This is a genomic window from Nesterenkonia sp. K-15-9-6 (assembly GCF_052656005.1).
Genome location: NZ_JBQYEY010000029.1, coordinates 1 through 43,689 on the forward strand (window position 1 = coordinate 1; position 43,689 = coordinate 43,689).

A 43,689-nucleotide genomic window follows, 5' to 3' on the forward strand; every position below is an offset into this window, starting at 1 on the left:
CCCCTCCCCCTGGATCACCAGGGGGAGGGGCCGACGTCGTCGGACTGGGCCTCAGCGCTGGACGGCGCCGTGGCGTGCGGTCGCCAGCGCCACCGCCGCCTCCCGGGCGGCGGAGGCCTCCTCCGCGGTCAAGGTGCGGTCCTCGGCCCGGAAGCGCAGGGCATAGGCCAACGACTTCCTGCCGGGCTCGATCCCCTCTCCGGCGTAGACGTCGAAGAGCTGGATCTCCTCGAGCAGCTCGCCCGCGCCTGTGGCAAGCGTGGACTCCAGCTCGCCGGCGGGCAGGGCCTCCTCCACGATGAGCGAGACGTCCTGCGTGGACGCCGGGAACGTGGAGAGCCGCTCCGCCGCCACCTTCTCCGGCGCGGCCGCCAGCAGGGCGCTGAGGTCGAGCTCCATCACGGCAGTGCGCGCCGGAAGGTCCCAGCCCTCCGCCACCTTCGGGTGCAGCTCGCCCGCGTGACCGACGACGGCGCCGTCGACCACCAGTTCCGCGGTGCGCCCGGGATGGAAGGCTTGGTGATGCCCCTGCCGCACCGTGAGGTCCACGCCGAGAAGCTCGGCGGCGGTGCGGGCGGCATCCACGGCATCGGCCCAGTCTCGGGCACGCCCCGGCTGCCCGGGGTTGGGGGCCGGCTCCGCGCCGGCGACCGCGACGACCAGATGCCACGGCTGGTGGGGGATCCCCGCCTCCAGCCCGGCCAGCGCGTCGTCGCCCGGACGGGCGCCCAGCGGCGGGATGCTCGGGCTGCCCAGGCTGTCGCCCGGCAGATACACCAGCCCCGCCTCATAGAGTGCGAGGTCGGTGAATCCGCGGGAGACGTTGCGGCGCAGCGTGTCCAGCAGCCCCGGGAGCACCGTGGTGCGCAGGGTGCCGTGCTGAGCGGCGATCGGGTTGGCCAGACGCAGCATGTCCAGCTCGCCCTCGTCGGTGCGGCCGAACAGGGCGTTGGCCTCCTCCGAGTAGAACGGGTAGCTCAGCGTCTCGGTGAAGCCTGCCGCCGCCATGCCGCTGAGCACCTGGCGGCGCCGCTGCTGCTCGCGGGTCAGGCCGCGGCCGGCCGGGGCGACCGGAAGCCGGGAGGGGATCTGGTCATAGCCGATCAGGCGTGCGATCTCCTCGACCAGCGCCTCGGGGATCGTGAGGTCCGGACGCCAGCTGGGCGGGGAGACCCTCAGCGCCTCACCCTCAGACTCCACCTGAGCGCCGATCTCCTCCAGCGTGGCCACGACCTGGTCTCGGGTGTAGTCGACGCCGACCACGCGGGCGGGCAGCGCCGGATCCAGCAGGATGGGCTCGGGCAGCCGGGGAGTGCCGACTGCTGTGACCTCACCGGTGTCCGTGCCGCCTGCCAGCTGGACCAGCAGATCCACTGCCCGCTGAGCGGCGACCGCCGGCAGCAGGGGGTCCACGCCGCGTTCGTTGCGCTTCGACGCCTCGGAGGGCAGCTTGTGGCGACGCTTGCTGCGGCTGACGCTGACCGGGTCGAAGTGTGCCGCCTCGATGAGGATGCTGGTGGTGCCCTCCCCCACTTCGGTGTCCGCACCGCCCATGACGCCGGCGATGCCGATCGCGCCGCGGTCGTCGGCGATCACCAGGTCCTCGGCGTGGAGCTGACGAGACTTCTCGTCCAGGGTGGTCAGCGTCTCGCCGGCCTGAGCGCGGCGGACCCGGATCGGGCCACGCAGCGTCTCGGCGTCGTAGAAGTGCAGCGGCTGGCCGAGCTCCCACATCACGTAGTTGGAGATGTCCACCGGCAGGGAGATCGGCCGCATCCCGGCCAGCCGGAGCCGGGCGGCCATCCACGGCGGGGTGGGCGCATCGACGTCGACATCCTCGACCTTGCGCGCGACGAAGCGGTCACAGCCGGCGACGCCGTAGATGGGCGCCTCGTCCTCCAGCAGCACCTCGTGCCCCGGGGCGCCGTCGGCGAGGACCTCGACGGTGGAGGCCGGATCGGTGAAGGAGGTCCCCGTGGCGTGGGCGTATTCGCGGGCCACACCGCGCATGGAGAACGCGTAGCCGCGGTCCGGGGTCACGTTGATCTCCGCGGCCGAGTCGTCCAGCCCGAGCAGCTCCAGAGCATCGGAGCCGATCTCCGGGTCCAGTCCGAGGGTGGAGAGCACGAGGATGCCGTCGTGGTCCTCTCCGATGCCGAGCTCACGGACCGAGGCGATCATCCCGGCCGAGACGTGTCCGTAGGTCTTGCGCGTGCTGATCCGGAAATCGCCGGGCAGCACGGCGCCGGGCAGGGTCACCACGACCTTGTCCCCGACCTCGAAGTTGTGGGCGCCGCAGACCACGCCCTGGACGCCGTCGGGTGAGATGCCGTCCCCGGTGAGGTTCTGCACCTGGCCCTCTGGGACCACGCGGACCCGACACCAGTTGATGGTCTTGCCGTTGCTCTGCGGCTCGGGGGTCTTCTCCAGGACTTCGCCGACGACGATGGGACCGGAGATCTCGTCGGAAGGACGGTGGACGTCCTCCTCCTCGAGCCCGACGCGGACCAGATCGGCCATGAGGTCCTCCGGCGTGGCGTCCGCCGGGAGCTGGGTGAGTTCACGAAGCCAGGACAGGGGGATGCGCATGCCCTCAGACCTCCATTCCGAAGTGCTGGCTGAAACGGACATCGCCTTCGATCATGTCGCGCATGTCGGAGACGTCGTTGCGGAACATGAGCGTGCGTTCCACACCCATGCCGAAGGCGAATCCGGTGTAGACCTCCGGGTCCACGCCTGCCGCCCGCAGGACGTTGGGGTTGACCATGCCGCAGCCGCCCCATTCGATCCACTGCGGACCACCGGTGGCCCCGGGGTGCCAGATGTCCATCTCCGCGCTGGGCTCGGTGAACGGGAAGTAGGAGGGGCGCAGGCGGATGGCCGCCTGGGGTCCGAACATCTGGCGGGCGAAGTGCTCCAGGGTGCCGCGCAGGTCGGCCATGGTGAGCCCTTTGTCCACGGCGAGGCCCTCGAACTGGTGGAACACCGGAGTGTGGGTGGCGTCCAGCTCGTCGGTGCGGAACGTCTTGCCGGGGCACAGCACGTAGACCGGCAGCTCCCGCTCGAGGAGAGAGCGGACCTGCACCGGAGAGGTGTGGGTGCGCAGCACCAGATGGGAGTCCTTGGGCTCCACGAAGAAGGTGTCCTGCATCTCCCGGGCCGGGTGGTCAGGATCGAAGTTCAGCGCGTCGAAGTTGAACCACTCGGACTCCACCTCGGGACCTTCAGCGATCTCCCAGCCCATGCCGACGAAGACGTCACAGACCCGCTCCTGCAGGACGGTCAGCGGGTGGCGGGCTCCGAGGGGGTGACGTCGGGGCGCGGCGGTGACGTCGACGGCTTCCTCCACGAGGATCCGCTCGGCATGCTCGGCCTCCAGCACCTCGGTCCGGACGGCGAGCGCCTTCTGGATGCGGCCGCGGGCGCCGCCGAGAAGCTTGCCGGCGTCCTTCTTCTCGTCTTTGGCGAGGTCCTTGATCTGCCGGTTGGCCAGCACGATCGGGGACTTCTCACCCGTGTGGGCCAGTCGCGCCTCCTTGAGCTGGTCGAGGTCTGCAGCCTCGTCGAAGGCGGCGAGGGCATTCTGGACGCAGGTCTCGACGGCGTTCTCGTCGAGCGGATGCGGTGCCGCGCGGTCAGCGGCGGACGCGGCCTCCTGCTCCTGGACCTCGGGGCTGGTGTCAGTCCTGGACATGCTTCTCCAACTGTGAGCGAAATGGGGACGATCCCGGTCAGTTTATGCGCTGGCCCGCCAGGCTGCCGAGTCGAGTCACGACGCCGTCTCGAACCCGTGTTCTGACAGTTTTCTCACAGACTCCCCGAGTCGAACACATCTTCGATGAAGCGCACCGAAGGCTTGCGGGGCGTGTAGAATACGTGTTCTAATGGCTGTGCGCGATGGGAAGCGCGACGCGCGCAGAAGCCCTCCTCACTGCTTCTGCGCGCGTCTCCCATGTCTGGGGGCTGCGTGACAGGACTGCCGGGCGTGTCAGAGCGCGGATCCCGGCAGCGTCAGGCGTAACGCCGCAGCAGCTCCTCCACGATGGGCCGGTCCGCCGGAATCCACGGGTGATCGAGCAGCTGAGGGTTCACCGGTACCCAGTCCAGACGATCATGATCCTGCAGGGGCCACGGGACACCCTCGATGAGCTCCCCCTGGAACAGGCGCATCACCGCGGTGCCGGAGAGCCGCCAGCCGAGTCCGGGCACGCCATTCTCTCCCAATGCGCAGATCTCCTCACCGAGGGCCACCTGGATGCCCAGCTCCTCGGCCAGCTCCCGGTGCACGCCGTCGCGGGCGTTCTCTCCCGGCTCCAGCTTCCCTCCGGGGAACTCCCAGAGCCGACGCATCGCCTCAGGTCTGGTGCGGCGGGCCATGAGAAGCTCGGGCGGCCCCTGGGCCGCCTGGCGGAGGACCGCGGCGGCGACGACAGTGGTGATGGGGCCCGTCACGCGGACTCGGCGAGTGCCTTCAGGCGGCTGACCGAGGCCGCAAGCATCTCTGCGGTCGTGGTGCGCGCCCGCTCCACACGGGCCTCGTCGGTCAGCTGCGACCAGTCATAGGTGTGGGTGACCTCCACTCCGCCGGAGGACAGCTCCGCCAGCGACCACCGCCACAGGTGTCCCGCCGGCGGCTCACCCATGGTGGCGGGCCGCCAGGCGATCAGTTCTCCCTCGAGGAATTCCACCACGTGGTTCTCCCGAGTCTTGCCGTTGGTCAGTGTCATCCGAAAGACGTCACCGACCGCCCTGACCCGCTGCCCGGGCTCCGCGTGCGCGAGGTTCTCATTGCCGTCCCATGCGGACTGCTGGGAGGGGTCCGCAATGAGCTCGAAGATGGCCGCGGCATCCGCGCGGACGACGTCATGCGCGGTGACCACACGGCCGCAGTGGTCTGGGTCGTAGCCCAGGTCCTGCGCACCGTTCTCGCCATAGGCGGCACACTCGCGCGGCGCCTGACCGGCGCCCTGATGGTGGGATCCCCGCTGCTCTGCGCTCATACGCTCCAGCCTACGCGAACCCGCCGGTAGGGTCAGGAGCCATGGGTGAATTTGACGAGCTGAGGAGCTGGGCTGCGAACCTGCTCACCGGAGACAAGGTGGCGCTGCGCGCCACGATCGAAGACGACCTGCCGGTGCTGGCCGAGTGGTGGAACGAGCCGGACGTCGCGCTGTTCCAGCAGACACGGATCGTCCAGCAGCCTCAGACCCACGTGCGGGAGCTGATCTCCGCCTGGGCACGGAACGACTCCCCCGGGGCCGTCGGCTACACGGTCACCCGGGTCGACGACGGCACGGTGGCCGGGCACATCTCCCTGCACGGACTCACCGTGCCGGCGCGCATTGCGACCCTGGGCGTCGTGCTCGGTCCGCCCGCCCAGGGCCAGGGCCTCGGAGAGGAGGCGGTGCGGCTGATGCTGCGGCTGGCCTTCGACGAGATGGGGGCCCGGAAGGTGGAGCTCACGGTCTTCTCCTTCAATGCCCGTGCTATGAGCCTCTACGAGAGGCTCGGCTTCGGCGTGGAGGGTCGACGTCGGGAGTCCGTCCTCCACCGCGGACGATTCTACGACGAGGTCTCCATGGGGCTGATGGAGTCCGAGTACCGGGCCTGGCCTTCGTCCTGATCCGGGGCTATTCTGAACTCGGCCCTGTCGTCGACCACGAGGTGACCGGTGAAGAACTGACGTCTGAGACCTGCACAGCCCGTCCGCCGTCGCGCGGCAGGGTCACTGTGCTCTCTGACGGTTCGGTGCTTCGCCTGCGTTCGGCCCCATCTGCGGCACGACGCCTTCGGCCCGACAGCCGCCTCGCTGTGCAGCGTCTCCACGCATCCCCCGCCCCTGCGCACCCCGGAGACTCCTCATGTTGCACATCACTGGTGCTCTGACCTGCACCGATCTCACTTTTCGCCTGCCTGACGGCCACACGGTCCTCGACGGTGTCACATTCAGCCTCGGCCCTGGGCGCCACGGGATCGTCGGCGACAACGGCGCCGGAAAATCGACGCTGCTGAAGATCATCACGGGGGAGCTCGCCCCCACCGGGGGCCACGTCCGGTTCTCCGGTGAGCTCGCGAGCCTCCCCCAGGACCCGGCCATCGACCCTCGACGTCGGGTCGCGGCCCTGCTCGGTGTGGAGACGACCCTGTCGGCGCTGCGCCGGATCGAGGCCGGTTCGGTGGAGGTCCGAGACTTCGACCTCGTCGGCGAGGACTGGGACATCGATCAGCGACTCACCGCGGCCCTGTCTCGGATCGGTCTCGACGCCATCGACCTGGACCGGCCCGTCGGATCGCTCTCCGGCGGGGAGCTGATGCTGCTGAGCCTCACTGCGCAGCTGCTGCGGCGCCCCGACGTGCTGCTGCTCGATGAGCCGACGAACAGCCTCGACTCCGCGACTCGGAGCCGCGTCCATGACCTCATTCTGGACTTCCCCGGCACCCTGGTGGTGGTCAGCCATGACCGTGACCTGCTCGAGCGCGTGGACAGCATCGCAGAGGTCCGCGACGGCGGCATCCACTGGTACGGAGGAGGCCTGTCGTTGTTCGAGGCGGCAGTGGCCGCCGAACAGGAGGCGGCCGCCCAGGCCGTGGCGACCGCGCAGTCAGACGTTCGGCGACAGCAGCGCGACCTGACCGCCCAGCACACCAAGCAGGCCCGTCGGGACCGCCAGGGACGGAAGAAGGCGGACAGCCTGCCGCCCATCGTCGCCCACGCCTACCGGCGTCGCGCCGAAGAGTCGGCGGGTCGGCTCAAAACCCTCCACGAGGGCCGGCTCGACGAGGCCAGGGAGACCCTGCGGTCGGCGGAGCGCCGGGTCCGGGAGGATGCAGAGATCCGTATAGACCTGCCGGACACCGCCGTTCCCGCCAGTCGGGATGTCCTGAGAGCACGGTCGCTGCGTCCGGCCTACGGCTCCGCTGTGCTGGATCTGACGCTGCGCGGGCCTGAGCGCGTGGCGCTGACCGGGCCCAATGGCGTGGGCAAGACGTCCCTGCTGCGGTGCCTCTCCGGACAGGAGGACCCCGCCGACGGCGAGGGCGAGCTGCTGGTGCCGCACCGCCTGCTGCCGCAGAACCTCCAGGTGCTGGACCCCGGGCTGAGCGTGCTGGAGAACGTGCACCGCCACGCACCGGAGGCCGACCTCACTCGGATCCGGCATCAGTTGGCACTCTTCCTCCTGCGGGGCGACGCCGTCCATCAGTCGGCAGGCAGCCTTTCCGGCGGCGAACGATGGCGGGCGACGCTGGCGAGTCTGCTGCTGGCCGAGCCCGCACCCCAGCTGCTGATCCTCGACGAGCCGACCAACAATCTGGACTTCGCCAGCGTGCGGCACCTGGTGCAGGCCCTGCGGTCCCATCAAGGGGCTCTGCTGGTAGTCAGCCACGATGAGCACTTTCTGGAGCAGCTCGACCTCGACCGCAGGATCCTGGTGGCCGACGGGAACATCGACGACGGGAGGATGACCGCCGATGCCTGAGCTCCGGTGTGGTCGCCCGCGCGGCCGGCTTCATCCAGGAGGGCGTGGAGAGGGAGAATTTCCTGATCGCCGGAGTCCGCGTGGATGTGCTGACCTGGGGTCGACTCCGTGATGATCCAGTTCCTTCCGGAGACAGGATGATGATTAACACGAAGGAAACATGATTGTAGCGAACCGCTTAAGCACTTTTGTCAGGATAGGTTCGTCGCCGCCGATGCGGTGAACGAGATGACAACGACATCCTGACGAAAGGTGCTCCACCATGATCTCTGGCCTGCTCGACACTGTCCTGGCCATCGCCGGCGGACTGACCGACACGGTCCTCGACCTGCTGGCCGGCCTGGGACTCTGAGACCACGCAGCCTGCCGGGCCGCCTCTCCGGGTTTCACGCCGCGGGAGAGGCGGCCCGCTTCGCGTCACGGCCCGGAAGCCGGTCCCACTTGGTCAGCGCAGATCGCTGCAGGCGGCATCGGCGAGAGCCACCCCTGCTCCCTCGTAAAGGTTGAACACCGCCTGGACTCCGCGTGCCTCCAGGGCGTGTGCCTGTTCATCATGTTGGACGACGGCGGCCACCTGGCCGTCGAAGCTGGACTTCTCCAGCTGTGACAGGGCGAAGGAGTTCGAGTCATGGACCGGCATCGCCAGGATCACCAGCTCGACGATCCCCGAGTGAGACACCCGGTCCCAGAAGCTGTGGTCAGTGGCGTCCCCCTCCACCAGGTCATATCCCTGGGAGCGCAGACGCTCGACGGTCACATGATCGTTGTCGATCCCGACGACGCGGAAGCCTCTGCCCTGCACCCCGTCATAGGCCGCCCGACCCACCCGGCCCATGCCCAGGACGAGGACCTGCGCCTCACCGGTCTCGATGGGCCGATCCGAGGGGCGCAGGCGATCCGGATCCTCGCCCGGCAGCCACGAGGCGACGCGATCCACTGCCTCGTGACCACGACCGTTGAGCAGCGAGGACAGGATCATGGACAGCGCGACGGCCACCGCGATGACGACGAGCTCCTGCTCCTCCAGCAGTCCGACCGAGACCCCCACGACAGAGACGATGAGGGCGAACTCCGAGAAGTTGCCCAGCACCAGCCCAGACATGGCCGCAGTGCGGTTCCGCTGACCGAACGCCCGGCCCAGCAGCATGAACCCCACGGTCTTCAGCGGCAGCAGCACCACGCACAGCGCGGCGGCCAGGCCCAGGTCCGCCCAGGTGGGCGTGGTGCCCATCCCGATGGTGAGGAAGAATCCCACCAGGAACAGCTCCTTGACGCTGAACAGGCCCTTGGCCAGCTCGCGGGTGGGTCGCCAGCAGCAGGCCGATCACGAGAGCGCCGAGGTCGCCCTTGATTCCGAAGCTGGAGAACAGCCAATAGCCGGGTCCCAGGGCCAAGGCGGCGCCGAACAGCACCAGCATCTCTCCATGGCCGACCCGTTCCAGGAGCTTCCGCAGCAGCCAGGAGGCTGGGACCAGTAGCACCAGCGTCAGCGCCCACGGGCTGGGCCACTCTTCCCCGGTGGCGGTGATGAACACGACGGCGGCCACATCCTGGAACACCAGGATCGCGATGGCGGTCTGCCCGTAGTAGGAGCCGTCATCGGAGCGTTCCTCCAGCACCTTCACACACAGCACGGTCGAGGAGAAGGAGAGTGCGAAGCCGACAAGGATCAGAGTCCTCCAATCGCCATCGAGTGTGCTGAGCCCGACGACGGCCAGCAGCGCCAGGAACCCCGTGGCCACCAGCGCGAGGAACACCATATGGATGGAAGCCGTCCCCCAGGCCTCACGCCGGATGAGGGCACGGACGTCGAACTTCAGACCGATGGTGAACAGCAGCAGGATGACCCCGATGTCCGCGATGGTCTCCAACCCGGGAAACGGCTCAACGTCCAGGAAACCCAGCACGAAGCCGGCTGCCAGGAACCCGACCAGCGGAGGGACACGACACACCATGGCGAGCAGCCCCGCTCCGGCGGCGACGATCAGTGTCAGGGCGATCTCATGCACGGTGGGCCTCCAGGGATCCTGCACGGGGTCAACAGCCCTCTATCCTAGAGCGCATGCGCGTCACCGTGGTCGAAGGGGACATCACCGAGCAGGACGTGAGCGCGATCGTCAACGCGGCGAACTCCTCCCTGATGGGCGGCGGCGGCGTGGACGGCGCCATCCATCGGGCGGCCGGCCCGGAACTCCTCCAGCACTGCCGGACGCTGCGGGCTCACCACTGGCCTGAAGGCCTGCCGCCTGGCCGCGCGGCATCCACTCCGGCAGGCCAGCTGCCTGCCGACTGGGTCATCCACACCGTGGGACCGAACCGGCACGCGGGCGAGACCGACCCCTCCGTGCTGGTCTCCTGCTTCCGGGAGTCCCTGCTGGAGGCCCTGCGCCTGGGTGCCGACAGCGTCGCCTTCCCGGCCATCGGCGCCGGCGTCTATGGGTGGGAGGCCGACGACGTCGCCCGCGCCGCCCGCCGTGCCCTGACCGAGGAGCCGACCCACTGGGCGGGACTCGTGGAGGTCCGATTCGTCCTGTTCTCCGCACCTGTGGCCGCAGCCTTCCGCGAGCACCTCTCCGACCTCTGCGCGTGATCACAGGCCGCAGCGGAAGATCACCCCGCGTACTCGGCCCAGTCGAAGCTCTCCCCGACGTCCCGGGCGTTGAGCGCATAGGCGATCTGTCCGTCCAGGTGCTCACGGATGATGTCCGCATGTCCCGCATGCCGCGCGACTTCGGCCACCAGATGATGGGCCACCCATCGGACGTTCCAGGACTCGAGCTCCTTCGGGAACCAAGGAGCATCCGGGATCGGCACCCGCGCATCGAAGTCCGCGTCCGCCAGCACGGGACGGACCAGATCCCGCGCCGTCGCCAGGCGGTCACGCAGCTGCGTGCCGGTCTCCTCCGGGACCTCTTCTCCGGTCCAGAATCCGTCGAAGCCCAGGACGAAGGCCTCCTCGGCAAGCCCCCTGTCCTGCACGGCGACTCCGTGGACGTAGACATGATGCAGCCAGCGGACAACGGCCTGTGCCACATGGGCGATCAGCCCGCCCATGCTCAGAGTGCCGGCGGTGGGGGCCGCACGGAGTTGGGCGTCGTCAAGATCCAGCGCGGCGATGCGCAGCTGTTCCAACTGCTGGACGGCATAGGTGGCACAGGCGTCCCGCTCATCGGTCACCTCAGGGGTCAGGAAGGGCATGACGGTCTCCTCTCGGGGTTGTTGTGTTCCAGTGTCCACGCCATTGCGGACAGATTCCGTCCGCATCCTGCGAGTACGGTAGAACCATGCCCCGCGACACCACCGATCCCACTCGCCGCGCCCTGCAGATCCTCGCTTTCATGCAGGCACGCTCCTCGGCCAGCGCCGAGGAGGTCGCCGAGCGGCTGGGTGTCACCACGCGCACGGTACGGCGTGACGTCCAGCGCCTGAGGGACCTCGGGTACGGGATCGAGTCGACGGCAGGACAGGGCGGCGGCTACCGGCTCGTGGCAGGATCCGACCGGCCGCTGCTGGTCCTGGAGCCGGAGGAGGCCTCCGCCGTCGTGCTCGGCCCGGCCCACCTGACCGACCTCGGCCTCTCCGGACTGGAGGATGCGGCACTGTCCGCACTGGCCAAGGTCAGCCGCACGATGCCCCCACAGGTGTCTGCGGCCGCCGACAAGGTGCGCCGGGGCACGGCCGTCATCGGGAACCGCGACGCCGGGACCCCGGCCGAGCACGTGGCGCGACTGGCCGAGGCCTCGGCGGAACGCCGCACCGTCACCTTCGCCCATCGTCGCGCCGGGCGTGCCACGGAGCGGAGAGTGGACCCTTACCGCGTGGTCTCCTTCGCCGGACGCTGGTACCTGTTCGCCTGGTGCCACCTGCGCCGGGACTGGAGGACCTTCCGCGTCGACCGGATCAGCGACCTGCACGTGACCACGCTGCGCTACACCGCGATCCCGTCGCCGGACCCCGTGGCCACCGTGAAGGAGGCGGTGCTGCGTTCCCCCTACGCCCTGGTGGCGCGAGTGATCGTGGAGGCGCCCGCGGACCAGGTGCGCGCCCGGATCTCACCGCATGCCGCCGACGTCGTCCCCGCTGGTCCTGGCCGCTGCCTGATGACCGTGGGAGCCCACGAGGCCGAATGGGTGGCCGTGCACCTGGCGGAGCTGAGGCTGCCGATGCAGGTGGTCGATCCTCCAGAAGTGCTGGAAGCCATCCATCGGCTCGGCCACGATCTGATCTCGGTACGCACCGCCGCTGACCCTGACGTGGCACGCGTCATAGACTGACCCTCATGCCGCCCTCCACCCTGCTGTCCTCGCTCAAGGCCCTCCGTCTGCGCCCCGTGGCGCCTGATGAGGCGCAGGCCCATCTGCGGCGCCTGCCGATCCGCCGCGGCCCGGTCAACATCGCCCGCCAGGTGATGCTGCGCTCGGCGAACCTCGGCCTGACGGCGGCCTACCGCCTCTACCGCGCCGACCCGCTGCTGTGGCGGTTCACCGCCCGGAACTACCACCCCGCCCTGGAACGCTTCGCCCAGCTCAACGCCTGGATGATCTGCCAACACGCCTCACTCGACGTGCCCGCCTACCAGGACTATCTGGCCCGCACCGGCTACCGGTTCAGCTGGTGGGACCTGACCTCCTACACTCCGACGTCCAAGGACGAGTACGTCCGCCGCTACGAGGAGGCGCCCCGCTGCTGGCGGGGACGCATCGACGTCGCCGGGACCGTGGTGGACGAATCCTCCGGCTCCTCGGGCACTCCGTTCAACTGGATGCGCTCCAAGCAGGAGCTCGACACCGTGCACAAGAACGTAGCCGGCTATGTGACCATGCTCTTCGGCGAGGAGAACCTGTTCTGCATCAACGCGTTCTCCATGGGGGCCTGGGCCACCGGCACCAACACCGGTCAGGCGATGGCGAAGATCGCCATGGTGAAGAACACAGGTCCGGACCTGGAGAAGATCCTCGACACGCTGCGCCACTTCGGTCCCGGCTTCACCTACCTGATCACCGCCTACCCGCCGTTCCTGAAGCATCTGGCGGACCGGCTCGACGCCGCCGGGGAGGAGTTCGCCGACTTCCGGCTCAACGGGTTCGTCGGCGGTGAGGCGATGACGGAGGGTCTCCGGGATCACCTGGAACGTCGCTTCCACCGGGTCTACGCCGGCTACGGCGCCTCGGACCTGACCATCGGCATGGGTGGGGAGACCGATCTCTCGGTGACGCTGCGCCGCGAGCTGATCAGCAACCCGGATTTCCGCGAGCGGGTCCTCGGCGAGGAGGAGACCCGCATTCCGATGGTCTTCCAGTACAACCCGTTGGAGACCTTCCTGGAGACCACCGAGGACGACGAGCTGGTGGCCACCATCAACTCGGCGGCGGTGATGAGCCCGCGGCTCCGCTACAACATCGGCGACGAGGCCCGCCTGCTCACCTTCCCTGAGATGGTGGAGCTCACCGCCGACTTTCCCGGCCTGGTCCCACGGCTCAAACGCGCGTACCGGCACCAACGGATGAAGCTGCCCTTCCTGCTGCTGTTCGGCCGCAGCGACTCGACGATCTCCTACATGGGGGCGAACATCTACCCGGTGGACGTGCAGAACGGCCTGTATCGGGACCCCGAGGTCGCCCGGCTCATCGAGTCCTTCCAGATCGAGCTGCAGCAGACCGGGGACCTGGAACATCGGCCTGCATTGCACGTCCAGCTGCGGGACCCGGAGTTCTTTCCTGACGCCGCCCTCGCCGACGGCGCCCGCGAGCGCCTGGCGGAGACCATCGCCACCGGCGTGCTGGAGCATCTGGCCTCCGTCTCACGGGATGTCGCCGAGTCTCTCGAGGAGGACCCCAGCGCCGCGGAGCTGCTCGTGCATATCCACCCCTGGCGTTCGGGCCCCTTCACCGATGACGTCTCCCGACGGAAGATCAAGAACGTGTACCTCCGGCGCAGCGAGGGATGAGGATGCGCACCCGTGACTTCTCCGCCTGCCGCGCCCCGCAGGCCCGCACCGGGGCGCTGTTCCTCGGCTGCAACGAGTACCGCTCTCCCCGAGCGTTCCTGGAACAGCTGGTGACCTGGGGCCCTCTGGCGAAGGCGCTGAAGAATGCGCCGGGCTACCTGTGGCATCGCAGCTACTACGAGTTCCCGCTGCGCATCGGCCTGGTGGTGTGCTTTGAGTCCCGGGAGTCGCTGATGGCCTTCGCCAAGGCCCCGGAGCACCATGCGATCATGCACTGGCTGGTGGGCACCTCCCCGGAGACGGGCACCGGATCGGCCGACCCGGCGAAGGCGCCCGTGGTCGGCGGGTTCATCCGGATCCTGGAGGTGGAGGAGGTCGGCTACGTCAACGGCACCTGGCGGGCCGAGGGCGACGAGCTGCGCATGGTGGAGAACTGGCAGGATCGCTCGCCAGGCGCCCGGCGGCCCGGCGACCTGCCCGACGACCTCCGCGCCACGATCACCGGTGCCGGGCGGGTGAGAGCTCTCGCCCGGGCGCTCAATCCACTGCACCGGAGACGCTGATGCCGGAGACGCCGATGCCCGCGTCGCGGCTGACCGTCGAGGAGGTCCGCACCCGCACGGCCTGTGAGGAGTTCCTCACTCTGGGTTCCCGCACGACCCAGGCGGTGCCGCTGCTCGCCGACGACGTCCGGGCCTGGTTCTGCGGCGACCACCCCCATGTCGACGAGCTCTCCCTGCTCCTGGTCCGCGACGACGACGGCGTCCCGGTGGGCCGCTGCGTCACCCACCGCTCCGCCGAACTGGACTCCGTGCTGAGCGCCTCGCTGGGTCCCGGCCCCTTCCAGCTCTTCGGCGCGGTGGAAGCGTCCTCACCTGCCGTGCTGCAGACGCTGCTGGACGCCGTCGAGAACCGCGCGCTCCGCGCCGGCGCGACCGGTCTGCTGGGCCCGATGGAGCTGCTGCCCAACCAGCAGGGCGGCGCCCTGACCTCCGGGTTCGCCGCAGAGGCGTTCTTCGACTCCCCCTGGACCACACCCGAGCTGGCCGACGGGCTCCGCGCCGCGGGGTTCTCCCCCTGGCATCCGGCGTCGACCTGGGAGGTGGCGGTGCGGGACATTCCGCCCGCCCGCCGTCGTCGTCCCGACCCGACTGAGCTGGAAGCCGCCGGGGTGCGCCGCGAGCCCGCCTCGCGCCTGCGGCTGCGCGACCGCGGCGGCCAAGTGGAGCGGCTGCGGGAGGCGCTGAACGGCTCCTTCGCCCAGCTGCCGTACTTCACCCCGATCTCCCGCCGCCAGATGGCGCGCCAGACCGCCGGCCTGGAGCTGCTGATGGATCCGCGGCTGGTGGTGCTGCTGACCGATGAATCCGAGCGGATCGTGAGCTTCGCCCTGGTGGTTCCCGACCCGGCTCCGATCCTGCGCCGGTCTCGCGGCGAGCTCGGGCTCCGGGAGCTGCCGAGGCTGCTGGGCGGGAACCAGGATGCGGTGCTGATCGTCCAGGGCACCCGTCCAGGCCGCCAGGGGGAAGGCCTGCTGTCCCTGGTGTCGCGGGAACTGTTCGCGGAGCTCCATGGCGGGGGCTGGGAGCATCTGCGGGTGACCAGCATCGGCGAGGACAATCCCGGCTCGTCCCGGGTCTTCGCCCACGCGGGCGGGCATCCGCTGCACCGGCTGAGCTTCTTCCACCGCCGGGTCGGCCCGGGCGACGGCGCGACGCTGCAGGGACCTCAGCGGTGGTGCCAGGTGGCGGAGCGGGCCCCCAGCGCACACAACACCCAGCCATGGGTGCCCCAGCCGGAGGCCGCAACGTCGACGCTGCGCCTGACCGTGGACCCCTCGTGCACCCTGCCGGTGGGAGACCCGACCCACCGGGACGTGCAGCTGAGCCTCGGCGCGTGGATCGAATCCTTCGCCGTCGCAGCCTTCGCCGAAGGCCAACACGTCAGCCTCGAGGAGGTCACAGGGGCCGGGCCCGACCTCAGGATCCGCCTGAGCTGGAGCCCGGAGCACGGCACCCGGCCCGCCTTCGGTGCGGCAGCCGCTCCCACCGTGCAGGACGTCCTGGACCGGCGGGTCCACCGGGGGCGCCTGCTGCCTCCCGGGCCGCTGGACCTCCCGGAAGGCTTCCACATCCTGGACGCCCTCGATGCCGACCCGCTGGAGCGCCGCGCCGGTCGCCACCTGTCCGCCACCCCGGAGTTGGTCGCCGAGCTGCTGGACTGGCTGCGCCTGGACCCTCAGGATCCCCGCTGGCACCAGGACGGGCTCTCCGCCGAGTGTCTGCAGCTGCCACGGGCGGTGCAGTCCCGACTCGTGCAGCGGCTGTTCACAGGCATCCGGCCGGCCCTCCCCGCCCTGCTGGGGCGGACTTCCCCTCCGCTGACGGGTGCGGGTACCGGTGTGCCGGTGGTCATGTCCTGGTCGGACCGCTCGCCGGCCGGCCTGGTGGAGGCGGGGCGGCGGCTGCAGCGCCTGTGGCTGCGCCTGCACCGGCAGGGGCTTGCGGTCTCCCCAGCCTCGGAGGTCATCGACTGCCCAGCCACCGTGGGGCGGCTGGGTGTCGAGCACCCGGTGGCGTACTTCCGGGTGGGGATCCCCGACGACGTCCCACCCCGCTCGGCCCGACGCTCAGTGCAGCGGCACGAAGCGGTACTGCCCGTGCAGAGTGGTCTCGACGCCGTCCTCGGTGCGGCGGATTCGGTGCATCTCCCCCACCACGGGGGCCACCATGACCCCGTCCGGTGACAGCTGGTCGATCAGCTCGTGCGGGGTCTGCGCCGCATCCGCTGAGACGAGGATCCGGTCGAAGGGTGCGACGTCGGGCAGTCCGAGGGTGTCTCTCTCGGCGGGACGCACCTTCACCCAGGGCATCGCCTGCAGCTCCACCGCCTGGCGCGCCCGGGCGGCGAGCTCGGGGATGAGCTCCACCCCGAAGACCTGGCCGCCGGCGCCCACGAGGTGCCCCAGCAGGGCCGCCGTCCAGCCGGAACCGGAGCCGACGTCGAGCACGCGCTGACCGGCGCGCACATCGAGCAGCCGCAGCATGCGGGCCACAGTGCTGGGCTGGGAGTTGGTCTGGCCGTGCCCGATGGACAGCGGCTCGTCGGCGGCGGCGAACCGGCGCTGCGGCCACGGGAGGAAATCGACGCGCGGCACCTCGTCCATCGCGCGGGCGACGGCGTCAGGTGAGTGCGACTCTGCCATGGTGTCCTCATGATACGTCGCTGCGGCCGGCCTGCCGTAGGTCCTAGGATCGAGGCATGACCAGCATCAGTCTTCCCTCCGGCTCCACCATCCCTCAGCTCGGCTTCGGCACCTACAGGACCCGTGACACGGCAGCAGCAGTCACCGAGGCGCTGCGCGCGGGCTACCGCCACGTGGACACCGCCCAGATGTACGCCAACGAGGCCGGCGTCGCCGCCGGGCTGCGGGCCTCCGGTCTGCCGCGCGAGGAAGTGTTCGTCACCACGAAGCTGCGCAACGATCGCCACCGTCCCGAGGATGTCCGTCCCAGCCTGGAGGGCTCGCTGCAGGAGCTCGGCCTGGAGCAGGTGGACCTGTTCCTCATCCACTGGCCGCTGCCCACCCTCTACGGCGGCGACTTCGTCTCCACCTGGGAGGCGATGATCGAGCTGGCCGAGGCGGGGCTGACCCGTGAGATCGGAGTCTCCAACTTCCAGACGCACCACCTGGACCGGCTCGTCGAGGACACCGGCGTGGTGCCCGCGGTGAACCAGATCGAGGTCCACCCCTATTTCACCAACGACGCCGTCCGCGCCCGCTGCGCCGAGCTGGGCACGGCCGTGCAGGCCTGGAGCCCGCTGGGCCGCGGGGATGAGTTCGCGGACCCGGTGATCGCCGACGTCGCCGGCGCCCACGGAGTGTCCCCGGCCAGGGCGATCCTGCGCTGGCACGTGCAGCGCGGAGACGTGGTGATCCCCAAGACCGACAGCCCGGATCGGATGCGGGACAACGGCGACCTCTTCGGCTTCACTCTCTCGGAGCAGGAGATGGCGGCGCTCACCGGTCTGGACAAGGGTGAGTCCGGGCGCCGCGGAGGGCACCCGGACTCGTTCGAGGGATGACCAGTCCCGCCTCAGGGGACCCGGTGGCCTGCGGCGCGCAGCAGTTCGTACCACTCCGGGCGGGTCAGCGGGATCTCGGAGCCCGATGCGGCCTCAGCGACCCGGTCCGCCCGGGTGGTGCCCAGCACCACCTGCATGCGTGCGGGGTGGCGGGTGATCCAGGCGGTGGCGATCGCCGTCGGGGTCACCGCGTACTTGTGCGCCAGCCGGTCCAGCACGGCGTTGAGCTCCGGGTACTGCGTGGAGCCGATGAACACGCCGTGCGGCGACTGATACGGGGACCATGCCTGCAGCGTGATGCCGTTGATCCGGCAGTACTCCACGATCCCTTCCCCGTTGGGTGAGACGGCCGAGGTCTGGCCGACGGTGTTGGCCATGATCCCTTCGGCCAGGATGGCAGCGTGCGAGATGGACAGCTGCACCTGGTTGACCACCACGGGCTGGGTCACGGCCGTGCGCAGCAGCTCGATCTGCGCCGGGGTGTGGTTGGAGACCCCGAAGTGCCGCACCTTCCCGGTGGAGGCCAGGTGGTCGAACGCGCGGGCCACCTCCTCCGGCTCCACGAGGATGTCCGGGCGGTGCAGCAGGAGGATGTCGATGTAGTCGGTCTGCAGGGAACGCAGCGACTCTTCCGCCGAGCTGACGATGTGCTCATAGGAGAAGTCGTAGTACGGGCCGTCCTTGACGATCCCGGCCTTGGTCTGGAGGGTGATCTCTTCCCGCTCAGCCTGGCTCAGCCGCATCGCCTCCGCGAACCGCCGTTCGCACCCATGGGTGGTCAGCCCTGTGCTGTAGATGTCCGCGTGGTCGAAGAAGTCGACGCCGGCCTCACGCGCCGCGGTGACGAGTTCGCGGATCTCCTCATCGGTCTTCTCCGCGATCCTCATCAGGCCGAGTGTGACGCTGGGGGCCGTGATGTCGGTCTGTGCGATCTGCTGTGTGCGCATGGTCACAACCCTATCGCGGCCCCTGGTCAGCGGGGTCACAGACGCGCAGGGTCCTCCGGCATGCCGTCGCGGAAGGCGCTCTGCCGAGTGTGTCGATGCGCTTCGCGCAACGTCTCCAGCTGGGCCTGAGCATCCCCGATCAGCTCGGTGAACACGGCCGCCTCCACGCCCAGCTCCTCGGCATGCTCCCGGCAGACCAGCCACCCGTGGAGCTTGCCGGTCACCGCGCTGGACATCAGTTCGCACTCCAGCAGCAGCGCGGTGGGCGAGCGGCGCAGCGGGGCCCGCCCGTAGGGCTTGAGCCGGGCGACCTTCTCCCCCATCCAGGCCAGCGAGGCCGAAGGGCCCGGACGGGGGAATCCCTGGCGGAGCATGAGGCCCTGCAGGAAGGCGTGCTCACGACGGATCGCACCGGCCACCTCGGAGATCTGTGGGAAGACCGGCGTGTCCTGATACGCCTCCGCCATCGCCTCGATCCGCTTGACCCCTGCTGTGGCGCCCGTGAGGTGATCGGCCAGGTACTGGCGCAGCAGGCCGGCGTCGACCGACCCGGTGAGCCGGTGACCGGCGTGCGGCAGAGCGGGACTCTCCGGCTCCGGACCGGAGCGGGGCCTCAGGGGAGGCGAGGCCACACCGTCGCCGGAGATCATGCCCTGCAGGACGCTCTCCACAGCCTCGGCCGCACTGCGCAGCGGGCGCCAGCCCAGTTCCTGCCGGGCGCGCGTCGTGTCCAGCACCGGGGCGCGCAGGCTCAGATCCAACCAGCCTTCGTCAGCGGGCACCACCCCCGCACGATGGGCGACGCGCAGGGCCGAGCGCACAGGCTTGGCCGGGACCGTCACAGCCCTGCCTCGTCCTGCGGAGAACACCTTCGCCAGCTGGTGAGCGTCCAGCAGGTCGTCGGCGGCGAGGTTGAAGGGCCCCTCAGCTCCACGGATCACCGCCTCGGCGACGGCCGACGCCACGTCGGCGGCATGCACGGCGTGGAGCCGCAGACCGGCCGGCAGGAGGACAAGCGGCGGACGGACCGCCCCGAGCACCTGCACCGGCGCCCATCGTCCGGCGAAATATCGCTGGATCTCCGAACCCGCACAGCCCTGGAAGACCAGGCCCGGACGCAGGCGGGCCAGCGATACGTCAGGATGTGCCCTCTCGAACTCGTCCATGACGCGTTCCTGAGCTGATTTGTCCTCGCTGTAGTGCGAGCCGGGGATGCCGTCGGTCGGCCAGTCCTCGGCCCGGGGATCGTCGTCCTCCACCGGCGAGTAGGCGCCCACCGAGGAGGCCACGGCGACACGCCGGACCCCCGCGGCGGCTGCCGCCTCCAGCACGTGACGGGTGCCGTCGACGTTGACCCGGCGCAGCAGCTCCCGCTCCGTGTTCGGTTGGACGAGCCATGCCAGATGGACGACGGCGTCGACGTCGGCGAAGCTCTCGGTCAGGGCGGCCACCGACTCGGGGAACTGGACGTCGATCGTGGCCCATTCGGGAGAGGCATAAGGATCGACGTCGGTGTCGGGGAGGCGGCGGGCGATGCCCACCACGGAGGTGACCTCCTGACGGTGATGCAGCTCTCGGAGCACGGCCGAGCCTACGTTCCCGGTGGCTCCCACGACGGCGATGTGCACGGGGTCCACCTTCGATCCGGCGGTGCTGTGCTGGCTCAGCACGCTGTGCGGTCACATAAGGTGGTCTTCCACCAGACCATGCCTGCCGCCGGGGCACAAGGGGTGGTCAGAGGAGCAGGTTCACCGCACCGACGGCGGTGAGCACCAGCACCAGCCGGTCGAAGAGCCGCTGGGAGATGCGCACGGCGATCCACCGTCCGATGAAGGCCCCGATGACGACCAGCGGCACCAGCATCCCCGCGATCGCCAGCACCTGCAGGTTCAGCAGGCCCAGGCCCACCTGGAACGGCAGCTTCGACAGGTTGACCGCGAAGAAGAAGTACGCCGTGGTGCCGAGGAAGGTCTTCACCGGCAGGCGCATGGCGAGCAGGTACATGCTCATCACCGGTCCCCCGGCGTTGGCGACCATGGTGGTGAACCCGCCCAGCCAGCCGTAGCCGTAGGCGGCCGTCCTGCCCAGCTCCGCGGCGTCGGCGGCTGATCGACGCCGCCACAGGGTGAAGGCCAGCAGCGCCAGCAGGATGGCACCGATCACTCGCCGGACGACGACGTCGGAGGACAGCCCCAGGAACACGGCGCCCACCAGCAAACCCACCAGCACGGCCGGGACCAGGCGTCGCAGGGTGCCCCAGTCGACGTCGCGCCGATACATCCAGACCGCGAAGAGGTCACCCACCAGCAGCAGGACCAGCAGGGCTGCGGTGGACTCACGGGCCGGCATCGTGGCGGCGAAGATCGCCACCGCCAGGGTGGTTGCACCGGGCACCGCCGTCTTGGACAGGCCGACGATGAGCGCGCCGACGGCGAGCATCGCCCACCCGAGAAGGTCGAGGTCGATCACCGTGACAGCCTAATGCGCCGCCGGCCGGAGTCGGGACGGCGCACCTTGCCAGCTGTGGGATGTCGTCGTTGCATGGATCCATGACAGTGCAGAGAGTGACACCCATCTTCACGGTGGACGACCTGCCCTCAGCCGTCCAGGAGCACCGGGCCGTGCTGGGTCTGGAGCTCGTGATGGACCTGGGCTGGATCGCATTCCTCGCCGACGGCGCCGGGGCCCAGATCGGACTGATGACGCAGGACGCCTCCGCGCCGGTGAACCCGCAGGCGTCGGTGTTCGTCGATGACGTGGAGGATGCCTACCAGCGGGCTCAGGAGGCGGGGCTCGAGATCGTCCATCCGCTCTCGGCCGAGGCCTGGGGTGTGCGCCGCTTCTTCTACCGCGACAGCTCCGGCACGGTGGTCAACGTGGGCATGCATCTGTGACCGGTCAGCGCTGAGGGTCGATCATGGTCATTCCGGCCTGCGGGGCACGGTCCATGTCGGGTAGGGCGGCGGCGGCCTGGTCGAGCCCGATGGTCCGAGCGATGAGCCGCTCCGGGTCCAGCCGGCCGTCGGCGATCATCGCCAGCATCTCCGGGTAGGCGCCAGCGGCCATGCCATGGCTGCCCAGGACGTCCAGCTCCCAGGCGATGACCCGATCCATGGGCACCCGTGGGTGCCCGGATGCCGCAGGCAGCAGTCCGATCTGCACATGCCGGCCCTGACGCCGAAGACTATGGATCGCATCCGCGCAGGTCTGCTCTGAGCCCACGGCGTCGACGGCGACGTCGGCCCCGCCGCCGGTGAGCTCCGAGACGCCATCTGGAATGCCCTCGTCCTTCCCTGGCGCCCCCGGGCCCTGCGGGGCCAGGATGGTATGCGCAGCACCCAGACTGCGGGCCAGATCGAGCGCCGCCTGACTGCGATCCACCGCGATCACCTCCGCGCCGAGCGCACGTCCGATCATCACCGCACTGAGCCCGACGCCGCCGGCGCCGATCACCGCCAGCGTCTCGCCCCTGCTGATCCGGGCCCTGCCGACAAGTCCTCGATACGCGGTGGCGAATCGACAGCCGAGACTCGCCGCGGCCTGTGAGCTCACTCCGTCCGGGATGGCGACGAGGTTGGCGTCCGCGGCGTGCAAGACGACCTGTTCGGCGAAGGAGCCCCAATGCGTGAATCCCGGCTGCTCCTGGTGGGGGCAGACCTGCGGCTCCCCCTGACAGCACCAGCGGCACCGGCCGCAGCCGCACACGAACGGCGCCGTGACACGGTCCCCGGGGTGCCACTTCTCCACACCGGCGCCGACCGCCTGGATGATCCCCGCCAGCTCATGACCCGGCACATGCGGCCAGGCGATGTCCTCATGCCCCGCCCAAGCATGCCAGTCGCTGCGGCACAGGCCGGTGGCCTCCACACTCACGACGACGCCGCCGTCCGGGGCGTCCGGGGCGGGTACCTCCCGCACCTCAGGGTGGGCACGGATCTCCTCGATGACGACTGCTCGCATGGGAAGAAGCATGGCACGGTTCGGTGCTTGAGCTCGATGGATGTGTCACAGGCGCGTCGTAGGGTCCTGGTGAACGTAGAGAATCGGCTCGGACGGTGGGCTCGGAGGTCGGGTCCCGCCGCTCCGGGATGTGTCAGAGGGTGCAGGAAGACTCAGCAGCACCAGGAGGAAACGGTGGAGGATCCCCGCGACTGGGCAGCCGGGGAGGGCACCCTGGCAGGGGCGGTAGGGGCAGTAGGGGCAGCAGAGACGTCAGAGGAGGTGGATAGCGTGGCAGACATGGAGGACCAGGACGGGGCGAACCACCACCCAGACCAGCACAGCCAGCACAGCCAGCACAGCGACGACGGTGCTGCTGCTGACGCTGGCGCCGTGTTCTGGCCCGCCCGAGCCGCGCACCTGGCCCAAGAACCAGAACTCTCCGAAGCCCGAGCACTGATCATCACCACCCGCCAGACCGAAGCCCAAGCCCTGACCAACCTGCTGGACTACCAAGACCGCCGAGCCCGAGAAGCCCACACCGCCGGGCTGGACCATCACACCCGCCGCGCGATCTTCGACGCCGCCACCGGTGACGCCGCCACCACCCTGGGAGTCAGTGAACAGGTCGCCTCCGGGATGCTCACCGCCGCCCGCACCGCCCGCCGACAGCTTCCTGCCACCTGGAAGGCCTACACCGCTGGGGTCATCGACACCGCCCGACTGCGCGCGATCACCACCACCGCCACCACCCTGATCCAGGCCGCGCACTGTGAAGACTTCGACACCGCGGCCGCCGCAGCGGCAACCCGGATGACCCTCGGTGAGCTGCGAGCCTGGCTGCGCCGCTACACCGCCACCCTGGACCCCGCCCAATACGAGAAGGACTGCCAGACCGCCCGGGCGGATCGATGGGTACGCCTCCAACACGACGACCACGCGATGAGCTACCTCGAGGCCCGTCTGCCCACAGTGGCGGCCACCGCGATCGCGAACCGACTCCGCGCAGTCGCCCGCGGCCACCAGCACCACAGGATCCCCGCCCCCGCAGACACCCACACCCACACCGACACGCACTGCACCACCGGATCCTGCACCACCGGATCCTGCACCACCGGCCGGGACAGCCCCACAGGCGGGGAGAGCTCGCAGGCCACCAGCGCCCAGCCGGTGCTGCCTGTCGAACACCCCGAGCTGCCCCCGATCACCGACCAGACTGGCCCCGCCGCTGGTCCGATCACCAGCGACCTCGTTCCCGTCCAGGTCCAGGACGGCCCTGAGGTCCTTCCCGGTGAGACCCCTGCCCCTGGAGACTCCGACCGCCTCGAAACCCCCACAGCCCCCACAGCCGACACAGCCGACACAGCTGACACAGCTGAGTCGCGGGATTGTCGGACTCTGGCTCAGTTGGAGGCTGACCTGTTCGCCGCCTGGCTGCTGGACGGTCGGGTCGAGGGCGCCCCGGTGGAGGCGAAGATCGCGGTGATGATCCCTGAGACCACCCTGACCGGACACAGCGACGCTCCGGGCATCAGTGCCGACCGGAACTGGGTGATCCCAGCCAGCGATGCCCGCCACCTCGCCGGTGATCCCCGCACCTGCCACGACTGGTACCACGCCACCACACCCGCCACCACCAGCCCGACCCAGCCCAGCCCGATCCAGCCCAGCCCGATCCAGCCCAGTGCAGAAGACGCATCCCCGGACATCCTCTCGATCACCTATACCGGTCGCTACGCGCCTGCCCGGCTGCGCGATGCCATCATCTTCCGCGATGGGGTCTGCCAGGCGCCGGGGTGCATTATCCCGGCGCAGCGCTGCGATCTCGACCACCGGCTCCCCTACCCGGCAGGCCCCACCAGCGGGACCAACCTCCAGGCCCTGTGCCGCAGGCACCACCGGATCAAGTCCCACGGACTGCTCAGCACAGAGGACCAGCCCACACCACCGAAGCCAACAGCGTCACAGAATCCCCCGGCGTCGCCACCTCCGCCAACAGCACCCCCGCCAACAACATCGTCGCCACCTCGAACCCGCCGGTCCCAGCACAGACCCCCACCCCTGACACGCCTGAGCTGGAACACCCTGCGCGCGATGTCCCGTGGTCCTGACCCTCACCGTCGCACCGCGCCCCATGCGCTCTTCAAACTCCTCCACGCCGAAGAACGCACCCGCGACCGCGACCACCCCTGACACACCGCACCACCACCCACACCACTTCGGCACGAACCACCAGCTGAGGACGGCACCCACCCAGGTGCCGCCCTCAGCGCACCCGCGCCACAGCTAGGCTGTCTCCATGGGTGACTTCCGCCGTCAGAGCGACATCGACTATCTCCCCCTGCTCGCCGATCTGCAGCGGGAGTTCCATGCGCACCTGCTCGTCGCCGGCCCTGACGCAGCGGTGCCTGCCTGTGGCCCGTGGAGGGTCCGGGACCTCACCGAGCATCTCTGTGACGTCTACGTGTGGGCCGCAGGTATGGCGCAGGGCCACGCCTCAACCCCGGACGAGGAACAGTCTGTGGATCATCCCCAGGATCTCGCCGCGCGTTACCGGACGTGTGCCGATCACCTGCACAGCACGCTCACTCGCCTCAGCCCCGATGCTCCCGCCCGAATCTTCGGAGGCGATGGGACGGCGTCGTTCTGGCATCGTCGTCAGCTGCACGAGACCCTGATCCACGTCCACGATCTCGCTGAGGCTTTGGATGCGGCCCCACCCCAAGCAGCGCCTGAGGTCTGGGCTGTCGGAATCGACGAGGTCATCACCGTCATGCATCCCCGTCAGCTGCGATTGGATCGTGCGGATCCTCCGTCGTCTCCGGTCCTGATCACGGCGGAAGACGCCCAAGCCAGCACCACGTTTTTGGCCTATAACCCGGACCATGCCCGCAGACGCAGAAGACCCGGCCGCGGAGATCCGCGGCCGGGCTCAGGAGGTCGATCTTCTGCTGTGGGGGCGCCGTGACCTCTCGAACTCATCCGTCGAGGTGCGAGGCGATCCCGCGCCTGTGCAGCAGCTGTAGGATCAGCCGATCACTCCGTGACGTCGATGATGATCTTCCCGGAGCCGGCGCCGGACTGGTTGTGCGTCATCGCCTCGGCCGCCTGTTCCAGGGGGAAATGCCGGTCGATCTCCACGCTCAGGGAGCCATCCGCGACCTTCGCCAAGAGCTCCCCCAGCTTCGGGCCATCGGGACGCACCCACACCCAGCGACCGCCGTGTTCCTCCACGGCGGGGTCCGCGATCGAGACGTGGCGACCGCCTTCGGCCAGCACGGCCAGCGTCTGCTCAAGCACTCCCCCAGCGAAGTCGGCCACGGCCGTGACGCCTTGGGGCGCCAGGTCCCGGACGCGCTCCTCGAGCCCTTCGCCGTAGGTCAGCGGCTCCACGCCCAGCGCCCGGAGCTTCTCGTGGTTCCGCTCCGAGGCGGTGCCGAGAACCCGGGCACCGGAAACTGAGGCCAGTTGGGCCGCGAGATGACCCACACCCCCGGATGCGCCGTGGATCAGCAGCGTGTCGTCCCCGGAGAGGCGCAGGGTCTCCAGGGAGCGCAGCGCGGTGAGACCCGCCAACGGCAGGCCTGCGGCCTCATCGAAGGAGACGCCCTCGGGCACACGCGCCACGGAGGCGGCCGGCACAGCCACACGTTCGGCATAGGTTCCGCCGTGGACGACGTCCTTGCGGGCGTAGGACGACACTCGGTCTCCTGGCGAGAACTCGGGGACGTCGGGACCCACCGCTTCCACCACCCCGGAGACGTCCCAGCCCGGAATCACGGGGAACACGGCGTCAAGCAAGGCGTCGAGCCCGCCGGCCATGAGCTTCCAGTCCACGGGATTGACCGCGGCGCGCTCCACCGCGATCAGCACCGCGCCGGGGCCGAGCTTCGGGGTCGGCTGCTCGGTGAGCTGCAGAGTGTCAGGGGAACCGTACTCGGTATATGTCATCGCACGCATGGTGGCGAAAACTGTCCCAGCCCCGCACGCATTCCCACTGTTCGCCCTCAGATGAGCTGCCTGACGCCGGCCGAGGCCCGGACGAACCCGCAGGCTTTGAACAGAGCACGGTCCTGAGAGTCAGCGAAGTCGGCGAAGAGCCGCCTGTGGCCCGCCTCTCGTGCCATCTCCGCGGCCTGCTGCACCAGCGTCTCCCCCAGGCGGTGATGCTCGGGATCCAGGAGAAGCTCCAGGACGACGGCGTCCTGGTCCTGGTCTCCGATCATCCGTACGAACCCCACCAGCCGGCCTGAAACCGTCGCGGTCACCCAGCTCTCCCGGCCGTCGGCGCTGCGCGGAGACCATCCCGAGGCGGTCCCATCCGGGTGCACGCGGGCGCGCAGGCCCTCGAGCGCCTCAGCATCGAGCTCTCCGCCCACCTGAAGGTCGGGCGCGGAGGCCGAGTCTCCGTCCCGCCGCCGACGACGGCGCCCGGCCCTGCGCTCAGACCGATTCCTGGCGAAGGCCCCACCCAGGGAGGCGGCGATGGTGACGAAGAGTCCCACGGCCAACAGCGCGTAGAGCATGGTGAATACCTTCGCCGACGGGCTGCTCGGCGCCAGGTCCCCATAGCCGACGGTGAGGCCGCTGACCACGGAGAAGTACAGGGCATCGAGGACGGACCACCCCTCGCTGAGCGTGTAGAAGATCGTGGCGCTGAGCACGAGCATCAGCAGACTCAGCAGGGCTCCGCGAAAGACGAGGTCCTGCCACGCCGTGCGGAGGGCTGAGAGGAAGCGGGTGAGCATCAGAGTCAGTCCGAGCATGTCGGCATCCTACGCCGACACCGGCCGCCCCGGACCGGCCAGGACGCGTATGCTCAGGCCATGGAACACCAGCAGCTGAACTCCGGAACCAGCATTCCACGCATCGGGTACGGCACCGGCCGGTCGTCGAACCCGGCCAGGAACGTGGCTGCGGCCCTGCAGGCCGGCTACCGCCACATCGATACTGCCCAGATGTACGGCAACGAGGCAGGCGTCGGGGAAGGACTTCGCGCTTCGGGCGTCGCCCGTAATGACGTCTTCATCACCACCAAGCTCGACAACGGCAACCATGCGCCCGACGACGTCGACCGCAGCCTGGACGAGTCGCTGGCCCGTCTCAGCGTGGACGCCGTGGACCTGTTCCTCATCCACTGGCCGATGCCGATGCTGGAGATCGACTACGTGGACACATGGCGAGCCATGATCGCCGTCGCCGAGTCCGGACGGGCGCGAGCGATCGGCGTCTCCAACTTCGAATCCCACCATCTGGAGCGGATCATCGAGGCGACCGGCGTGTTCCCTGCCGTGGATCAGATCGAGGCGCACCCGTACTTCGCCAACGATGAGCTGCGCCGCTGGTGCTGGAATCACGGGATCGCCGTCGAAGCCTGGAGTCCGCTCGGCAAGGGCGACGATCTGACCGATCCCGCCGTCATCGAGCTCGCCGAACGGCTGGGACGCACCTCTGCCCAGGTGATCCTGCGCTGGCACCTGCAGCGCGGTGACGTGATCATCCCCAAGACGGACCATACCGAACGGATGACCAGCAATCTGGAGGTCCTCGACTGGGAGCTCGCCGCAGAGGACGTTGCCATCCTCGACGCCCTGGACCGGGGTGAGGACGGCCGCAGGACTGCGCACCCGGACCACGTACCGGCTGCGGGCTGAGCCGGATCAGTTCTCGTAGAGGATCTCCACCCGACGGTTCGCGACGTAGGTGGCGGGGTCCTCTTCATCTTCGGTGACTGCCGGCTCGGTGTCTCCCATGCCGGAGACCTCCAGCGTCAGATCGGGCCTCTCTACGCTCAGGACGTCGGCGACCGCTTCGGCTCGCCGCTCCGAGAGCTCCTGGTTGTCGAACTCCTCTCCCGTGGGGACGGAGTCGGTGTGCCCGGTGACCTGCACCTCGGCGCCCTCTGGGATCCGGTCCACCAGCTCGGCCAGGTGCTCGCCTGCACTGTCAGGCAGTTGCCAGCTGTTGATGCGGAAGAGGATGTCGGTGGACAGGGAGATCAGATTCTCCTCCGCGTCATCCACGGTGGGATCGCCCAGATGTTCGATGAACTCCTGCGCCTCGTACCGGTAGATGAAGGGGCCAGCGTCGTAGGCGTGCACGGCTTCTTCCATCTTCAGGTCTTCGGGGCGCTCCGGCGGGCCGTCGAGGGTCTCCCCCTGCTCCACCGGTGCTCCGACATGTCCGGGATGGACCGCCGCCGTCGTGCCCAGCAGGACGACCATGCCGACGGCGACCCCTACGGCGATGCGCCCGTCACGGCGGCTCATCGCTGGATCTCCACGTCCTGGAACTCCTGAACCCCGGGGACGACCGCGACGTCGACCGTGTCGATGTCATCCTCAGGAGCAGGGAAGTACGCCCAATGCGTGATGAGCTCCCCATGCTGAGCCTCGATATCACCGACTGGCGACGCCCACGCACCGGTGGCAAAGGATCCGCCGAGCCATCCGCCTCCCTGGGCGAACTGGTTCGTGGTCTGCCGCGGCACGTGCTAGGCCTTCAGATTCTCACGGTCGTTCACCACGGGCAGCAGAGTGGTGCTGCCCAGGCTGTGCAGGTTCTGGAACAGATGCACCTCGGAAGGGTCCTCGTACTCCGGCACGAAGCTCACCGTCAGCAGCATGGCGTCGTCCACCACCTCAAGGGAGTGCAGCCCCATGGTGACTTCCCCCTCGGCGAAGCTGCCCTGGATGGGGTACGTAATGGTCTGCGCCGCGTCGTCCATGGTGAGCGTGACGTCCTCGGCGGGTTCACGCGGCTCGTCGGGCGAATCCTCAGACGCCGGTTCCGGGCTCTCCTCGGACGTGGACTCGGGGCTCGCCTGCCCCGAATCGTCCTGCGGCTCACCTCCGAGCGTTCCGCATCCGGTCAGGGCCAGGACTGCAGTCAGTCCGATGATTGTGGTCAGCGATCGGGACACCATGACGACTCCTCGGAATTCACTGCAATTTGCATATGCAATACCGTATGTCGTGGTGCGTTGCGGGTCAACCCCTCCAGGGGCTCAGGATCCGAGGAACTGCCGCAGGGCTGAAGTGAAGACCTCCGGCTGAGCCGCATGGACCCAGTGACCGGCGTCCTTGATACGCAGCAGCTGCACCTGAGGGAAGAGCTCTCGCATCACGGGCCGGTGCTCGTCGGCGATGTAGTCCGAGTCGGCGCCGGCGACCCAGAGCACGGGCCCGGTGAACTGCGCGTCACCGGCGTCAGGGAAGCCGCCGATCACGTCGAGCTCGGAGCGCAGGAGCTCCAGATTGGACAGCCACCGGAACGCCCCGCCCTCACGGACCAGGCTCTGCAGCAGGAAACCGCGGGTCATCGCTTCCGGAATCGGCTCCTGGAGCTGCTCCTCGGCCTCGCGGCGTGAGCTCAGCCGGGTCACGTCGAGGGTGGCGAGGCTGTCGAGAAGATGTTCGAACTGACCCATGGATCCCCCGGAGGACACCGGAGAGATGTCCACCACCACGAGCCTGTCGATCAGCTCGGGATGACGCAGGGCCAGGACCATGGCAACCTTGCCGCCCATCGAATGCCCGACCAGATGGACGGGCCCCTCGGCCGCGACGCCGGAACTCAGCTTCGCAGCCACATGATCGGCCATCTCTGCATAGTCGATTCGCTCGGTCCACTCGGACCGCCCATGATTCGGCAGGTCCACCAGCAGGCTCCGGTGCTCCGGAGTCAGGCCCTTCGCGATCTGGGTGAAGTTCTTCCCCTGCCCGAAGAGCCCGTGCAGGAAGACCACCACAGGGCCACCCTCTCCGATCAGGGTGGTGTGCAGGCTGAGATCCGTCGAGGTGCTCACAGCCCCCAGCCTACTGGCGGCGGACTCAGGTTCCCACCGGGACCTGCGTGACGGGCCGGACGGTGTGCGACCAGGCAGTGAAGACGCCGAGCAGTCGAGTGCCCGCCGCAGCGAACGCGGCGTCGACGTCGGCACGCCAGGCATCCACCACGCCGCTGGGCACCGGCCGCGAGGAGGAGAAGGCCACCACTATGGAGGGCACACCGAGGGAGGCCAGCACCTCCAGCATCTCGCGACGCTCCTGCCCGTCAGCCTGCCAGTCGGTCTCGCTGATGAGTATGGGCGGCGGGTAGGCGACTCCGCGCTCGTCACAGGGAATCAGCAGCAAAGTGTCCTCAGCACGCAGCTTCTCGCTGAGCACCCGGTCGACGACGGCGCCGGCCACGCGCGGCGAGGTCAGGGGGACGGCGGTCCAGTCCTGGGGGAGATCCTCGACATCCATACCCCGATCCTGGCGGTCCGCCGCGGGCGGCCACCACCCCCTTCGGGCATCTGTGGAGAACCCATCCACACTTGCGCGGACCTCCGGCTGCCAGGTCGAGGTTCAGGCATCCGATGCGGCAGACTCGTCCCCATGGACGATCTGCATGTCTTTCCCGGCCCTGGTGCGCCGCACGGTCTGCGCGTGCCGGAGGCAGAGCTGGACGAACAGTTCTCCCGCGCCTCCGGCCCCGGCGGGCAAGGTGTCAACACCACAGACTCCCGCGTGCAGCTCAGCGTGGATCTCGCCACGACGACGGCACTGACCGAGGAGCAGCGTCAGCGGGCCCTCCACCGCCTCGCCTCCCGGCTCACCGGGACCATGCTGACCATCAACGCCTCGGAGCACCGGTCGCAGCGGCGCAACCGGGCCGCCGCGCGGCAGAGACTGGCCGCCCTGCTGCGCGATGCCGTGGTCCCAGAGACCCCGCGCCGGCCGACCCGCCCCACACGGGCCTCACGCCGTCGGCGGCTGGAGGCGAAACGGAGACGCTCCGAGACCAAGCAGCACCGTCGTCGCCCTCACCCCGAATGACGGCACTCTGCAAGCGCCTCAGACACCTGCGCGGCGCAGCACGGTGACGGCGAAGTCGGCGTCGTCGTGCCAGGCCCGCAGGTCCCAGGTGGCGAAGCGATGCTCGACCCACAGCCCGGCGTCGGCGGCATGCCGGTCGAATTCCTGCAGGCTCAGGTGGCGGTCCACGTGGAAGCCGAGGATCAGGAAACCCTCCCTGGTCACGCAGTCGCGGACGCTCCGCAGCACCTGGACCTCGGTCCCGGGGGCGACGAACACCATGACGTTGCCCGCCAGCAGGGCGGCATCGAAGGGTTCAGCCTCCCCCAGCATCTCCAGCGTCAGCTCGGAGAGGTCTGCCACGGCGTAGCGGGGGCCCGGGTGATCCTGCCCCGCGGCAGTGACGAGCGCGTCGTCGGCATCGACGCCGACCACCGTGTGGCCGCGGGCATGGAGCTCACCGGACAGCCGCCCGGTGCCGCAGCCGGCGTCGAGGATCCGGGCCTGCCGCGGGACCATGGCGTCCACCAGACGCGCCTCACCGACGAGGTCCTTCCCCTCGGCCGCCATGCGGCGGAAGCGGTCGATGTACCACTGCGAGTGGTCATCCCCGGTCTCGGTCACCCAGCGGGTCGGTTCAGTCATGGGCTCCACTGTACTGTCGGCGCGTACGACCATCGGGGGCAGTGCTCGGACAGGACACAGAAGTCCAGGCGACCGGCATCGCTGCAGGCAGGAGCCCTCCCGGGTTCAGGCGACGGCGGCGCGGACGATCTCTGCGATGCGACGCTCCGTCACATCGTCCAGCTCGTCGACGAACCATGCCGACGGAAGAAGCCGCCCCTCTCCTTCGCCTGCCGGAACGGGTCCGGCCTTCTCACTCACCCCGAGCGAGATCAGCTCGTCATTGCGGATGAACACCAGGACCGGGGAGCTCGCCGACTTCGCATAACCGGGCATGCCATACCAGATGCGTGGCTTCAGATCCGGCGCGGCCTCGAGGATCAGGTCATGCAGGCGGCGCATGACGGTCCGTCGGGGCTCGTCCATCGCCGCAATCTTGCTGACGACCTTCTCGTGGTTCTTCGCAGTTCTGTCCGTCATGATCATGTCCTTTCGTCAGCCGCCTCGGGCAGGCGGCACGGTGGTCTTCCGCGCAGGTCGATGCGCGGCACCCCATCCGGACATGTCCTGATCTCCTCAGGCCTCTCCGCAATGATTCAGGCGATCCGTCGCCTGGAAGTGCAGTCGACGACTGAGTCCGCCGTCACCGGCAGAGTACCAAACAGCGGGGCCGCCGGAGAGACGCCGCGTTCACGCGTCCGTGACGCGGTAGCGGAGCAGGACGCCCCCGGTGTCCACCACGCGCGATTCGAGGAGCCGGAGCGGACGCGCAGCGACGCGCTCCTTGAGCAACGGCGTGCCGGAGCCGAGGATCACCGGCGCGATGCCGATGAGCAGCTCATCGACGAGACTGGCGTCGAGCAGCGAGTCCACCAGCTTCGCACTGCCGAAGACGTAGATGGGCTGCTCGGCACCCTGTTTCCGGCGAGCCAGTTCAGCGACAGGATCGGCGGTGACCTCTGTGTTGTTCCACTCAGCATCGGTGACCGTCCGTGACGCCACGAGCTTGGGGATACTGTTCATGTACCGTGCGATCTCGGGCTCGCTGGTGTCGTTCGGCCAGTGGGCGACCATTCCCTCATACGTGGTGCGCCCGAAGACGATGAGCCCAGCCTCCTCGCCGAACTGGAGGCTGAGGTCGCGCAGGTCCTCTCCCCAGATATGTTCGTGGAGACGGAGGTCCCACGGCTCGTCCCCTTCGAAGAAACCGTCGAGCGACATGATGTTCCACGCGATGAGCTTTCCCACGACGGCCTTCCTGACGGCGAGATCGAGCAGAGCCCACACAGTAGCCCGCGGGGCCACCCCGCACAATGGCTGCTCGACCTGACGGCATGGAAGCCTCACTACAAGGTCAGCGGGGCCGCAGGCCCGCCAGAACCATGGCCAGCACACCATCGGCGAAGTCGTCATCCAGCGGGCCGGTTCGCAGCAGCCAGCGGTGGAAGACCGAGCCGAAGAGGAGCTCCGCCGCCAGCTGCGGATTCACGGACTCACCGGCCTGACCAGCCTGCACCCCTGCCGTGATGCGCGCAGCGGTGGCGTCGAGCTGAGGACGGAGCAGACGCTGCACCAATTCGTCAGCGACGACGAGGTCCGTCTGAATCTCTGCGGTGATCGCGCGCTGGAGGCGGTCAGTGGCGGGCTCGGTCAGCGCGGCGACGGTCCCCCGCAGCACGGTCCGGAGATCCGATTCAAGGTCACCGGTGTCTGGTAACGCCACGGATCCACCGTCCTGCGAGTTGGCCTCCAGAATCGCATCAAAGACGACGGCGGCCTTCGACCTCCACCAGCGGTAGATCGTCTGCTTGCCGACGCCGGCGGCCGAGGCGATGCCTTCGATGCTCAGCCCGGCGTAGCCGACGTCGCTGATCAGCTCGCGCGTCGCAGAGAGGATCGCTCGCCGGGCTCGATCACTGCGTCGGGACGCGTCGGGTTCCCGTGCTCCCGACGTGGAGGTCTCCGGCGTAGGCGTCATACCGGCAGAGTACCTCAGCACGAGACGAGACGCATCGTCTTGACAGGCTGAAGCATCGCTCATGATACTGGCGAGACGAACCGTTTCGTTGAAGGGAACGTGCCATGCCTGAGACCCCAGCTCGCGTCCGCACGTGGCTCATCACCGGCGCCGGGCGCGGGCTGGGTCGCGCCTTCGCGCAGGCCGCCCTAGCACAGGGAGATCGCGTCATCGGAACAGTTCGCCGCTCCGGAGCGATGTCGCAGCTGCTCGATGCCCATCCGAACTCAGCCCGGGAGGTCCTGCTCGACGTCCGTGACAGCGAGGCCGTCACCGCCGTCGTCGATGACGCCGCCCAGGAGTTCGGCGGTCTCGACGTCGTCGTGAACAACGCCGGCGCCGGCTTCGTCGGCGCGATCGAGGAGGTCGAGGAGCAGCAGGCCCGCGACCTCGTGGACCTGAACCTGTTCGGCGCCATGTGGGTCTCGCGCGCCGCGATCCCACATCTGCGGGCCGGCGGAGGTGGCGACATCGTGCAGATCTCCACGGTGGGCGCCGTCGGAGCCATGCCGACGTTCGGGGTGTACAACGCCAGCAAATGGGCCCTCGAAGGGTTCAGCGAGGCGCTGTCCGCCGAGGTCGCGCAGTTCGGGGTCCGGGTGACGATCGCCCAGTTGGGCGGCTTCGCGACCGATTGGGCCGGGACGAGCATGACGTTCGCCGAACCGAAGCCCGAGTACGACGCGCTGCGCACCGACCTCTTCGGCACCCCCGTTGTCCCGTGGCCCGCCCTGATGCCGACACGCAGCCGACGGACGCCGATCCTCGCCTCGCCGCCGACGCCCTGATCGCGCACCTAGGCGACCCCGACCGCCCCCTGCGGGTCCTGATCGGCGACGACGCCCCACAGCAGGCCACCCTGGCCTACGCCGCCCGCCGTGATTCCTACGGGACACGCCGACGACTCGACTGGCCGGAGGACTCGGCCTGACGAGCGCCCCTGCCCCGGCCTGCCGCTAGCATAAGCGCATGGAGAGTCGATGACAGGCTGGACCTTCGACGCAGAACTCATCGAATGGCGCGGACCTGCGCCGTTCGTGTTCGCGCCCATGCCGGAAGAGGTCTCCGCCCAGCTGAAGGAGGCCGCCCGGGGTCTCATGTACTGGGGGCAGGTGCCGGTGAGCGCCACCATCGGCGCCACCGACTTCGACACGGCCGTCTGGCCGAAGGACGGCCGATTCCTGGTGCCGGTGAAGGTGGCGGTGCAGCGGGCCGAGCGGATTGACGTCGGTGACCACGTCACGGTCACGGTGGAGGTGCGGGATCAGCGACCGTGACGGTCCGGGTTCTCCCAGGGCCAGGCGACGACCAGCCAGTCCGCCACCGCCTGGGCGAGCGGCTCGTCCAGCTCGGCGTGGTCCTGCCGCACCCAGGACTGCACCTCCACGTCATGCTCCGGGGAAGCGGAGGGGTATAGGTACACGCAGCCGATGACGTCGTCGTCGGGATCGAGCACCGTGAAGGTGAAACCTCGACGCGCGACGAAGTCTGCTGCGTGCCGGGTGAGGTCTGCGAGGTTCTCCTCCGGGCCCATGCCCTGCTCCGGCGGCCAGGAGCCGTCCGGATACCCCGGAGTGGCCCTGATGTGCGCGATGCTCGATGTCCACGCCCGGAGGTCGGCCTCATTGTGCTGCGGACCGAGCGGCTCGAGCCGGAACTGCCGGGTGAGCAGAGAGGTCGGCGGGGCGAAGTCTGCGGGGACGAACTCGTGAGGCGCCATGAGGAGAGCCTACGCGCCCCTTCGGGCGCAGAGCTGCCGCAGCCCGCTCACGCCGTGAGCCTCACGGCCACCGGTTCCACCGTGCGAGGCCAGACGCTGAAGAACCCCAGCAGCCAGGTGCCCGCATCGTCGAAGATCTCCTGCAGATCAGTGGCCCAGGCGGCAACGACGGCGTCGGACAGGCGATGACGGAAGGACGCCGCCACCAACGCAGACTCCAGCTGCAGGGAGGCCAGGGCCTCCAACATCTCTCGACGCTCGGACGGCCCGACGTGCCAGTCGATCTCGCTGATCAGCACTGGGGCAGGGTAGGCGACGCCGCGGGCATCGCAGGGCAGCAGAAGCAACGTGCTCTGTGCACGGTCCTTCTCACTGATCAGCAGATCCACCACGTCGGCGGCCAGCTGCTGCGAAGTCAGGGGCATGTCGGTCCAGTTCTCCGGGAGGTCTTCGAAGCTCATGCCTCGATCCTCCGTCGGGCGCCGCACCGGCCACCACCCCCTCCGGGCATCTGTGGAAAACGCCGGAGCTTCGCTCTCGACGGGGATCACCCGGAACCCGCGCCGCGATCCGTCACCTTGTACGGATGGCCCTGCTGGTCATAGGTGATCCACTCCCCCACAGGCTCGCCGGCATCGACGTCGCCTGAACGCTTTGGGGTCCCATCCCTCCGATACCACTCCCAGTATCCGACCGGCATCCCGTCCTCGACCTCGCCCTTCGACCAGCGCGTCCTGCCTTCAGCGTGATACGCGATCTCGAAACCGTCGACGATCTCAGACTTCTTGGGTCCGACCATGAGCAGACCTTCAGTTCTCCGACTCCCTCTCCTTGAAACAGCAGCCGCGGCCCGCAGCGGCCCTGCCGCCAGAAGACCTTGCCTCCGGAAGACCTTGTAGCCTGAAGAGACGCTCCCGAGCCACCCACGACAGGGCCCCACGATGGCTAAGAGACTCACGCTCGATCTGCATGACATCTACAACAAGAGCCGCGACATCGACCGCGCACTGGCCGAGATCATCGACGAGGCGGAACGCACCAAGGCCAAGACCGTGGAGATCATCCCCGGCAAGGGCAGCGGGCAGCTGAAGAAGCGGGTGCTGCGCTACCTGGACCGCAAGGACGTCAAAGCCAGGTACCACCGGGTGGATAAGGACAGCAAGAACTTCGGGCGACTGTTCGTCCACTTCAAGCACTGAGATCCCGGTCCACACGACGTCGGCCCAGTCCGACGCTGTCGACCCGCGCATACGTCCAGGACATAGACTCTGCCCATGGTGGACACCCCAACTCTTGCCCGCACCTATCTCCACCGGCTTGAGGCCCGCGACTGGGACACGTGGTCCGAGATGCTGCACGCCGACGTCGTCTACACGACTCCTCAGAGCCGCGAGCGCTGGCACGGAAGGCACGCCTTCCTGAGCTTCAACCGTTCCTACCCTGGCGAGTGGCACCTTCGGGAGAAGTGGATCCTCGGTGATGCCGGGCGCGCCGTCATCTGGTTCACGTGGACGGTGGGCGACGAGCAAGGTGACGCGCAGGCGTTTCTGACTTTCGATGAGGCGGGCGTGATCACCGAGGTAACCGAATTCTGGCCCGAGCCCTATGAGGCTCCCGAACGGCCGGCCCCCGCAACCGTGCGGTACTGAAACAACCGACCCGGTGACCGGCGGGCTGACCAGGCGTACCATCATGTCTATGGAACGCGTCTTCGACTCCATCCGCCGCCTCGGCTTCCGACGGGGCCCAGACCGTCTGTTCGCCGGCATCGGTGGTGCCATCGCCGAGAAGCTGGCCGTCAACGTCTGGCTGGTCCGGGCCCTGCTCCTCGTCTCATTCCTGCTTCCCGTCCTGGGCGTCGGAGCCTATGTGGTCGTCTGGATCCTGACGCCTTGGCAGGATGGGCGCATTCCGCTGGAGCGCGCGTTGCCGCGCCCCTGACGCTTCGCCGACCGTCAGTCCAGCACGGCCGCGACGGCTTCGATCTCCACCAGCTGGTCGTCGTAGCCGAGGACGGTGACCCCCATCAGCGTGCTCGGGACGTCATGGTCGCCGAACGCATCGCGCACGACCTCCCAAGCCTCCACGAGGTCGGCCTGAGATGAGGAGGCCACCAACACGCGCGTGCTGATGACGTCGTCGATCGTGGACCCTGCGGCGGCCAACGCCTTCTTCATCGTCGCCACACAGGCCGCGGCCTGGCCGGCGTAGTCCCCGACGGCGACCGTCGCGCCGTCGGCATCGAGTGGACAGGAGCCGGCGAGGAAGATCAGTCTGGCTTCGGCCGGCGCGGTGGCCGCATAGGCGTACTCGGCGACGTCGGAGAGCTTCTCGGAACGGATCAGAGTCACGGCGCTGGGCATGGGCCCAGCATGCCACACCGGGCGGCGTGGAGTGAGGTCTCAGCGGGGCTGCTTGCGAAGCGCTAGACGGGCACCTCAATCGCACATGCGGCGGCGCAAGTGCGCGGCGGTATGGGTGTAGCTGCCCGTGATCATCTCCTCTGGGGTACCTTCGAAGACGATGCGGCCGCCGTCGTGGCCGGCTTCGGGGCCGACGTCGATGACCCAGTCGGCGGCGGCGATGATGTCGAGATTGTGCTCGATGACCACGAGCGTCGAACCCGCTTCGATGAGCCTGTCGAGCAGCCCGAGAAGTCGGGAGATGTCAGCGATGTGCAGTCCGGTGGTCGGCTCATCGAGGACGATCGTGCGGCCCGGGGTGCCGAGCTCGGAGGCGAGCTTGAGTCGCTGGCGTTCGCCGCCGGAGAGGCTGGTGAGGGTCTGCCCGAGGGTGAGGTAGCTGAGGCCGACATCGTGGAGCCTGGACAGGATCCGCAAGATCGCAGGTTGGGTGAAGTACTCGAGGGCGCCGGCGACGCTCATCTCAAACACATCGGCGATGCTCCGTCCTGAGACACGATGGCCCTGCGCCTCGGGGGTGAACCGGCGTCCGTCGCAGACCTCACATCGTGTGATGACCCCATCCATGAAGGCGAGATCCGTGTAGATGACGCCGTTGCCTTCACACGCCGGACACCCTCCGGTGGAGTTGGGGGTGAACAGCCCGGCTGGTGCCCCAGTGGACTTGGCGAACACGTCACGGATCAGATTGAGCAGGCCTGTGAAGGTGGCGGGGGTGGAACGGCGCGACCCCCTGATGGGCCGCTGGTCGATGACGATCGCATCGGGCTCGACGCTGGGCAGATTGCCGAGAATGAGACTGGACTTGCCCGATCCGGCGACCCCGGTCACGGCAGTCATCACGCCGCGTGGGACGTGGGTGGTGACGTGTTGGAGGTTGTGGGTGGTGGCCTCCTCGATGCTGATCCAACCGACAGACTCACGCCGAGCCCGAACCGGTCGTCGGTGTTCGCGCAGACCGCGTCCGGTCGGCGTCTCGGCCTGGGCAAGACCGTCGTAGTCACCTTGGTACGTGATTCGGCCACCGTCCGCTCCTGCACCGGGACCGAGGTCGATGATGTGGTCGGCGATGGCCATGATGTCAGGGTCATGCTCGACGACGAGCACCGTGTTCCCGCGATCCCGCAGCGCGACGAGCATGTCTCCGAGGGCAGTCACGTCACGGGGGTGCAGGCCGACGGTGGGTTCGTCGAACACGTAGAGCATGTCGGCCAGAGCACTGCCGAGGTGACGGACCATCTTGATCCGCTGGGCCTCCCCTCCGGAAAGAGTGGAGGCGGCGCGGTCGAGACTGAGGTAGCCGAGACCGAGGGTCATCATCCGCTCCAGATGGACGCGCAGGATCTCCACGAGCGGCAGGACGGCGGTGTCACCGATCTGGGCGACACGCTGGGCGAGGTCGCTGATCTGCATGGCATTGAGATCTGCGATGGAAGCTCCGTTGATCAGGCTAGCTCGGGCAGGCCCTGCGAGTCGGGACCCACGGCATTCCGGGCAGGGTCCGCGGGAGACGATCCGCTCGAACGCTTCCCGCTGCCTGCCCTTGAAGGAGTCCGGCTCTCGCTGCAGATAGATCCGGTTGAATCGGGTGATGAGGCCTTCGTAGGCGGTGCCGACAGCGTCCATCCCGGCCGGCGGCGCGTGCTCCCCTGCCGGGGCGTGGAGCAGCAGCGCGCGCTGGTCAGGGGTGTAGTCTCGGATCTTCACGTCCGGATCGAAGAATCCGGATTTGGCATAGGCCTTCCACAGCCAGGTCCCGGGGTTGAACTTGGGGAAGGTGATCGCGCCCTCGTTCAGGGAGCGGTCGTCATCGACGAGTTCGGATTCGATCACCGCGGCCGCCACGCCGAGGCCCTGACAGGCCGGGCACATGCCAGCGGGATCGTTGAAGCTGTAGGCGTTGGAGTACCCGGCGGCCGGTTCGCCGATGCGGGAGAACAGCAGACGGAGACGTGCGCCGATGTCGCTGATGGTCCCGACCGTGGAGCGGGGTCCGCCCGTGAGCCGCTGCTGATCGACCACGATGACCGCCGAGAGGTTCTCGAGCACGTCGACATCCGGGTGGGCGTAGCTGGGAAGCCTCCCCTGGGCGAAGGCTGAGAAGGTCTCGTTGAGCTGACGTGCCGATTCGGCGGCGATCGTGTCGAACACCAGGGAGGACTTGCCTGACCCGGAGACCCCGGTGACGACGACCAACTGATGCTTGGGGACGTCGATGTCGATGTCTTGGAGCGAGTTCTGCCGGGCACCGCGGACGCGGATCACGTCGCGGGTCGTCGTCATGCTGGCTGGCTCCGGCCGCATCCGATCGAGTGGTCTCATCTCACTGTCCATGCCATTCCTCTCCATGAAATCTACAGAGTAGTATACGCTGTATATGAGAAGGAGGACGGAGATGCCCCAACGCACTCGTGTGGACGAGGTCACGCTGATCGGACTGCTCTGGCGCGAATCAGCGGCCAGCTCACGCCGCGGTATCAGCACCCGCGGCATCACGACACTGGGAGTCGATCTGGCTGACAGAGAAGGTCTGGACGCTGTGACGATCCGGCGGCTGGCCGCGGAAGCCGGTGTCACCGCCATGGCGCTGTATCCCCACATCGGCGGCCGCGCCGAACTCATCGAACTCATGCTCGATCACGTCGCCGGTGCCACGTACGAGACCGCCGCAGCCCCGGACGGCGAGGACTGGCGGGAGCGCCTCACCGTGATCGCCGACGCCAACTGGGCGAGCTGTCACGCCCATCCCTGGATCACCGATCTTGCCACCGGACGTCCTGTGCCCGGCCCCGGAGCGTCGGCGAAGTTTGAGACGGAGCTGCGGGCCCTCGACGGAATCGGACTCACCGACATCGAGATGGAGCAGACTCTGACCGCCCTGCTCTCGCTGGTGAAGGGAACCGCACGCGCCAGCCTCGCCGCGCAGGCCTCCAGAGAACAGGGCGAAGATCGCGACGTCGACTGGTGGTCAACCATCGGCCCCGCCCTGACCGCGGCGATCGGCAACAAGGCGCAGTTCCCCGTCGCCACGCGAGTCTCGCGCGCCCTCGGGGACCTGACCGGCAAAGCCAACGACCCCGAAGGCGCCTATCGGCGAGGCCTCAGCCTGCTGCTCGACGGCATCGCACAACAGCTTGACGACCGGTGAGCCCGATCAACCGGGCGACTGACGGAGGAACCCCCGACGGCGGGGCTGGCAGGACGACGCCGGACCAGCCCCTCCTTGTCCGCATCATTGAACATCCCGTTCTTCGCGAAGATGGCGAGCATCGGAACCTGCAGAGACGTCCGCTCCTCCCAGCGTGGCTCGTGAACAGCCCCGATTGTGCGCTGCACGACTTCAGCGTCCAAGCGCGGGCGCAGACCATCCGACGGCACCTCGAACTCTGGGGTCCACGCTTCCACCTCATTCGATAGGCTGCTGCAGGTCGACGACCCACTTCGTGCCCTCCGGGTCCAACGGAGTCTCGCGATATACCTCGCGGCAGACTCCCGTCGGCGTCAGACCACGCGCGTCCACTTCGACGACGAGCGCCTGCCATGCTGCCTGGATCCCCTCGATGCCGTCTGCTTCGAACGTCGTGGTCAATGCCCGTGGCACCGAACCCAATGTCACGACGTCCAGCCCAGTTGGCGGGGCGGCATCGCCGATCTGCTCACCAGCGGCGGCGAGCACTCCCGCATCTGTGACCGTGTAATGGGCAATGCCTGGCCCCGTTCGCGTCAGGCCCGCCTCGTCGATCCCCTGATTGACGCGCCCGAACATGGGCCCGATCTGAGGCTCGATCTCCTCCATGGACGACACAGTCGCAGAGAGCTGGACGAGTCGGACTGCCGGGAGGCTCTTCTCGGTGAAGTTGCTCGTGGACATGGTGGTTCCCTTCTCCATCGATCGGAGCCTCGCTCGGACCCGCTGCAGCCGCAGCTGATCTGCATCGATCTGCGCCATGAGCGCGGCCTCGCGCTCGTGGAGCATCTCGATCAGCCGGGCGTCGCTGAGCCCTTCGAGGAGCACCTCACTCACCTCGTCGAGGGTGAACCCGAGCTCCTTCGTCGCCACGAGCTGATTGGCTTGATCCAGCTGGGCCACCTCGTAGTAGCGATACCCGGTGAACTCGTCAGTACGCGTCGGCGTCAGCAGCCCAGCTGGTCGTAGTGCCTCAGCATGCGCACCGAGACACCGGCCAACCTCGCGAAATCTCCGATTCTCAACATGACCACTTCACCTCACAGGCTCACACAGTGTCAGAGTCAAGCCTGCGGTGTCACCATGTCCGAAGGGTTTCCGCGGGGGATCCGGCTGCTGCTCCCGATCTTCCGTCGAGTGTGCCCTTCGCTAGGGCCGGATCAGGTCGCCCCCGCCAGTCGACGGGCTGAGCGCGGCCCTGGAATACCGTGGAGAACGTAGAGCTGGCCACCGTGGGATGAGTGCACTGGCACAACACGGAACGTCCTCACGGCTATCTCTCAGATCTGCCGCCGGTGGAGTTCGAGGACCTGTTCTATGCTGAGCTAACCAGCGTCACCGACCTTCTGGAATCCGCCAATCCCAATGGCCGGAGCCTCCATCAAACCCAGGGCGCTTCAGAACAAGAAGACCTGGTGGTCGGTCGAGAGCAGGGCAAGCATCGTCTACAAGGGGACCACCTAGCGGGCGGTCGTGACCAGCCCGCTCAAGGAACTGAGGTGCAAGCCGTGATCTTCACACGCCTCTTCCGCAAACGCACATCGCAGACGGAAACCTCGACTGAGATGGTCCATGTGGTCTACAAGAAGCACCGGAGAACTCTCGATGAGGCCGTCATCCTAGCGACGGCCGACGAAGAGATCGCCAGGGCCCTGTCCAGAGGCTACGAGCGAGACTCTGAGTATGTCCTGGAATGGGAGAGCCTCCCTGTTCCCGACGCCTCACCACAGGAGCTCGCCGACGGGGTCACCATCCACGTGCTGAGCAACGGCGGCCCCTCAGACACTGAAGCTGAAGACATGTCAGCCATCGGGCTGATGGCCTTCCTCTCCCGAGAACGCGCAGAACAGGCCCTGGAGGACGCCAAGGGCGACGCGTCGCTGGTCGACCCTCGACTGAGGACTCTGGTCCTAGGACGCGAGTTTCCACACGGTGTCTGAGGAGCATTCGTGGCCGTCGATGAACCAACTCAAGATCACCGGAGACCAGTGCACCCGAGGCATGAGAGACCGCAGCGGCGAACCACTCCGACGGCTCACACGTAGAAGCGGACCAGCACCGCATTCAACCACGTCGGGCGATCCTACACACGGCACTGCTCAGCGGCGCGCCAGCGCCTCCCCCACCTGCGCCGCGAGCCCACCGCTCAGCCTCAGGCCCTCAACCCTGGCCAGCATCTCAAGACAGCCTACTGGTTGTGTTTTACGATCAGTCACCGATACCCTCAGACTGATCGTAAAGTGCGATCAGTCAGGAGAGCGCCATGACCACGCCAGCAGCGAAGGCCATCCTCGTACCCGGAGCCTGGATGGGACGTTGGATCTGGCAGCAGTCCGCCGAGCGGCTGCGAAACCGGGGCATCGACGCGGAAGCGATCACGCTCAAGGGGCTCGCATCCGGTCAATCCGATGCAGATATCGCAGAAGTACGCCTCGACGACCATAGTAGTGCCCCATAGAGTGGTGTAACCCTCCCGAGGCCGTGACCATCTTCGTCTTGAACGTGGACGCGGCCATCGGG

The 43,689-nt window shown here is 68.4% G+C and carries 51 protein-coding genes and 1 pseudogene; 22 read left to right on the top strand and 30 right to left on the bottom strand.

Annotation, left to right across the window (positions count from 1 at the left end; genetic code table 11):
* Positions 1–51 precede the first annotated feature (51 nt).
* From pheT to SD455_RS14310, 4 genes are all read right to left on the bottom strand, one after another.
* A complete protein-coding gene (gene pheT / locus SD455_RS14295) occupies positions 52–2,589 on the bottom strand; it encodes a phenylalanine--tRNA ligase subunit beta (RefSeq protein ID WP_445508500.1) in 2,538 nt (845 codons plus the stop codon).
* Between the two features lie 4 nt (positions 2,590–2,593).
* On the bottom strand, positions 2,594–3,694 hold the full coding sequence (pheS, locus tag SD455_RS14300) for a phenylalanine--tRNA ligase subunit alpha (protein WP_445508501.1): 1,101 nt from the start codon (positions 3,692–3,694) through the stop codon (positions 2,594–2,596).
* A 317-nt stretch (positions 3,695–4,011) separates the two neighbouring features.
* Positions 4,012–4,452 (bottom strand): NUDIX domain-containing protein, encoded by a 441-nt coding sequence (locus tag SD455_RS14305; protein ID WP_070159140.1) that lies wholly within the window; start codon positions 4,450–4,452, stop codon positions 4,012–4,014.
* Positions 4,449–5,000, bottom strand: coding sequence for an SRPBCC family protein (locus SD455_RS14310; RefSeq protein ID WP_139827711.1), 552 nt, complete (start codon positions 4,998–5,000; stop codon positions 4,449–4,451). Before SD455_RS14310 ends, SD455_RS14305 begins: the two co-directional genes overlap by 4 nt.
* 41 nt (positions 5,001–5,041) lie before the next feature.
* Here SD455_RS14310 and SD455_RS14315 point away from each other — a divergent pair, with 41 nt between their 5' ends.
* Both SD455_RS14315 and SD455_RS14320 read left to right on the top strand, forming a co-directional pair.
* Positions 5,042–5,623: a GNAT family N-acetyltransferase gene (locus SD455_RS14315; protein ID WP_070159139.1), complete on the top strand. Its 582-nt coding sequence runs from the start codon at positions 5,042–5,044 to the stop codon at positions 5,621–5,623.
* A 238-nt stretch (positions 5,624–5,861) separates the two neighbouring features.
* Positions 5,862–7,478, top strand: a complete 1,617-nt coding sequence (locus tag SD455_RS14320) for an ABC-F family ATP-binding cassette domain-containing protein (RefSeq protein WP_445508502.1) — start codon at positions 5,862–5,864, stop codon at positions 7,476–7,478.
* A gap of 445 nt (positions 7,479–7,923) precedes the next feature.
* On the opposite strand, the gene SD455_RS14325 is transcribed toward SD455_RS14320, so the two are convergent.
* Entirely contained in the window at positions 7,924–8,733 is an 810-nt protein-coding gene (locus SD455_RS14325; RefSeq protein ID WP_445508503.1) for an NAD-binding protein, read from the bottom strand.
* A 100-nt stretch (positions 8,734–8,833) separates the two neighbouring features.
* Positions 8,834–9,433, bottom strand: a pseudogene (locus SD455_RS14330) (cation:proton antiporter domain-containing protein); the annotation flags it as partial.
* A 107-nt stretch (positions 9,434–9,540) separates the two neighbouring features.
* On the opposite strand from SD455_RS14330, the gene SD455_RS14335 reads away from it, so the two are divergent.
* Positions 9,541–10,068 carry an O-acetyl-ADP-ribose deacetylase gene (locus tag SD455_RS14335; protein ID WP_445508504.1) on the top strand — a complete coding sequence of 176 codons (528 nt, stop codon included), beginning with the start codon at positions 9,541–9,543 and terminating at the stop codon, positions 10,066–10,068.
* Between the two features lie 20 nt (positions 10,069–10,088).
* Here SD455_RS14335 and SD455_RS14340 read toward each other — a convergent pair whose 3' ends face one another.
* Positions 10,089–10,676 (bottom strand): mycothiol transferase, encoded by a 588-nt coding sequence (locus SD455_RS14340; RefSeq protein WP_070159135.1) that lies wholly within the window; start codon positions 10,674–10,676, stop codon positions 10,089–10,091.
* Positions 10,677–10,762: 86 nt separating this feature from the next.
* Here SD455_RS14340 and SD455_RS14345 point away from each other — a divergent pair, with 86 nt between their 5' ends.
* From SD455_RS14345 to SD455_RS14360, 4 genes are read left to right on the top strand one after another with little or no spacing between them, the layout of a single operon-like run.
* Entirely contained in the window at positions 10,763–11,752 is a 990-nt protein-coding gene (locus SD455_RS14345; RefSeq protein ID WP_445508505.1) for a helix-turn-helix transcriptional regulator, read from the top strand.
* A 5-nt stretch (positions 11,753–11,757) separates the two neighbouring features.
* Positions 11,758–13,425, top strand: coding sequence for a phenylacetate--CoA ligase family protein (locus SD455_RS14350; RefSeq protein ID WP_445508506.1), 1,668 nt, complete (start codon positions 11,758–11,760; stop codon positions 13,423–13,425).
* A 2-nt stretch (positions 13,426–13,427) separates the two neighbouring features.
* Positions 13,428–13,988: a hypothetical protein gene (locus SD455_RS14355; RefSeq protein ID WP_445508507.1), complete on the top strand. Its 561-nt coding sequence runs from the start codon at positions 13,428–13,430 to the stop codon at positions 13,986–13,988.
* Positions 13,988–16,171 (top strand): hypothetical protein, encoded by a 2,184-nt coding sequence (locus SD455_RS14360; RefSeq protein WP_445508508.1) that lies wholly within the window; start codon positions 13,988–13,990, stop codon positions 16,169–16,171. Before SD455_RS14355 ends, SD455_RS14360 begins: the two co-directional genes overlap by 1 nt.
* On the opposite strand, the gene SD455_RS14365 is transcribed toward SD455_RS14360, so the two are convergent.
* Entirely contained in the window at positions 16,055–16,630 is a 576-nt protein-coding gene (locus SD455_RS14365; RefSeq protein WP_445508509.1) for a protein-L-isoaspartate O-methyltransferase family protein, read from the bottom strand. The genes SD455_RS14360 and SD455_RS14365 overlap by 117 nt on opposite strands.
* A 56-nt stretch (positions 16,631–16,686) precedes the next feature.
* Between SD455_RS14365 and SD455_RS14370 the strand changes: the two genes are divergently transcribed.
* Positions 16,687–17,511 (top strand): aldo/keto reductase, encoded by an 825-nt coding sequence (locus SD455_RS14370; RefSeq protein ID WP_445508510.1) that lies wholly within the window; start codon positions 16,687–16,689, stop codon positions 17,509–17,511.
* An 11-nt stretch (positions 17,512–17,522) separates the two neighbouring features.
* Here the strand turns inward: SD455_RS14370 and SD455_RS14375 are convergent, their stop codons facing one another.
* The 3 genes from SD455_RS14375 to SD455_RS14385 form a co-directional block, all read right to left on the bottom strand.
* Positions 17,523–18,458, bottom strand: coding sequence for an aldo/keto reductase (locus SD455_RS14375; protein WP_445508511.1), 936 nt, complete (start codon positions 18,456–18,458; stop codon positions 17,523–17,525).
* A 35-nt stretch (positions 18,459–18,493) separates the two neighbouring features.
* A complete protein-coding gene (locus tag SD455_RS14380) occupies positions 18,494–20,086 on the bottom strand; it encodes an NAD-dependent epimerase/dehydratase family protein (RefSeq protein WP_445508512.1) in 1,593 nt (530 codons plus the stop codon).
* Between the two features lie 106 nt (positions 20,087–20,192).
* Complete coding sequence (locus SD455_RS14385) at positions 20,193–20,927, bottom strand: sulfite exporter TauE/SafE family protein (RefSeq protein ID WP_445508513.1); 735 nt, start codon at positions 20,925–20,927, stop codon at positions 20,193–20,195.
* 95 nt (positions 20,928–21,022) lie between these two features.
* Here SD455_RS14385 and SD455_RS14390 point away from each other — a divergent pair, with 95 nt between their 5' ends.
* Positions 21,023–21,352, top strand: a complete 330-nt coding sequence (locus SD455_RS14390; protein WP_445508514.1) for a VOC family protein — start codon at positions 21,023–21,025, stop codon at positions 21,350–21,352.
* A 4-nt stretch (positions 21,353–21,356) separates the two neighbouring features.
* Here SD455_RS14390 and SD455_RS14395 read toward each other — a convergent pair whose 3' ends face one another.
* Positions 21,357–22,418, bottom strand: coding sequence for an alcohol dehydrogenase catalytic domain-containing protein (locus SD455_RS14395; RefSeq protein ID WP_445508515.1), 1,062 nt, complete (start codon positions 22,416–22,418; stop codon positions 21,357–21,359).
* 279 nt (positions 22,419–22,697) lie between these two features.
* Here SD455_RS14395 and SD455_RS14400 point away from each other — a divergent pair, with 279 nt between their 5' ends.
* The 3 genes from SD455_RS14400 (at position 22,698) to SD455_RS14410 (ending at position 25,423) form a co-directional block, all read left to right on the top strand.
* Positions 22,698–24,590 (top strand): HNH endonuclease signature motif containing protein, encoded by a 1,893-nt coding sequence (locus tag SD455_RS14400; protein WP_445508544.1) that lies wholly within the window; start codon positions 22,698–22,700, stop codon positions 24,588–24,590.
* A 106-nt stretch (positions 24,591–24,696) separates the two neighbouring features.
* Positions 24,697–25,365, top strand: a complete 669-nt coding sequence (locus tag SD455_RS14405) for a maleylpyruvate isomerase N-terminal domain-containing protein (RefSeq protein WP_445508516.1) — start codon at positions 24,697–24,699, stop codon at positions 25,363–25,365.
* On the top strand, positions 25,316–25,423 hold the full coding sequence (locus tag SD455_RS14410; protein ID WP_445508545.1) for a hypothetical protein: 108 nt from the start codon (positions 25,316–25,318) through the stop codon (positions 25,421–25,423). The genes SD455_RS14405 and SD455_RS14410 overlap by 50 nt, the downstream gene beginning before the upstream one ends.
* Positions 25,424–25,433: 10 nt before the next feature.
* Here the strand turns inward: SD455_RS14410 and SD455_RS14415 are convergent, their stop codons facing one another.
* On the bottom strand, positions 25,434–26,348 hold the full coding sequence (locus SD455_RS14415; protein WP_445508517.1) for an NADP-dependent oxidoreductase: 915 nt from the start codon (positions 26,346–26,348) through the stop codon (positions 25,434–25,436).
* Positions 26,349–26,404: 56 nt separating this feature from the next.
* Positions 26,405–27,163, bottom strand: coding sequence for a GNAT family N-acetyltransferase (locus SD455_RS14420; RefSeq protein ID WP_445508518.1), 759 nt, complete (start codon positions 27,161–27,163; stop codon positions 26,405–26,407).
* 60 nt (positions 27,164–27,223) lie between these two features.
* On the opposite strand from SD455_RS14420, the gene SD455_RS14425 reads away from it, so the two are divergent.
* Positions 27,224–28,051 carry an aldo/keto reductase gene (locus SD455_RS14425; protein WP_445508519.1) on the top strand — a complete coding sequence of 276 codons (828 nt, stop codon included), beginning with the start codon at positions 27,224–27,226 and terminating at the stop codon, positions 28,049–28,051.
* 6 nt (positions 28,052–28,057) lie between these two features.
* Here the strand turns inward: SD455_RS14425 and SD455_RS14430 are convergent, their stop codons facing one another.
* From SD455_RS14430 to SD455_RS14450, 5 genes are all read right to left on the bottom strand, one after another.
* The gene (locus SD455_RS14430) at positions 28,058–28,666 is read right to left on the bottom strand and encodes an OmpA family protein (RefSeq protein ID WP_445508520.1); all 609 of its coding nucleotides are present in this window, start codon (positions 28,664–28,666) and stop codon (positions 28,058–28,060) included.
* Positions 28,663–28,887 (bottom strand): hypothetical protein, encoded by a 225-nt coding sequence (locus SD455_RS14435; protein ID WP_445508521.1) that lies wholly within the window; start codon positions 28,885–28,887, stop codon positions 28,663–28,665. The genes SD455_RS14430 and SD455_RS14435 overlap by 4 nt, the downstream gene beginning before the upstream one ends.
* Before the next feature lie 3 nt (positions 28,888–28,890).
* Entirely contained in the window at positions 28,891–29,322 is a 432-nt protein-coding gene (locus SD455_RS14440; protein WP_445508522.1) for a hypothetical protein, read from the bottom strand.
* An 81-nt stretch (positions 29,323–29,403) separates the two neighbouring features.
* Complete coding sequence (locus SD455_RS14445; RefSeq protein ID WP_445508523.1) at positions 29,404–30,204, bottom strand: alpha/beta fold hydrolase; 801 nt, start codon at positions 30,202–30,204, stop codon at positions 29,404–29,406.
* A 25-nt stretch (positions 30,205–30,229) separates the two neighbouring features.
* On the bottom strand, positions 30,230–30,646 hold the full coding sequence (locus SD455_RS14450) for a hypothetical protein (protein WP_445508524.1): 417 nt from the start codon (positions 30,644–30,646) through the stop codon (positions 30,230–30,232).
* 132 nt (positions 30,647–30,778) lie between these two features.
* Between SD455_RS14450 and arfB the strand changes: the two genes are divergently transcribed.
* Positions 30,779–31,219, top strand: a complete 441-nt coding sequence (gene arfB / locus SD455_RS14455; RefSeq protein WP_445508525.1) for an alternative ribosome rescue aminoacyl-tRNA hydrolase ArfB — start codon at positions 30,779–30,781, stop codon at positions 31,217–31,219.
* Between the two features lie 18 nt (positions 31,220–31,237).
* On the opposite strand, the gene SD455_RS14460 is transcribed toward arfB, so the two are convergent.
* The 4 genes from SD455_RS14460 to SD455_RS14475 all read right to left on the bottom strand — a co-directional run bounded on the left by SD455_RS14460 (position 31,238) and on the right by SD455_RS14475 (position 33,800).
* Positions 31,238–31,843 carry a class I SAM-dependent methyltransferase gene (locus SD455_RS14460; protein WP_445508526.1) on the bottom strand — a complete coding sequence of 202 codons (606 nt, stop codon included), beginning with the start codon at positions 31,841–31,843 and terminating at the stop codon, positions 31,238–31,240.
* A gap of 105 nt (positions 31,844–31,948) precedes the next feature.
* Positions 31,949–32,302 carry a DUF1801 domain-containing protein gene (locus SD455_RS14465; protein ID WP_445508527.1) on the bottom strand — a complete coding sequence of 118 codons (354 nt, stop codon included), beginning with the start codon at positions 32,300–32,302 and terminating at the stop codon, positions 31,949–31,951.
* A gap of 210 nt (positions 32,303–32,512) precedes the next feature.
* Entirely contained in the window at positions 32,513–33,070 is a 558-nt protein-coding gene (locus SD455_RS14470; protein WP_445508528.1) for a dihydrofolate reductase family protein, read from the bottom strand.
* Positions 33,071–33,176: 106 nt separating this feature from the next.
* Positions 33,177–33,800: a TetR/AcrR family transcriptional regulator gene (locus SD455_RS14475; RefSeq protein WP_445508529.1), complete on the bottom strand. Its 624-nt coding sequence runs from the start codon at positions 33,798–33,800 to the stop codon at positions 33,177–33,179.
* Between the two features lie 104 nt (positions 33,801–33,904).
* On the opposite strand from SD455_RS14475, the gene SD455_RS14480 reads away from it, so the two are divergent.
* Entirely contained in the window at positions 33,905–34,627 is a 723-nt protein-coding gene (locus SD455_RS14480; RefSeq protein ID WP_445508530.1) for an SDR family NAD(P)-dependent oxidoreductase, read from the top strand.
* Between the two features lie 192 nt (positions 34,628–34,819).
* Positions 34,820–35,116: a DUF1905 domain-containing protein gene (locus SD455_RS14485; protein WP_445508531.1), complete on the top strand. Its 297-nt coding sequence runs from the start codon at positions 34,820–34,822 to the stop codon at positions 35,114–35,116.
* Here the strand turns inward: SD455_RS14485 and SD455_RS14490 are convergent.
* The 3 genes from SD455_RS14490 to SD455_RS14500 all read right to left on the bottom strand — a co-directional run bounded on the left by SD455_RS14490 (position 35,104) and on the right by SD455_RS14500 (position 36,358).
* Positions 35,104–35,559: a GNAT family N-acetyltransferase gene (locus SD455_RS14490; RefSeq protein ID WP_445508532.1), complete on the bottom strand. Its 456-nt coding sequence runs from the start codon at positions 35,557–35,559 to the stop codon at positions 35,104–35,106. The two genes, SD455_RS14485 and SD455_RS14490, sit on opposite strands and share 13 nt — an antisense overlap.
* 47 nt (positions 35,560–35,606) lie before the next feature.
* Positions 35,607–36,020 (bottom strand): hypothetical protein, encoded by a 414-nt coding sequence (locus tag SD455_RS14495; protein ID WP_445508533.1) that lies wholly within the window; start codon positions 36,018–36,020, stop codon positions 35,607–35,609.
* An 86-nt stretch (positions 36,021–36,106) separates the two neighbouring features.
* On the bottom strand, positions 36,107–36,358 hold the full coding sequence (locus SD455_RS14500) for a hypothetical protein (protein WP_445508534.1): 252 nt from the start codon (positions 36,356–36,358) through the stop codon (positions 36,107–36,109).
* 142 nt (positions 36,359–36,500) lie between these two features.
* Between SD455_RS14500 and SD455_RS14505 the strand changes: the two genes are divergently transcribed.
* From SD455_RS14505 to SD455_RS14515, 3 genes are all read left to right on the top strand, one after another.
* Positions 36,501–36,758, top strand: coding sequence for a Smr/MutS family protein (locus SD455_RS14505; RefSeq protein ID WP_445508535.1), 258 nt, complete (start codon positions 36,501–36,503; stop codon positions 36,756–36,758).
* A 75-nt stretch (positions 36,759–36,833) separates the two neighbouring features.
* On the top strand, positions 36,834–37,208 hold the full coding sequence (locus SD455_RS14510; RefSeq protein WP_445508536.1) for a nuclear transport factor 2 family protein: 375 nt from the start codon (positions 36,834–36,836) through the stop codon (positions 37,206–37,208).
* A 49-nt stretch (positions 37,209–37,257) separates the two neighbouring features.
* Positions 37,258–37,500 (top strand): PspC domain-containing protein, encoded by a 243-nt coding sequence (locus SD455_RS14515; protein WP_445508537.1) that lies wholly within the window; start codon positions 37,258–37,260, stop codon positions 37,498–37,500.
* A 14-nt stretch (positions 37,501–37,514) separates the two neighbouring features.
* Here the strand turns inward: SD455_RS14515 and SD455_RS14520 are convergent, their stop codons facing one another.
* Both SD455_RS14520 and SD455_RS14525 read right to left on the bottom strand, forming a co-directional pair.
* Complete coding sequence (locus tag SD455_RS14520; RefSeq protein ID WP_445508538.1) at positions 37,515–37,922, bottom strand: RidA family protein; 408 nt, start codon at positions 37,920–37,922, stop codon at positions 37,515–37,517.
* Positions 37,923–37,997: 75 nt separating this feature from the next.
* Positions 37,998–40,265: an ATP-binding cassette domain-containing protein gene (locus SD455_RS14525; protein ID WP_445508539.1), complete on the bottom strand. Its 2,268-nt coding sequence runs from the start codon at positions 40,263–40,265 to the stop codon at positions 37,998–38,000.
* A gap of 130 nt (positions 40,266–40,395) precedes the next feature.
* On the opposite strand from SD455_RS14525, the gene SD455_RS14530 reads away from it, so the two are divergent.
* A complete protein-coding gene (locus SD455_RS14530; RefSeq protein ID WP_445508540.1) occupies positions 40,396–41,130 on the top strand; it encodes a TetR/AcrR family transcriptional regulator C-terminal domain-containing protein in 735 nt (244 codons plus the stop codon).
* A 258-nt stretch (positions 41,131–41,388) separates the two neighbouring features.
* Here SD455_RS14530 and SD455_RS14535 read toward each other — a convergent pair whose 3' ends face one another.
* Complete coding sequence (locus tag SD455_RS14535; RefSeq protein ID WP_445508541.1) at positions 41,389–42,042, bottom strand: hypothetical protein; 654 nt, start codon at positions 42,040–42,042, stop codon at positions 41,389–41,391.
* A gap of 74 nt (positions 42,043–42,116) precedes the next feature.
* Positions 42,117–42,197: a MerR family DNA-binding transcriptional regulator gene (locus SD455_RS14540; RefSeq protein ID WP_445508546.1), complete on the bottom strand. Its 81-nt coding sequence runs from the start codon at positions 42,195–42,197 to the stop codon at positions 42,117–42,119.
* A gap of 213 nt (positions 42,198–42,410) precedes the next feature.
* Between SD455_RS14540 and SD455_RS14545 the strand changes: the two genes are divergently transcribed.
* A complete protein-coding gene (locus SD455_RS14545) occupies positions 42,411–43,109 on the top strand; it encodes a hypothetical protein (protein ID WP_445508542.1) in 699 nt (232 codons plus the stop codon).
* Between the two features lie 323 nt (positions 43,110–43,432).
* Complete coding sequence (locus SD455_RS14550) at positions 43,433–43,627, top strand: hypothetical protein (RefSeq protein ID WP_445508543.1); 195 nt, start codon at positions 43,433–43,435, stop codon at positions 43,625–43,627.
* The last annotated feature ends 62 nt before the right edge of the window (positions 43,628–43,689 follow it).

Excerpts from the sequence above, each read along its gene's own strand:
- pheT (WP_445508500.1), bottom strand. The coding sequence starts at position 2,589 with ATGCGCATCCCCCTGTCCTGGCTTCGTGAACTCACCCAGCTCCCGGCG.
- pheS (WP_445508501.1), bottom strand. The coding sequence starts at position 3,694 with ATGTCCAGGACTGACACCAGCCCCGAGGTCCAGGAGCAGGAGGCCGCG.
- SD455_RS14310 (WP_139827711.1), bottom strand. The coding sequence starts at position 5,000 with ATGAGCGCAGAGCAGCGGGGATCCCACCATCAGGGCGCCGGTCAGGCG.
- SD455_RS14315 (WP_070159139.1), top strand. The coding sequence starts at position 5,042 with ATGGGTGAATTTGACGAGCTGAGGAGCTGGGCTGCGAACCTGCTCACC.
- SD455_RS14320 (WP_445508502.1), top strand. The coding sequence starts at position 5,862 with ATGTTGCACATCACTGGTGCTCTGACCTGCACCGATCTCACTTTTCGC.
- SD455_RS14335 (WP_445508504.1), top strand. The coding sequence starts at position 9,541 with ATGCGCGTCACCGTGGTCGAAGGGGACATCACCGAGCAGGACGTGAGC.
- SD455_RS14340 (WP_070159135.1), bottom strand. The coding sequence starts at position 10,676 with ATGCCCTTCCTGACCCCTGAGGTGACCGATGAGCGGGACGCCTGTGCC.
- SD455_RS14345 (WP_445508505.1), top strand. The coding sequence starts at position 10,763 with ATGCCCCGCGACACCACCGATCCCACTCGCCGCGCCCTGCAGATCCTC.
- SD455_RS14350 (WP_445508506.1), top strand. The coding sequence starts at position 11,758 with ATGCCGCCCTCCACCCTGCTGTCCTCGCTCAAGGCCCTCCGTCTGCGC.
- SD455_RS14355 (WP_445508507.1), top strand. The coding sequence starts at position 13,428 with ATGCGCACCCGTGACTTCTCCGCCTGCCGCGCCCCGCAGGCCCGCACC.
- SD455_RS14360 (WP_445508508.1), top strand. The coding sequence starts at position 13,988 with ATGCCGGAGACGCCGATGCCCGCGTCGCGGCTGACCGTCGAGGAGGTC.
- SD455_RS14365 (WP_445508509.1), bottom strand. The coding sequence starts at position 16,630 with ATGGCAGAGTCGCACTCACCTGACGCCGTCGCCCGCGCGATGGACGAG.
- SD455_RS14370 (WP_445508510.1), top strand. The coding sequence starts at position 16,687 with ATGACCAGCATCAGTCTTCCCTCCGGCTCCACCATCCCTCAGCTCGGC.
- SD455_RS14375 (WP_445508511.1), bottom strand. The coding sequence starts at position 18,458 with ATGCGCACACAGCAGATCGCACAGACCGACATCACGGCCCCCAGCGTC.
- SD455_RS14395 (WP_445508515.1), bottom strand. The coding sequence starts at position 22,418 with ATGCGAGCAGTCGTCATCGAGGAGATCCGTGCCCACCCTGAGGTGCGG.
- SD455_RS14400 (WP_445508544.1), top strand. The coding sequence starts at position 22,698 with ATGGAGGACCAGGACGGGGCGAACCACCACCCAGACCAGCACAGCCAG.
- SD455_RS14405 (WP_445508516.1), top strand. The coding sequence starts at position 24,697 with ATGGGTGACTTCCGCCGTCAGAGCGACATCGACTATCTCCCCCTGCTC.
- SD455_RS14415 (WP_445508517.1), bottom strand. The coding sequence starts at position 26,348 with ATGACATATACCGAGTACGGTTCCCCTGACACTCTGCAGCTCACCGAG.
- SD455_RS14420 (WP_445508518.1), bottom strand. The coding sequence starts at position 27,163 with ATGCTCGGACTGACTCTGATGCTCACCCGCTTCCTCTCAGCCCTCCGC.
- SD455_RS14425 (WP_445508519.1), top strand. The coding sequence starts at position 27,224 with ATGGAACACCAGCAGCTGAACTCCGGAACCAGCATTCCACGCATCGGG.
- SD455_RS14430 (WP_445508520.1), bottom strand. The coding sequence starts at position 28,666 with ATGAGCCGCCGTGACGGGCGCATCGCCGTAGGGGTCGCCGTCGGCATG.
- SD455_RS14440 (WP_445508522.1), bottom strand. The coding sequence starts at position 29,322 with ATGGTGTCCCGATCGCTGACCACAATCATCGGACTGACTGCAGTCCTG.
- SD455_RS14450 (WP_445508524.1), bottom strand. The coding sequence starts at position 30,646 with ATGGATGTCGAGGATCTCCCCCAGGACTGGACCGCCGTCCCCCTGACC.
- arfB (WP_445508525.1), top strand. The coding sequence starts at position 30,779 with ATGGACGATCTGCATGTCTTTCCCGGCCCTGGTGCGCCGCACGGTCTG.
- SD455_RS14460 (WP_445508526.1), bottom strand. The coding sequence starts at position 31,843 with ATGACTGAACCGACCCGCTGGGTGACCGAGACCGGGGATGACCACTCG.
- SD455_RS14465 (WP_445508527.1), bottom strand. The coding sequence starts at position 32,302 with ATGACGGACAGAACTGCGAAGAACCACGAGAAGGTCGTCAGCAAGATT.
- SD455_RS14475 (WP_445508529.1), bottom strand. The coding sequence starts at position 33,800 with ATGACGCCTACGCCGGAGACCTCCACGTCGGGAGCACGGGAACCCGAC.
- SD455_RS14480 (WP_445508530.1), top strand. The coding sequence starts at position 33,905 with ATGCCTGAGACCCCAGCTCGCGTCCGCACGTGGCTCATCACCGGCGCC.
- SD455_RS14485 (WP_445508531.1), top strand. The coding sequence starts at position 34,820 with ATGACAGGCTGGACCTTCGACGCAGAACTCATCGAATGGCGCGGACCT.
- SD455_RS14490 (WP_445508532.1), bottom strand. The coding sequence starts at position 35,559 with ATGGCGCCTCACGAGTTCGTCCCCGCAGACTTCGCCCCGCCGACCTCT.
- SD455_RS14495 (WP_445508533.1), bottom strand. The coding sequence starts at position 36,020 with ATGAGCTTCGAAGACCTCCCGGAGAACTGGACCGACATGCCCCTGACT.
- SD455_RS14500 (WP_445508534.1), bottom strand. The coding sequence starts at position 36,358 with ATGGTCGGACCCAAGAAGTCTGAGATCGTCGACGGTTTCGAGATCGCG.
- SD455_RS14505 (WP_445508535.1), top strand. The coding sequence starts at position 36,501 with ATGGCTAAGAGACTCACGCTCGATCTGCATGACATCTACAACAAGAGC.
- SD455_RS14510 (WP_445508536.1), top strand. The coding sequence starts at position 36,834 with ATGGTGGACACCCCAACTCTTGCCCGCACCTATCTCCACCGGCTTGAG.
- SD455_RS14515 (WP_445508537.1), top strand. The coding sequence starts at position 37,258 with ATGGAACGCGTCTTCGACTCCATCCGCCGCCTCGGCTTCCGACGGGGC.
- SD455_RS14520 (WP_445508538.1), bottom strand. The coding sequence starts at position 37,922 with ATGCCCAGCGCCGTGACTCTGATCCGTTCCGAGAAGCTCTCCGACGTC.
- SD455_RS14525 (WP_445508539.1), bottom strand. The coding sequence starts at position 40,265 with ATGACGACGACCCGCGACGTGATCCGCGTCCGCGGTGCCCGGCAGAAC.
- SD455_RS14540 (WP_445508546.1), bottom strand. The coding sequence starts at position 42,197 with ATGTTGAGAATCGGAGATTTCGCGAGGTTGGCCGGTGTCTCGGTGCGC.
- SD455_RS14550 (WP_445508543.1), top strand. The coding sequence starts at position 43,433 with ATGACCACGCCAGCAGCGAAGGCCATCCTCGTACCCGGAGCCTGGATG.